General features: G+C 67.3%; 48 protein-coding genes and 1 pseudogene (1 of these 49 running past the window's edge). 26 read left to right on the plus strand and 23 right to left on the minus strand.

What is annotated here, in order from left to right; all coding sequences use genetic code 11:
- Positions 1–270 (minus strand): annotated as a pseudogene (locus CEX87_RS27420) (DUF4190 domain-containing protein); the annotation flags it as partial.
- A 106-nt stretch (positions 271–376) separates the two neighbouring features.
- Here CEX87_RS27420 and CEX87_RS21350 point away from each other — a divergent pair.
- From CEX87_RS21350 to CEX87_RS21375, 6 genes are all read left to right on the plus strand, one after another.
- Positions 377–901, plus strand: coding sequence for a general stress protein (locus tag CEX87_RS21350; RefSeq protein WP_064396250.1), 525 nt, complete (start codon positions 377–379; stop codon positions 899–901).
- A 191-nt stretch (positions 902–1,092) separates the two neighbouring features.
- Entirely contained in the window at positions 1,093–2,496 is a 1,404-nt protein-coding gene (locus tag CEX87_RS21355; RefSeq protein ID WP_064396337.1) for an ABC transporter substrate-binding protein, read from the plus strand.
- Complete coding sequence (locus CEX87_RS21360) at positions 2,493–3,422, plus strand: carbohydrate ABC transporter permease (RefSeq protein ID WP_165593293.1); 930 nt, start codon at positions 2,493–2,495, stop codon at positions 3,420–3,422. Before CEX87_RS21355 ends, CEX87_RS21360 begins: the two co-directional genes overlap by 4 nt.
- Entirely contained in the window at positions 3,422–4,258 is an 837-nt protein-coding gene (locus tag CEX87_RS21365; protein WP_064396253.1) for a carbohydrate ABC transporter permease, read from the plus strand. The genes CEX87_RS21360 and CEX87_RS21365 overlap by 1 nt, the downstream gene beginning before the upstream one ends.
- A gap of 4 nt (positions 4,259–4,262) precedes the next feature.
- Positions 4,263–5,480: an ABC transporter ATP-binding protein gene (locus CEX87_RS21370; RefSeq protein WP_064396255.1), complete on the plus strand. Its 1,218-nt coding sequence runs from the start codon at positions 4,263–4,265 to the stop codon at positions 5,478–5,480.
- Positions 5,477–6,070, plus strand: a complete 594-nt coding sequence (locus CEX87_RS21375) for a suppressor of fused domain protein (protein WP_066844529.1) — start codon at positions 5,477–5,479, stop codon at positions 6,068–6,070. The genes CEX87_RS21370 and CEX87_RS21375 overlap by 4 nt, the downstream gene beginning before the upstream one ends.
- Positions 6,071–6,157: 87 nt before the next feature.
- Here CEX87_RS21375 and corA read toward each other — a convergent pair whose 3' ends face one another.
- On the minus strand, positions 6,158–7,237 hold the full coding sequence (gene corA / locus CEX87_RS21380; RefSeq protein WP_064396259.1) for a magnesium/cobalt transporter CorA: 1,080 nt from the start codon (positions 7,235–7,237) through the stop codon (positions 6,158–6,160).
- Between the two features lie 148 nt (positions 7,238–7,385).
- Here corA and CEX87_RS21385 point away from each other — a divergent pair, with 148 nt between their 5' ends.
- Genes CEX87_RS21385 through CEX87_RS21395 form a run of 3 tightly spaced genes read left to right on the plus strand, consistent with a single transcriptional unit; the run spans position 7,386 to position 10,470 of the window.
- A complete protein-coding gene (locus tag CEX87_RS21385) occupies positions 7,386–8,375 on the plus strand; it encodes a malate dehydrogenase (RefSeq protein ID WP_064396260.1) in 990 nt (329 codons plus the stop codon).
- 49 nt (positions 8,376–8,424) lie between these two features.
- On the plus strand, positions 8,425–9,621 hold the full coding sequence (locus CEX87_RS21390; RefSeq protein WP_197696780.1) for an NAD(P)-dependent malic enzyme: 1,197 nt from the start codon (positions 8,425–8,427) through the stop codon (positions 9,619–9,621).
- A gap of 6 nt (positions 9,622–9,627) precedes the next feature.
- Entirely contained in the window at positions 9,628–10,470 is an 843-nt protein-coding gene (locus CEX87_RS21395; RefSeq protein ID WP_094289042.1) for a glycine betaine ABC transporter substrate-binding protein, read from the plus strand.
- A 21-nt stretch (positions 10,471–10,491) separates the two neighbouring features.
- Here the strand turns inward: CEX87_RS21395 and CEX87_RS21400 are convergent, their stop codons facing one another.
- The 3 genes from CEX87_RS21400 to CEX87_RS21410 form a co-directional block, all read right to left on the minus strand.
- Positions 10,492–11,322 carry an SDR family NAD(P)-dependent oxidoreductase gene (locus tag CEX87_RS21400; protein WP_064396264.1) on the minus strand — a complete coding sequence of 277 codons (831 nt, stop codon included), beginning with the start codon at positions 11,320–11,322 and terminating at the stop codon, positions 10,492–10,494.
- 132 nt (positions 11,323–11,454) lie between these two features.
- On the minus strand, positions 11,455–15,285 hold the full coding sequence (locus CEX87_RS21405; protein ID WP_231984665.1) for a multifunctional oxoglutarate decarboxylase/oxoglutarate dehydrogenase thiamine pyrophosphate-binding subunit/dihydrolipoyllysine-residue succinyltransferase subunit: 3,831 nt from the start codon (positions 15,283–15,285) through the stop codon (positions 11,455–11,457).
- 196 nt (positions 15,286–15,481) lie between these two features.
- Positions 15,482–16,246 (minus strand): hypothetical protein, encoded by a 765-nt coding sequence (locus tag CEX87_RS21410; RefSeq protein WP_064396267.1) that lies wholly within the window; start codon positions 16,244–16,246, stop codon positions 15,482–15,484.
- Positions 16,247–16,387: 141 nt separating this feature from the next.
- Here CEX87_RS21410 and CEX87_RS21415 point away from each other — a divergent pair, with 141 nt between their 5' ends.
- Together CEX87_RS21415 and CEX87_RS21420 are read left to right on the plus strand one after the other, a co-directional pair.
- Complete coding sequence (locus CEX87_RS21415; protein ID WP_064396269.1) at positions 16,388–17,680, plus strand: multidrug effflux MFS transporter; 1,293 nt, start codon at positions 16,388–16,390, stop codon at positions 17,678–17,680.
- Between the two features lie 85 nt (positions 17,681–17,765).
- Positions 17,766–19,634, plus strand: coding sequence for an MFS transporter (locus CEX87_RS21420; protein ID WP_064396271.1), 1,869 nt, complete (start codon positions 17,766–17,768; stop codon positions 19,632–19,634).
- Here the strand turns inward: CEX87_RS21420 and CEX87_RS21425 are convergent.
- Together CEX87_RS21425 and CEX87_RS21430 are read right to left on the minus strand one after the other, a co-directional pair.
- Positions 19,631–20,983, minus strand: coding sequence for an FAD-binding oxidoreductase (locus CEX87_RS21425; protein WP_064396272.1), 1,353 nt, complete (start codon positions 20,981–20,983; stop codon positions 19,631–19,633). The genes CEX87_RS21420 and CEX87_RS21425 overlap by 4 nt on opposite strands.
- Positions 20,983–24,408: a TM0106 family RecB-like putative nuclease gene (locus CEX87_RS21430; RefSeq protein ID WP_094289043.1), complete on the minus strand. Its 3,426-nt coding sequence runs from the start codon at positions 24,406–24,408 to the stop codon at positions 20,983–20,985. Before CEX87_RS21430 ends, CEX87_RS21425 begins: the two co-directional genes overlap by 1 nt.
- 199 nt (positions 24,409–24,607) lie before the next feature.
- On the opposite strand from CEX87_RS21430, the gene CEX87_RS21435 reads away from it, so the two are divergent.
- Positions 24,608–25,513 carry a hypothetical protein gene (locus CEX87_RS21435; protein ID WP_064428538.1) on the plus strand — a complete coding sequence of 302 codons (906 nt, stop codon included), beginning with the start codon at positions 24,608–24,610 and terminating at the stop codon, positions 25,511–25,513.
- A 90-nt stretch (positions 25,514–25,603) separates the two neighbouring features.
- Here CEX87_RS21435 and CEX87_RS21440 read toward each other — a convergent pair whose 3' ends face one another.
- Entirely contained in the window at positions 25,604–26,155 is a 552-nt protein-coding gene (locus tag CEX87_RS21440) for an LppP/LprE family lipoprotein (protein WP_064425467.1), read from the minus strand.
- 120 nt (positions 26,156–26,275) lie between these two features.
- On the opposite strand from CEX87_RS21440, the gene CEX87_RS21445 reads away from it, so the two are divergent.
- The 3 genes from CEX87_RS21445 (at position 26,276) to CEX87_RS21455 (ending at position 29,906) form a co-directional block, all read left to right on the plus strand.
- Complete coding sequence (locus tag CEX87_RS21445; RefSeq protein ID WP_094289045.1) at positions 26,276–27,961, plus strand: DEAD/DEAH box helicase; 1,686 nt, start codon at positions 26,276–26,278, stop codon at positions 27,959–27,961.
- A complete protein-coding gene (locus CEX87_RS21450) occupies positions 27,958–29,097 on the plus strand; it encodes an acyltransferase family protein (protein ID WP_064425442.1) in 1,140 nt (379 codons plus the stop codon). The genes CEX87_RS21445 and CEX87_RS21450 overlap by 4 nt, the downstream gene beginning before the upstream one ends.
- A gap of 92 nt (positions 29,098–29,189) precedes the next feature.
- Complete coding sequence (locus CEX87_RS21455) at positions 29,190–29,906, plus strand: siderophore-interacting protein (protein WP_064418827.1); 717 nt, start codon at positions 29,190–29,192, stop codon at positions 29,904–29,906.
- 10 nt (positions 29,907–29,916) lie between these two features.
- Here the strand turns inward: CEX87_RS21455 and CEX87_RS21460 are convergent, their stop codons facing one another.
- The 3 genes from CEX87_RS21460 to CEX87_RS21470 form a co-directional block, all read right to left on the minus strand.
- A complete protein-coding gene (locus CEX87_RS21460; RefSeq protein WP_064396283.1) occupies positions 29,917–30,501 on the minus strand; it encodes a TetR/AcrR family transcriptional regulator in 585 nt (194 codons plus the stop codon).
- Positions 30,501–31,742 carry a cytochrome P450 gene (locus CEX87_RS21465; RefSeq protein ID WP_064418828.1) on the minus strand — a complete coding sequence of 414 codons (1,242 nt, stop codon included), beginning with the start codon at positions 31,740–31,742 and terminating at the stop codon, positions 30,501–30,503. Before CEX87_RS21465 ends, CEX87_RS21460 begins: the two co-directional genes overlap by 1 nt.
- Positions 31,743–31,854: 112 nt before the next feature.
- The gene (locus CEX87_RS21470) at positions 31,855–33,219 is read right to left on the minus strand and encodes an FAD-binding oxidoreductase (protein WP_064425443.1); all 1,365 of its coding nucleotides are present in this window, start codon (positions 33,217–33,219) and stop codon (positions 31,855–31,857) included.
- 100 nt (positions 33,220–33,319) lie between these two features.
- Here CEX87_RS21470 and CEX87_RS21475 point away from each other — a divergent pair, with 100 nt between their 5' ends.
- Together CEX87_RS21475 and CEX87_RS21480 are read left to right on the plus strand one after the other, a co-directional pair.
- Positions 33,320–35,932 carry a LuxR family transcriptional regulator gene (locus CEX87_RS21475; RefSeq protein WP_094289047.1) on the plus strand — a complete coding sequence of 871 codons (2,613 nt, stop codon included), beginning with the start codon at positions 33,320–33,322 and terminating at the stop codon, positions 35,930–35,932.
- Between the two features lie 28 nt (positions 35,933–35,960).
- The gene (locus tag CEX87_RS21480; protein WP_094289049.1) at positions 35,961–37,514 is read left to right on the plus strand and encodes an acyl-CoA synthetase; all 1,554 of its coding nucleotides are present in this window, start codon (positions 35,961–35,963) and stop codon (positions 37,512–37,514) included.
- Here CEX87_RS21480 and tap read toward each other — a convergent pair.
- On the minus strand, positions 37,511–38,740 hold the full coding sequence (gene tap / locus CEX87_RS21485; protein ID WP_094289051.1) for a multidrug efflux MFS transporter Tap: 1,230 nt from the start codon (positions 38,738–38,740) through the stop codon (positions 37,511–37,513). The two genes, CEX87_RS21480 and tap, sit on opposite strands and share 4 nt — an antisense overlap.
- Before the next feature lie 74 nt (positions 38,741–38,814).
- Between tap and CEX87_RS21490 the strand changes: the two genes are divergently transcribed.
- The gene (locus tag CEX87_RS21490; RefSeq protein WP_269845554.1) at positions 38,815–39,642 is read left to right on the plus strand and encodes a uracil-DNA glycosylase; all 828 of its coding nucleotides are present in this window, start codon (positions 38,815–38,817) and stop codon (positions 39,640–39,642) included.
- On the opposite strand, the gene CEX87_RS21495 is transcribed toward CEX87_RS21490, so the two are convergent.
- Complete coding sequence (locus CEX87_RS21495; RefSeq protein ID WP_142301116.1) at positions 39,617–40,234, minus strand: TetR/AcrR family transcriptional regulator; 618 nt, start codon at positions 40,232–40,234, stop codon at positions 39,617–39,619. The genes CEX87_RS21490 and CEX87_RS21495 overlap by 26 nt on opposite strands.
- A gap of 67 nt (positions 40,235–40,301) precedes the next feature.
- Here CEX87_RS21495 and CEX87_RS21500 point away from each other — a divergent pair, with 67 nt between their 5' ends.
- Positions 40,302–41,540 carry an FAD-dependent oxidoreductase gene (locus CEX87_RS21500; RefSeq protein WP_198957280.1) on the plus strand — a complete coding sequence of 413 codons (1,239 nt, stop codon included), beginning with the start codon at positions 40,302–40,304 and terminating at the stop codon, positions 41,538–41,540.
- A gap of 5 nt (positions 41,541–41,545) precedes the next feature.
- A complete protein-coding gene (locus CEX87_RS21505) occupies positions 41,546–42,583 on the plus strand; it encodes an LLM class flavin-dependent oxidoreductase (protein WP_064427497.1) in 1,038 nt (345 codons plus the stop codon).
- 33 nt (positions 42,584–42,616) lie between these two features.
- Here CEX87_RS21505 and CEX87_RS21510 read toward each other — a convergent pair whose 3' ends face one another.
- Together CEX87_RS21510 and CEX87_RS21515 are read right to left on the minus strand one after the other, a co-directional pair.
- On the minus strand, positions 42,617–43,078 hold the full coding sequence (locus CEX87_RS21510) for a nitroreductase family deazaflavin-dependent oxidoreductase (protein ID WP_082694146.1): 462 nt from the start codon (positions 43,076–43,078) through the stop codon (positions 42,617–42,619).
- Positions 43,079–43,088: 10 nt separating this feature from the next.
- Positions 43,089–43,526 (minus strand): HIT family protein, encoded by a 438-nt coding sequence (locus CEX87_RS21515; protein WP_064396300.1) that lies wholly within the window; start codon positions 43,524–43,526, stop codon positions 43,089–43,091.
- An 85-nt stretch (positions 43,527–43,611) separates the two neighbouring features.
- Between CEX87_RS21515 and CEX87_RS21520 the strand changes: the two genes are divergently transcribed.
- On the plus strand, positions 43,612–44,991 hold the full coding sequence (locus CEX87_RS21520) for an amidase (protein WP_094289057.1): 1,380 nt from the start codon (positions 43,612–43,614) through the stop codon (positions 44,989–44,991).
- Here CEX87_RS21520 and CEX87_RS21525 read toward each other — a convergent pair.
- Complete coding sequence (locus CEX87_RS21525) at positions 44,988–45,491, minus strand: DNA-deoxyinosine glycosylase (RefSeq protein ID WP_094289059.1); 504 nt, start codon at positions 45,489–45,491, stop codon at positions 44,988–44,990. The genes CEX87_RS21520 and CEX87_RS21525 overlap by 4 nt on opposite strands.
- Positions 45,492–45,525: 34 nt before the next feature.
- Between CEX87_RS21525 and CEX87_RS21530 the strand changes: the two genes are divergently transcribed.
- On the plus strand, positions 45,526–46,644 hold the full coding sequence (locus tag CEX87_RS21530) for an adenylate/guanylate cyclase domain-containing protein (RefSeq protein WP_094289061.1): 1,119 nt from the start codon (positions 45,526–45,528) through the stop codon (positions 46,642–46,644).
- Positions 46,645–46,747: 103 nt separating this feature from the next.
- The gene (locus tag CEX87_RS21535; RefSeq protein WP_064418840.1) at positions 46,748–47,158 is read left to right on the plus strand and encodes a hypothetical protein; all 411 of its coding nucleotides are present in this window, start codon (positions 46,748–46,750) and stop codon (positions 47,156–47,158) included.
- Position 47,159: 1 nt separating this feature from the next.
- Here CEX87_RS21535 and CEX87_RS21540 read toward each other — a convergent pair whose 3' ends face one another.
- Genes CEX87_RS21540 through CEX87_RS21550 form a run of 3 tightly spaced genes read right to left on the minus strand, consistent with a single transcriptional unit; the run spans position 47,160 to position 50,507 of the window.
- On the minus strand, positions 47,160–49,391 hold the full coding sequence (locus tag CEX87_RS21540) for a heavy metal translocating P-type ATPase (protein WP_094289063.1): 2,232 nt from the start codon (positions 49,389–49,391) through the stop codon (positions 47,160–47,162).
- On the minus strand, positions 49,381–50,301 hold the full coding sequence (locus CEX87_RS21545; protein WP_094289065.1) for a hypothetical protein: 921 nt from the start codon (positions 50,299–50,301) through the stop codon (positions 49,381–49,383). The genes CEX87_RS21540 and CEX87_RS21545 overlap by 11 nt, the downstream gene beginning before the upstream one ends.
- Entirely contained in the window at positions 50,301–50,507 is a 207-nt protein-coding gene (locus CEX87_RS21550; protein ID WP_064396311.1) for a heavy-metal-associated domain-containing protein, read from the minus strand. Before CEX87_RS21550 ends, CEX87_RS21545 begins: the two co-directional genes overlap by 1 nt.
- Before the next feature lie 88 nt (positions 50,508–50,595).
- Between CEX87_RS21550 and dtd the strand changes: the two genes are divergently transcribed.
- Positions 50,596–51,027 carry a D-aminoacyl-tRNA deacylase gene (gene dtd / locus CEX87_RS21555; RefSeq protein WP_064396348.1) on the plus strand — a complete coding sequence of 144 codons (432 nt, stop codon included), beginning with the start codon at positions 50,596–50,598 and terminating at the stop codon, positions 51,025–51,027.
- Here the strand turns inward: dtd and CEX87_RS21560 are convergent, their stop codons facing one another.
- Positions 51,028–51,921 (minus strand): AIM24 family protein, encoded by an 894-nt coding sequence (locus tag CEX87_RS21560; protein WP_064418845.1) that lies wholly within the window; start codon positions 51,919–51,921, stop codon positions 51,028–51,030.
- Positions 51,922–52,017: 96 nt separating this feature from the next.
- On the opposite strand from CEX87_RS21560, the gene CEX87_RS21565 reads away from it, so the two are divergent.
- Entirely contained in the window at positions 52,018–52,221 is a 204-nt protein-coding gene (locus CEX87_RS21565) for a hypothetical protein (RefSeq protein WP_064418846.1), read from the plus strand.
- A 110-nt stretch (positions 52,222–52,331) separates the two neighbouring features.
- Entirely contained in the window at positions 52,332–52,898 is a 567-nt protein-coding gene (locus tag CEX87_RS21570) for a hypothetical protein (protein WP_064418847.1), read from the plus strand.
- An 18-nt stretch (positions 52,899–52,916) separates the two neighbouring features.
- On the opposite strand, the gene CEX87_RS21575 is transcribed toward CEX87_RS21570, so the two are convergent.
- The 3 genes in view from CEX87_RS21575 to CEX87_RS21585 are tightly spaced (at most 19 nt apart) and all read right to left on the minus strand, a layout consistent with a single transcriptional unit that may run on beyond the window.
- Positions 52,917–55,118, minus strand: a complete 2,202-nt coding sequence (locus CEX87_RS21575) for a molybdopterin-containing oxidoreductase family protein (protein WP_066808063.1) — start codon at positions 55,116–55,118, stop codon at positions 52,917–52,919.
- 19 nt (positions 55,119–55,137) lie between these two features.
- On the minus strand, positions 55,138–57,042 hold the full coding sequence (locus CEX87_RS21580) for an ABC transporter ATP-binding protein (RefSeq protein ID WP_094289075.1): 1,905 nt from the start codon (positions 57,040–57,042) through the stop codon (positions 55,138–55,140).
- Positions 57,043–57,050: 8 nt separating this feature from the next.
- Positions 57,051–57,671, minus strand: the 3' end of a protein-coding gene (locus CEX87_RS21585) for an ABC transporter ATP-binding protein (RefSeq protein ID WP_064427500.1). Its footprint extends 1,119 nt past the window's final position; only the last 621 of its 1,740 coding nucleotides appear in the window; the start codon falls outside the window, past its right edge — the gene reads right to left on this strand; it ends in the stop codon at positions 57,051–57,053.

Here is a 57,671-nt window from a genome sequence, read left to right on the forward strand (position 1 = left end):
GGCGCCGGGCGGTGGCGGATAGGCCCCGGGCGGCGGTGGCGGATAGGCGCCTTGGGGCGGCGGGGGGTAGGCCGGAGGCGGCGGATACCCCGACGACGGGTCGTATGCCGGCGGAGCCTGGTAGGGCGAGCCGTACACGGATGGCTGATCGCCCTCGGACGTCGACTGCTCGATCGGCGGCGCCTCGTAGCCGCCGGACGTCTGCTCGGACGCACCCCCGTCGGATTCGGATGGTCCGTTTCGTGCTGCGTCCTCCCCGGGATTTGTCATGCTTGTCAACCTAGCGTAATTCTCGGGCACGATTGCGGCCATCGCGGCGTTGTCCCTTACGAGACAGCAACTTAACGATTTGCGGCAAAGAGGAGAAAGAGGACCGATGACCAGCCCGTTTCAACCTGGAGCAAATCCCGGCGCAACGCCGGGTAGCCCAAATATGGGCCGCGGCCCGGCGGGTCTGCCCACACCGCCGAAGGGGTGGCCCATCGGTTCGTATCCGACGTACGCCGAGGCGCAGCGCGCCGTGGACTACTTGTCGGACCAGGAGTTCCCCGTCCAGCAGGTGACGATCGTCGGCGTCGACCTGATGCAGGTCGAGAGGGTCACCGGTCGACTTTCGTGGCCCAAGGTGCTCGGCGGTGGTGTCCTGACCGGTGCGTGGCTGGGCTTGTTCATCGGCCTGATTCTCGGGTTCTTCAGCCCCAACCCGTGGGCAGCACTGGCCACCGGCCTGATCGCCGGTGTGTTCTTCGGCCTCATCACATCGGCGATCCCGTATGCGATGGCACGCGGCACAAGAGATTTCAGTTCCACGCTGCAACTCGTCGCGGGCCGCTACGACGTCCTGTGCGATCCGCAGAACGCCGAGCGCGGACGGGATCTGCTGGCGCGCTTGACCATCTGAGGTCCGCGCGCGATCGGTAGCAGAGGCACCATCACCGGTACGGCGTATGCGCAGTTCGCGATTGCGTAACGGTGTGCGACGCGCGCCGTCGAGGTGTTGCAAACCACATGCTTGTGGCAATACGGTTTGCGCGCGGGAGATTCCCGTCGGTGACATCACGCGGACGGAGGCGGGTGGTGCGCTTCCCCAGCATGCGCGGCGGCCCACGACGGATGGGTGCTGCGGCGATTGCTGCGCTGACGACGGCGTCAACGCTGACGGCGTGTGGTTCCGACAGCGGCGGCATCGTCATCAACTACTACACGCCCGCCAACGAAGCGCAGACCTTCACCGCCGTCGCCGAGCGGTGTAACGAACAGCTCGGCGGCCGCTTCCGAATCCAACAGATCAGCCTGCCCAAGAGCGCCGACGATCAACGGCTCCAACTCGCGCGGCGGCTGACCGGAAACGACAGAAGCCTCGACGTCATGGCCCTCGACGTGGTGTGGACCGCCGAATTCGCCGAAGCCGGTTGGGCGTTGCCGCTCTCTGACGATCCAGCCGGCCAAGCCGAAGCCGATGCGAGGGCCAATACGTTGCCGGGCCCGCTGGAAACGGCCATGTGGCAGGACAAGCTGTACGCCGCGCCGATCACCACCAACACCCAATTGCTTTGGTACCGAGCCGATCTGATGGCGCAGCCACCAACAACATGGGACGACATGGTGGCCGAGGCGACGCGGTTGCACGCCGCGGGTGAGCCGAGCTGGATTGCGGTACAAGGAAAGCAGTACGAAGGCCTGGTCGTGTGGTTCAACACCCTGCTCGAAAGCGCGGGCGGTCAAGTGCTTTCCGACGACGGCAAAACCGTCACGTTGACCGACACACCCGAACACCGGGCCGCCACCGTCAAGGCGCTGCAGATCATCCGCAACGTCGCCACCGCACCAGGCGCGGACCCGTCGGTGACTCAGACCGACGAGACCACCGCACGGCTGGCACTCGAACAGGGCAAGGCGGCGCTCGAGGTGAACTGGCCCTACGTGCTGCCGTCGCTGCTCGAGAACGCGATCAAGGGCGGGGTGTCGTTCCTGCCGCTGGACGAAGACCCCTCGCTGGCCGGCAGCATCAACGACGTCGGCACGTTCTCGCCCAGCGACGAACAGTTCGAGACCGCCTTCGAGGCGAGCAGAAAGGTCCTTGGGTTCGCCCTGTATCCGGGCGTGCGACCGGGCGAGGCGGCAAGGGTCACCATCGGCGGCCTCAACCTCGCCGTGGCGAAGACGACGCAGCACAAGGCCGAGGCGTTCGAAGCCATCCGATGCCTGCGCGACGTGGAAAATCAGCGGTACACCTCCGTCGAAGGCGGGCTGCCCGCGGTGCGCACGTCGCTGTACAGCGATCCGGCGTTCCAGGTGAAATATCCGCAGCACGAGATCATCCGCGAACAGCTCACCAACGCCGCGGTGCGTCCCGCCACACCCCAGTACCAAGCGGTTTCCACCCGCATCTCCACCACGCTGGCTCCGATCACCGACATCGACCCGGAGCGCACCGCCGACGAGCTCACCGAGCAGGTGCAGAAGGCCATCGACGGTAAGGGGCTGATCCCGTGACCGCCCCACCGGCGACCGCGACCGCACCGGTGCCGAGCGCGACCGGCAGCGACGACACTCGCTCGGAACGGAAGCTGGCATTCCTGCTCATCGCGCCGGCCGTCGTGTTGATGCTCGCGGTGACCGGCTACCCGATCGCTTACGCGGTGTGGCTGAGCCTGCAGCGCAACAACATGGCCGCACCCGACGACACCGAGTTCATCGGGTTGGAGAACTACGTCACCATTCTCACCGACCAGTACTGGTGGACAGCCTTTTTCGTCACGCTCGGTATCACCGTCGTCTCGGTGGCCATCGAATTCGTCCTCGGCATGGCGCTGGCACTGGTGATGCACCGAACCATCTTCGGCAAGGGCGTCGTGCGAACGGCCATCCTCATCCCGTATGGCATCGTCACGGTCGCCGCGTCCTACAGCTGGTACTACGCGTGGACACCGGGCACGGGATACCTGGCGAACCTGCTGCCCGAGGGCAGTGCCCCACTGACCGAACAGCTTCCGTCGCTGGCGATCGTGGTGCTCGCCGAGGTGTGGAAGACGACGCCGTTCATGGCGCTGCTGCTGTTGGCCGGATTGGCGCTGGTGCCACAGGATCTGCTCAACGCCGCCCAGGTCGACGGTGCAGGCGCCTGGAAGCGGCTGACCAAGGTGATCCTGCCGCTGATCAAGCCGGCGATCCTGGTGGCGCTGCTGTTCCGCACCCTCGACGCCTTCCGGATCTTCGACAACATCTACATCCTCACCGGCGGGGCCAACAACACGGGCTCGGTGTCGATTTTGGGATACGACAACCTGTTCAAGGCGTTCAATGTGGGCCTCGGCTCGGCGATCAGCGTGCTGATCTTTCTGTGCGTGGCGATCATCGCGTTCATTTACATCAAGATCTTCGGTGCCGCGGCGCCGGGGTCCGCCGAGGAGAATCGCTGATGGCTGAGCGGGTCGGTGCGTCGCGGGTGACGGGTTGGACGATCGTCAACGCGCTGGTTATCGTCTACGCGCTCTTCCCGGTGCTGTGGATCCTGTCGCTGTCGCTCAAGCCAACCTCAAGTGTCAAGGACGGCAAGCTGATTCCCGCCGAGATCACCTTCGACAACTACAAGGCGATATTCCAGGGCAACATCTTCACCTCGGCGCTGATCAACTCGATCGGTATCGGCCTGATCACCACGGCCATCGCGGTGGTGATCGGTGGGATGGCTGCGTACGCGGTGGCGCGCCTCGACTTCCCCGGCAAGAAGCTGCTGATCGGCGTCTCCCTGCTGATCGCGATGTTCCCCCATATCTCGCTCGTCACACCGCTTTTCAACATCGAACGCGCGGTCGGCCTCTTCGACACCTGGCCCGGCCTGATCATCCCGTACATCACCTTCGCGCTGCCGCTGGCGATCTACACGCTATCGGCGTTCTTCCGGGAGATCCCATGGGATCTGGAGAAGGCGGCCAAGATGGACGGTGCGACACCCGCGCAGGCGTTCCGCAAGGTCATCGCCCCGCTCGCCGCGCCGGGCATCGTCACCGCCGCGATCTTGGTGTTCATCTTCGCCTGGAACGACCTACTTCTCGCGCTGTCGCTGACCGCCACCGAACGCGCGATCACCGCGCCGGTGGCGATCGCGAACTTCACCGGCAGTTCGCAGTTCGAGGAGCCGACCGGATCGATCGCGGCGGGCGCGATGGTCATCACCATCCCGATCATCATCTTTGTGCTCATCTTCCAACGACGGATCGTCGCCGGACTGACATCCGGCGCGGTGAAGGGGTAGTTCCATGGCCGAAATTGTGTTGGACCGGGTGACGAAGAGTTACCCCAACGGCGCGACGGCCGTCCACGAATTGTCGATGACGATCGCCGACGGCGAGTTCATCATCCTCGTCGGCCCTTCGGGATGCGGAAAGTCGACCACGCTCAACATGATTGCGGGGCTGGAGGACATCACCTCCGGTGAACTGCGCATCGGTGGCGAGCGCGTCAACGAGAAGGCACCCAAGGACCGTGACATCGCGATGGTCTTCCAGTCCTACGCTTTGTACCCCCACATGAGCGTTCGGCAGAACATCGCGTTTCCTCTCACGCTGGCCAAGCTGAAGAAGGACGAGATCGCCCGCAAGGTCGACGAAGCCGCGAAAATCCTTGACCTGAGCGAGCTTCTGGACCGCAAACCGGGGCAGCTGTCCGGCGGTCAGCGGCAACGCGTCGCGATGGGCCGCGCGATCGTGCGTGATCCCAAGGCCTTCCTGATGGACGAGCCGCTGTCGAACCTCGACGCCAAGCTCCGTGTGCAGATGCGCGCGGAGATCGCCCGCCTGCAGGACCGGCTGGGCACGACCACCGTCTACGTCACCCACGACCAGACCGAGGCGATGACACTGGGCGATCGCGTGGTGGTGCTGCTTGCCGGGGTGGCCCAGCAGATCGGAACGCCCGAGGACCTCTACAACCGCCCGACGAACCTGTTCGTCGCCGGTTTCATCGGTTCGCCTGCGATGAACTTCTTCAGCGCGACGATCACCGACGTCGGCGTCCGGCTGCCCTTCGGCGAGGTCACCCTCACCCAGGAGAATTACGACCTGCTGGCCCGGCGCAACGCGCCGAGAAACGTGATCGTCGGCGTCCGGCCCGAGCATTTCGAGGACGCCGCGGTGCTCGACGGATATGCGCGCATCCGCGCACTGACCTTCGACGTGACGGTTGACATGGTCGAGTCGCTGGGCGCCGACAAGTATCTCCACTTCAAAACCGAAGGCGCCGGGGCGCATTCGGCGCAGCTCGCCGAGCTGGCCGCCGAGTCAGGCGTCGGCGAGAACGAGTTCGTGGCACGGGTTTCGGTCGATTCGACCGCCAGACAAGGCGACACGATCCAGTTGGCGTTCGACACGTCGAAGCTGGTGGTCTTCGACCCCGAGACAGGCAACAACCTCAGCCTGCCCGAGGCCGATGCGCCTGCCGATTCACCCGCGGGTTCAGCCGCGCCGCCGGCCGAGTGATCGACGTCCCCGCGAAGGTCCGCACCCACCTGCGTGAGCATTTCGCCGGGCAGGGCATCGATTCCGAGCCCGCCGAGGCCAGCGTCACGTTCCTTGGCACCGAGACCATCGGCGTGCTGCGCTTCGGGCCGGGCCCCGACGGAGTCATCCACTATGTGTCGCTGGGCTGTTCGCGTCATCCGATGTTCGACCCGACCGAGATGGTCACCGACGTCGTGCACGGTCCTCGCGCGGAGGTGATTGTCGCCCTTCGCGGACCCTCGCCGCGGGGACTGCACCGGTCGATCGCGATCGTGGCCGCCGCGCCCGCGGTGGAAGGGCTCGTCCTGGCGCCCGATGCATTGATCGACCTCGAGACACCGCTGTGGGAGAACACACCGTTCACCGCGTTCCTGTTGAGCGACAGCGAAATCGACGACGTTCCGTTGGCCGACCCGCTTGAGCCGGTGAAGGTGTTGGCCGCCACGCCGATCACCGCGACCGAAGCCGCGTGGGTGCGCCTCAAGGGCGCCGACGCGATGCGCGAGGCGTGGCAGCAGGACGGCGTCGACGTGCTCGACCCGGCACGTCGGGCGGCCAAGCCGAGCTGAGTTGAAGCCAGCGCAAGCAGTCGCGAAATTGCGTTCCAGCAGAAGAAGGTCGAGTACGGGCCTGCTGGAACGCCATTTCGCGCAAAATCAGAGCCAGTTGTTACTACGGAACGTGCGATACAGCAGCGTGCATACCGTTGCCATCAACAACAGAACCGCGGGGTAGCCCCACGACCAGTCCAGTTCAGGCATGTGGTCGAAGTTCATGCCGTAAACACCCGCGATGGCCGTCGGTACCGCGGCGATGGCCACCCACGCCGAGATCTTGCGCATGTCGGTGTTCTGTTGCATCGCAACCTTGCCGAGTGCGGCCTGCACCAACGACGTCAGCATCTCGTCGAAGCTGGCGATGCGGTCCGAGGCCTTGGTGTTGTGGTCGAACACGTCGCCCATATAACGACGCACCTCGACTGAGACGAGGTCGTCGTGATCGGACAGCAGTCGTTGCAACGCCAGCGTGAGCGGGCTGACCGACCGGCGTAGCTCGACGACCTCCCGCTTGAGCAAATAGATGTATTCGACGTTGGTCTGGCGATTCGGCGAGAAGATCTCTTCCTGCATCGCGTCGACGTCGGCTTCGACGAGTTCGGTGACCTCGAGATAGCCGTCGACGACATGGTCGGCGATCGCATGCATGACGGCGTAGGGCCCCAATTCGGCCAGACCGGGGGAGGCGTCGAGGCGGTGACGTACGCTCGCCAGTCCGCTGTGGTCTCCGTGGCGCACGGTCACCACGAAATTCGCGCCGGCGAAAATCATGATCTCGCCGGTCTCCACGATGTCGCGCGCGTTGGCTACCGATTCGTGCTCCACGTAGTTGACGGTCTTGAGCACCAGGAACAGGGTGTCGTCGTAGCGCTCCAGTTTGGGCCGCTGATGAGCATGAACGGCGTCCTCAACCGCCAGCTCGTGCAGGCCGAACACCTCGGCCACCGACTGCATCTGGGCCTCGTCGGGTTCGTGCAACCCGATCCAGACGAACGCCTTCTTGCCGTCGCGCTCCACTTCGCGCACCTCGTCCAGTGCCGCCGCGGTGGAATATGTGCCCGCCAGCCGGGTGCCCTGACAATAGATGCCGCAGTCGACGGTGACGTTGGTCACCGGTGCGTGGCCGTCGGCGCCGATAGCTGGCGTGGACGCTTGACGGGTCGGGCGAAATGAGGGCACTGGGTCGCTCCCCCCGGGCGGACGGGGCCCAGGTATTGGGCCGTGGTAGATGCTACGCGGCTGGGCGCGTCGGCTGCCTGCTAGTTTCGTTCCCGACGCAATCCGCCCGCGGTGCGGGCAACGTACATCTGTCCAAGGAGCATCTGACGTGAGCACAACTCCCCTCAAGGTCGCAGTCACCGGTGCCGCCGGCCAGATCGGCTACAGCTTGCTGTTCCGCCTCGCGAGCGGGTCACTGCTTGGCCCCGACCGGCCGATCGAACTGCGGCTCCTCGAGATCGAGCCGGCCCTCAAGGCGCTCGAGGGTGTGGTGATGGAGCTCGACGACTGCGCGTTCCCGCTTCTTGCCGGCGTTCAGATCGGCGCCGACGCGAACAAGATCTTCGACGGTGCGAACCTGGCGCTGCTCGTCGGCGCCCGCCCCCGCGGCCCGGGCATGGAGCGCAGTGACCTGCTCGAGGCCAACGGCGCGATCTTCACCGCCCAGGGCAAGGCGCTCAACGAGGTCGCCGCCGACGACGTGCGCATCGGGGTGACCGGCAACCCCGCCAACACCAACGCGCTCATCGCGATGTCCAACGCCCCCGACATCCCGCGTGAGCGGTTCTCGGCGCTGACCCGCCTCGACCACAACCGGGCGATCAGCCAGCTGGCCCGCAAGACCGGCGCCAAGGTCACCGATATCAAGAAGATGACGATCTGGGGCAACCACTCGGCCACCCAGTACCCCGACGTCTTCCACGCCGAGGTCGGCGGCCGCAACGCCGCCGAGGTGGTCAACGACCAGAACTGGATCGAGAACGACTTCATTCCGACCGTCGCCAAGCGCGGTGCGGCGATCATCGACGCCCGCGGTGCCTCCTCGGCGGCGTCGGCCGCCTCGGCGACCGTCGACGCGGCCCGGGACTGGCTGCTGGGCACGCCCGCCGACGACTGGGTGTCGATGGCGGTGTACTCCGACGGTTCCTACGGAGTGCCGGAGGGCCTGATCTCGTCGTTCCCGGTAACGACGAAGGACGGCGACTGGTCGATCGTGCAGGGCCTGGACATCGACGATTTCTCCCGCAGCCGCATCGACAAGACGACGGCCGAGCTCGCCGACGAGCGCAAAGCGGTCACCGATCTCGGCCTGATTTGAGGCAGCGGGCGATTAGGTTACCTACCAGTTCGTCGTTAACCTGGGCGCCGTGTCGCAAGCGGTGAGAGACCTTCCATTGACCGGATCCAACATCGTCCTCAGCGATGAGGAGATCTTCGCGGCCCACGTAGGCGGCAAGCTCTCGGTAGCGCTGAACGCGGCCCTCGACACCGAACGGGCGTTGTCCGTCGCCTACACGCCGGGCGTGGCCCAGGTCAGCCGTGCCATCGCCGCCGACCACACGCTGGCCGCCCGCTACACGTGGGCGAGCCGAATGGTGGCGGTGGTCAGCGACGGCAGCGCGGTGCTGGGGCTCGGTGACATCGGCCCGGCGGCGTCGCTGCCGGTGATGGAGGGCAAGAGCGCGTTGTTCAAGGCGTTCGCCGACCTGGACTCGATCCCGATCGTGCTCGACACCAAGGACACCGACGAGATCGTCGAGACCCTGGTCCGGCTGCGTCCGACGTTCGGGGCCGTCAACCTCGAAGACATCTCGGCCCCGCGATGTTTCGAGATCGAGCGGCGCCTGGTCGAGGCGCTGGACTGCCCGGTCATGCATGACGATCAGCACGGCACCGCGATCGTCGTGCTGGCCGCCCTGCTGGGTGCGGCCAAGGTCGTCGATCGCGAGATCGCCTCGCTTCGGGTCGTGGTCTCCGGCTGCGGCGCGGCAGGCATCGCGTGCGCGAAGATCCTGATGGCGGCGGGCGTCAGCGACATCACGCTGCTCGATTCGCAGGGCATCGTGCACAAGGGTCGCCAGAACCTCAACTCCTACAAGGCCGACCTGGCCGAGTCGACCAACCCGCGCGGGCTGACCGGCGGGCTCGCCGAAGCGCTCGAGGGCGCTGACGTGTTCCTGGGGCTGTCCGCCGGCGTGGTGCCCGTCGACCTGGTCGCCTCGATGGCGCCGAACTCGATCGTGTTCGCGCTGTCGAATCCGGATCCGGAAATCCACCCCGACGACGCGAGCCGGTACGCGGCCGTCGTCGCCACCGGGCGCAGCGACTTTCCGAACCAGATCAACAACGTGCTCGCCTTCCCGGGCGTGTTCCGCGGTGCGCTCGACGCCGGTGCGCGCCGTATCACCGAGCGGATGAAGGTGGCCGCCGCCGAAGCGATCTTCTCGGTCGTCGGGACCGACCTCGAACCCGATCGCATTGTGCCGAGCGTGCTCGACCCCCGGGTCGCCCCCGCGGTCGCACAGGCGGTCGCCAGTGCGTCCCGCGACGCGTCGGGAGGCTAGACGCAGGTGGGCCGGCGGCTGGCGCTGGCGCTCGTCGCGGTGATCGTGGCGAGCACCGCAGCGTGCGGCGAGGACACCGAGCGGCCGTCGATAGCCGTCGGCGCCACACCCGATCCGGAGTCGACGTTGAGCGCCCACCTCTATGCCGCCGCGCTGCGCTCGTACGGCAACCCCGCTCACGTCAAGATCGAGGACGACCCGCTGACCGGGCTGGACACCGGGGCCGTCCGCGTCGTGCCCGGGCTCACCGGACGGTTGCTGGACCGGTTCAATCCCGAGTCGGCGGCACGGGCGCCGACGCAGGTGTACCGCGAGATGGTCTCCGCGCTGCCCGAAGGCGTCGCGGCGGGGGACTACACCACGTCGGCGGAGGACACGCCCGCCCTAGCGGTCACCGAGGCGACCGCCGGAAAGTGGGACGGGCGCGACGTCACCGCCGCGGTGCGCAACTGCGACGGGCTGACCATCGCCGCGGTCGCCGACGCACCCCGTCCGGAGACGATCGGCACGTGCGAACCCAACGTGACTGAATTCCCCGACAGCGACGCGGCTTTCGATGCTGTTCGCTCCGGCCGGTTCCCCGCCGCGTGGACGACGACCGCGGCTCCCGGCATCCCGCCCGAACTGGTGATGCTGTCGGACCGTACGTCGCTGATCCGCGCGGAGAACCTGGTGCCGCTGTCTCGCCGCAACGGGCTCAACGAGTCACAGGTGCTCGCGCTCAACGAGGTCGCAGGCGTGCTGGACACCGCGGCGTTGGCCGAGATGCGCGCCGAGGTCGCCGACGGCGCGGATCCAGGCCACGTGGCCGACGCGTTCCTGGCCGAACACCCCCTCGGCGACTCGTAGACGTTCGAGAGCGCCGCAGCCTCAGTGGCTGTTGGGCACGAGACGCTTCATCACCGACAGGAACAGGCGCTGATAGCCCGAACCGGTGAGCCGCACGATCGCGTCGAGTATCTTCGCGTCGGCCCCGACCAACACCCGCGCCCGGTCCTTGCGGACACCGTCGAGGATGATTTTCGCGGCCTCCTCGGGCGTGGTCCGTGTCAGCCTGGTGTCGAACGTTTTGGTCAGGCCCTCGCGGTCGACGCCCTCAGCGGCCGTCGAGTTGCGCATGATCGCGGTCTTGATCCCGCCCGGGTGGATGGTGGTGACCTTGACCGGATGGCCCGCGGCCTGCATCTCCTGGCGCAGCGCCTCGGTGAACCCGCGGACCGCGAACTTCGCCGAGTTGTATGCCGCCTGACCCGGAACCGAGAAGATGCCGAACAGGCTCGACACGTTGACGACGTGCCCGTCGCCCGACGCGATCAGATGCGGCAGGAACGCTTTCGTGCCGTTGACGACGCCCCAGAAGTCGACGTCCATCACCCGTTCGATGTCCTTGTACGGCGTCACCTCGACATCGCCGACATACGCGATGCCTGCGTTGTTGTAGATCTGGTTGACCTTGCCGAAGTGCTCGACGACCGCGTCGGCGTACAGCTCGAAGGCCTCACGCTCGGTGACGTCGAGGCGGTCGGTCCTCACCGGTGCGCCGATCGCCTTGAGCCGCTCCTCGGTCGCCGCCAGACCTTCGGCGTCGACGTCGCTGATCGCCACACTCGCACCCGACTTGCCCAGCTCGATCGCCAGCGCCTGTCCGATACCCGACCCGGCACCGGTCACCACGGCGACTTTTCCGGCGAAGCCCTGCATAACCACTCCCTCGTGTTGCTGCCGTCAAGAGGCTAGCCGGTACCGCGGGTCCGCCCACTAACGGGTTGATCGCCCTGACGTGAGGTGCGGGCAATCAACCGGTTAAGGCCCGCCGAATGCGAAGGCGAAGGCTCAGGCGAACGCCTCGTCGATGATCTCCTGCTGCTCGACGGCGTGCACCTTCGACGAGCCCGACGACGGCGCCGACATGGCCCGCCGCGAGACGCGCGTGATGCCGGTCAGCTTCTCCGGAAGCACCTCCGGCAACGTCAGCCCGAACGTCGGCCACGGACCCTGGTTCGCCGGTTCCTCCTGCACCCACAGGTACTGCTCGACGTTGGGGTAGCGGTCCAGCGTCTCGGCCAGCCGGCGCCGCGGCAGGGGGGCGAGCTGCTCGACGCGCACGATCGCCACGTCGTCGCGCTCATCCTTCTTCTTGCGCGCGGCCAGCTCGTAGTAGAGCTTGCCGCTGCACAACAGCATCCGCTTGGCCTTGTTGCGATCCCCGTCGCCGTCGGTGTAGGTCGGCTCCTCGAGGACCGAGCGGAACTTCTGCTCGGTGAAGTCGCGGATGTCGCTGACGGCGGCCTTGTTGCGCAGCATCGACTTCGGCGTGAACACGATGAGCGGCCGGTGGATGCCGTCCAGGGCGTGACGCCGCAGCAGGTGGAAATAGTTGGCCGGCGTGGACGGCATCGCGATCGTCATCGACCCTTCGGCCCACAACAGCAGGAACCGCTCGATGCGGCCCGACGTGTGGTCGGGGCCTTGGCCTTCGTGACCGTGCGGCAGCAGCAGCACGACGTCCGAACGCTGGCCCCACTTGGCCTCGCCGGAGCTGATGAACTCGTCGATGATCGACTGCGCACCGTTGATGAAGTCACCGAACTGCGCCTCCCACAACACCATTGCGTCGGGGTTGCCGACCGAGTAGCCGTACTCGAAGCCGACGGCCGCGAACTCCGACAACGGGGAGTCGTACACCATGAACCTGCCGCCGGTCGGGTTGCCGTCCTTGTCGACGGTCAACAGATCCAGCGGGGTGAACTCCTGACCCGTCTTGCGGTCGATGATCACCGAATGGCGCTGGGTGAACGTGCCTCGGCGGGTGTCCTGCCCCGACAGCCGCACGGTCTTGCCCTCGGCGATCAGCGAGCCGAGCGCGAGCAGCTCGGCGAACGCCCAGTCCACCTTGCCCTCGTAGGCCATCTCGCGGCGCTTCTCCAGCACGGGCTTGACGCGCGGGTGCACGTTGAAGCCCTCGGGCACCGACAGATGGGCGTCGCCGATCCGCGCCAGCAGCGACTTGTCGACCGCGGTGTTCGTACCGGCGGGCACCATCTGGTCGGCTTCCACCGAAGCGCTCGGTTCGATCTCGTGTTTCTCGAGTTCGCGCACCTCGTTGAAGACGCGTTCCAGCTGGCCCTGGTAGTCGCGCAGCGCGTCCTCGGCCTCTTTCATCGAGATGTCGCCGCGGCCGATCAGCGCTTCGGTATAGCTCTTGCGCACACCGCGCTTGACGTCGATCGCGTCGTACATCCGCGGCTGCGTCATCGACGGGTCGTCGCCCTCGTTGTGCCCGCGGCGGCGGTAGCACAGCATGTCGATGACGACGTCCTTGTGGAACTTCTGCCGGAAGTCGACCGCGAGCCGGGCCACCCACGCGGCCGCTTCGGGGTCGTCGCCGTTGACGTGGAAGATCGGCGCACCGACCATCTTGGCCACGTCGGTGCAGTACTCCGAGGACTTGGCATCGGACGGCGATGTGGTGAAACCGATCTGATTGTTGACGATGATGTGGATCGTCCCGCCGACGCGATATCCCCGCAGCAGCGCCAGGTTCAGCGTCTCGGCCACCACACCCTGACCGGCGAACGCGGCGTCGCCGTGCAGCATCAGCGGCACGACGCTGAACGCCCCGGCGCCCTCACCGTCGCCGTCGCCCCCGTCGATCACGTCCTGCTTGGCGCGCACCAGGCCCTCCAGGACCGGGTCGACGGCCTCGAGGTGCGACGGGTTGGCCACCAGCGACACGTCGATGTCGTTGTCGCCGAACATCTGGATGAACCTGCCCGACGCGCCCAGGTGGTACTTCACGTCACCGGAGCCGTGCGCCTGCGACGGGTTCAGATTCCCTTCGAACTCGGAGAAGATCTGCGAGTACGGCTTGCCGACGATGTTGGCCAGCACGTTGAGCCTGCCGCGGTGCGGCATGGCGACGACGACCTCGTCGAGCGCGTACTCGGCGCACTGGTCGATCACCGCATCCATGGTCGGGATGACCGTCTCCGCGCCCTCCAGCGAGAAACGTTTCTGGCCAACGTACTTCGTCTGCAGGAATGTCTCGAACGCCTCGGCCGCGTTGAGCTTGCTCAGGATGTACTTCTGCTCGGCGACGGTCGGCTTCTCGTGCTTCTTCTCGATGCGCTCCTGCAGCCACTGCTGCTGCTCGGGTTCGAGGATGTGCGTGTACTCGACGCCGATGTGGCGACAGTAGGAGTCGCGGAGCAGCCCCAACACGTCGCGCAGCTTCTTCTCGTCGGCGCCGGCGAACCCGTTGACCTTGAACTCGCGGTCGAGGTCCCACAGCGTCAGCCCGTGGGTGAGGATGTCCAGGTCGGGGTGGCTGCGGAAGCGGTTCTTGTCCAGCCGCAGCGGATCGATGTCGGCCATCAGGTGGCCGCGGTTGCGGTAGTCCGAGATCAGCTCGATGACTCGGGCGTTCTTGTCCTCGACCGAGTCCGGGTTGTCGGTCCGCCAGCGCACCGGCTCGTACGGGATGTGCAGCTCGCGGAAGATCTCGTCGAAGAAGTCGTCGTCGAGCAGCAGTTCGTGAATGGTGCGCAGGAAGTCACCGGATTCGGCGCCCTGGATGATGCGATGGTCGTAGGTCGACGTCAGCGTGACCAGCTTCCCGATACCCAGTTGGGCGATGCGTTCCTCGCTGGCGCCCTGGAACTCGGCGGGGTACTCCATCGCGCCGACGCCGAGGATCGTGCCCTGGCCGCGCATCAGCCGCGGCACCGAGTGCACGGTGCCGATGGTGCCCGGGTTGGTCAGCGAGATCGTCACGCCGGAGAAGTCGTCCATGGTCAGCTTGCCGTCGCGGGCCCGCCGCACGATGTCCTCGTAGGCGGCCACGAACTGGCCGAAGCCCATCGTGTCGGCCTTCTTGATCGCGGCCACCACCAGTTGCCGGTCGCCGTCCTTGCGTTGCAGGTCAATGGCCAGGCCCAGGTTGGTATGTGGCGGGGTGACCACGTTGGGCTTGCCGTCGATCTCTTCGAAGTACCGGTTCATGCCCGGGAACTTCTTGACCGCCTGCACGAGCGCATACCCGATGAGGTGGGTGAACGAGATCTTTCCGCCGCGGGTCCGCTTGAGGTGGTTGTTGATGACGATGCGGTTGTCGATCATCAACTTGGCTGGGACCGCGCGAACACTGGTCGCGGTCGGCACCTCCAGCGACGCCGCCATGTTCTTCACGACGGCCGCGGCCGCGCCGCGCAGCACCTGAGTCTCGTCGTCGCCGCCCGAATCTTCGGCCTCGGCGTCCTTGTCCTTGGTCTTGGCCTTGGCCTCAGCGCCCTTGTTCTTGGGCTCCGATTTCTTGGCCGACTCCTTCGCGGGCTCCTTGTCCTTGGCGGGCGCCTTGGCCGGTGCCGACGACTTTGATCCCTTGCTCTTGGAGGCGCCGGCGTCGGATTCCTTCGCCTTGGTCTCGTTGGCTGAGGTCTCCTTGGCGGGGGTCTCCTTGGCGGGCGGGGCGGCGCCGTTGCCGCCGGACTGCTTGGGCGCGGGCGCGGGGGCAGGCTCCGGCGGGCTCACCGGTCCTGCGCTGCGCTGACCGTTGCCGCTGCGAGCCTGACTCTCCGAGGAGGTCGGCTCAGGGGAGTAGTCGACAAGGAATTCGTGCCAACTGGGATCTACCGACGAGGGATCCTCGCGGAACTTGCGATACATCTCCTCGACCAACCACTCGTTCTGTCCGAATGGTGAAGGTGAGCTCACGGTAGCTACTCGCCTCAATTCTTCGCTTCACGCGAGCGCATCTGAAACGCTCGCCAGGTTCTGTACGGATTACCCGCATTCCGCCGACTAAAGGCTAGCGCCGAAGCATCGGCCAGACCACGACAACGACCTTCCCGGCCATGTGCCGCTAGTCCTTGGACGCGGGCAGCATGTGCACCACCGTCGGCCATCGCGGTGGCGGGGTGCCGAACGCGCTGTGCGCATTGTCGATGATTCGTTTGCCCATCAGGCGGTTGCCCACACCGCCGACGACCGCGCCGACGCCGACGGGCAGCGTCTTGCCGAACGCGAGCGCGCCTCGCTTGAGGGTGTAGCGCTTGACGAAATATCTCAGCAGGCGCGAGTTCAGCTGCGACAGCGCAGGCAGCGGGAGGGTGGCCGCCCCGTCGGCGACCCAGGCGCCTCTGGTGCGGCCGCGGCCGACCAGGTCGGCGATTGCACGCTTGCTGTCCTCGCCGACCAAGACCGCCAGCACGAGCGCGCGACGCCGCTCCTGGTGCTCGGCCGGAATTCCGTGCACCTCGGCTACGGCGAGCACGTACAACGCCGTCGCTTCCAGGAAGACGACCGTCTCGCCGGCCACCGACGCCATCGCGGTCAACGTCCCGATGCCGGGGAACGCGGCAGCCGACCCGACGGCGGCGCCGCTGGCCATCACCGCGCTCAGATAGCGCTTCTCGAGTTTCTTGATGACCTCGGCCGGCGCCGCGTGCGGGTCCTGTTCGCGCAACCGGTCGACGTACGCCTTGACCGCGGGAGCTTGCACGCGCGAGCCGCGCTCGATGATGCGGGACAGCGCCTTGGCGGCGACGCTCGGATCTTCGCCGGAGCCCGCCTTGTCTCCCGGGCTGCCCGCCGGTAACTGGCTCTTGGCCTTCGACCGGGCACTCATGGGGCCTCCTGTCCGAACGACTCGTTTCAGGCTATCGCTTCGGCTAACGAACGACGGCGTCGGTGAGTGCCCCGGCCGTGATCGCGCTCACCTTATGCCGGGCAGGGAAGAAAATAATGAGAAGCGGCGCTCTTCATTCCCATGGCACCATCATCGGCTGTGGATCTGACGACTGCCCCGACTCCGATTCAGGAGGGCACGTCTGTCAGCCGCATCCGGATGATCGTCGTATTGGGCGTCATGGTGGCGCTGGGCCCGCTGACCATCGACATGTACCTGCCCGCGCTGCCGAGGATCGCCGAGGAACTCGGGGTGTCTTCCTCGATCGCGCAGCTGACGCTCACCGGGACGCTCGCCGGGCTGGCGCTCGGCCAGCTGGTCGTCGGTCCGCTCTCCGATTCGCTGGGCCGCCGCCGCCCGTTGATGGCCGGGATCGTGCTGCACATGATGGCCTCGCTGATGTGCATGTTTGCGCCCAACATCGAGGTGCTCGGGTTGGCTCGGGCGCTGCAGGGAATGGGCGCCGCAGCGGCCTCGGTGGTCGCGGTCGCCGTCGTCGGCGATCTGTTCACGGGCTCGGTCGCGGCCACGGTGATGTCACGACTGATGCTGGTGCTCGGCGTGGCGCCCGTCCTGGCTCCGTCGTTGGGCGCGGCGGTCCTGCTGAAGGCCTCCTGGCACTGGGTGTTCGCCGCTCTGGTGCTGTTGGCGGGATTGTTACTGGTCGTGGCGGCGACGGCCCTGCCAGAGACGCTGCCGGTCGCGCATCGTCGCCCGCTGAAGGTGCGCGGTATCGCAATGACGTACCTGGAGTTGCTGCGCGATACCAGGTTCGTAGTGTTGGTGCTAGTCGCGGCGCTGGGCATGTCGGGGCTGTTCGCCTACATCGCGGCGGCGCCGTTCGTCCTGCAGGGTCGCTACGGCCTGGATCAGCAGGGGTTCGCGCTGGTCTTTGCCGCCGGCGCGATCGCGCTGATCGGCGCCACGCAGTTCAACGTCGTCTTACTGCGCCGGTTCCGGCCGCAGACCATCGTGCTGTGGGCCCTGACCGTGGCCTCGCTGGCCGGTGCGGTCTTCGTCGGGATCACGGTTGCCGACGTGGGCGGGGTGGCCGGATTCGTCGTCCCGGTGTGGGTGCTCCTGGCCGCCGTGGGCTTCGTCATCCCGAACGCGCCGGCGCTGGCGTTGACCCGGCATCCAGACGCCGCGGGCACCGCGGCCGCTCTGCTCGGCGCGGGACAGTTCGGTCTGGGTGCTGCGATCGCCCCGCTCGTCGGTGCCCTCGGCAACGACGAGTTCGCTCTGGCCGCGGTGATGACGGTGGGTATGGTGATCGCGTTGCTCGCGCTCATGGCCGTCGGTGTGTCGGCGGCCGGACGCGCGGGCGACTCCGAACGCGATGTCACCGCCGACGTCGTGCCCGAGCCGGCCTGACGCTTCGCAGCGCGTGGTCCCGCCTTGTCGGGATCGACCACGCTCCGTAGCGTCGGCGGCATCGCCGAGTGCTAGTCGACCCAGAATGTTGTCAACGCTTTTCACCAGGCAGAACACGTCAACGAACCCGTGGCATGCGCTGTGGGCGATGATGGTCGGCTTCTTCATGATCCTGGTGGACGCGACGATCGTCGCGGTCGCCAACCCGTCGATCATGGCCACGTTCGGCGCCAGCTACGACGCCGTCCTGTGGGTCACGAGCGCCTATCTGCTCGCATACGCGGTGCCGTTGCTGGTGGCGGGCCGCCTCGGTGACCGGTTCGGCCCCAAGAACCTGTACCTTCTCGGCCTCACGGTGTTCACCGTCGCCTCGCTGTGGTGCGGACTGTCCGACACGATCGGGATGTTGATCGCCGCGCGGGTCGTGCAGGGCTTCGGCGCGGCGCTCCTGACGCCGCAGACCCTGTCGACGGTCACCCGCATCTTCCCCGCCGAACGGCGGGGCATGGCGATGAGCGTGTGGGGGGCGACGGCCGGGGTCGCGACGCTGGTCGGTCCGTTGGCCGGCGGGATCCTGGTGGACGCCCTCGGGTGGCAGTGGATCTTCTTCGTCAACGTGCCGATCGGGGTGGTGGGCGTGGCGTTGGCGCTGCGGCTGGTGCCCGAGCTGCCGAGACAGAGGCAGCGACTCGACGTTGCGGGGGTGATCCTCTCGGCGGTCGGGTTGTTCCTCATCGTGTTCGCCCTGCAGGAGGGGCAGGCGAACAGGTGGACCCACTGGGTCTGGGGCCTGATGGCGTTGGGCACCGGGGTGGTCGCCGCGTTCCTGTTCTGGCAGGCAGCCAACCGCAACGATCCGCTGCTGCCGCTCGAGATCTTCCGCGACCGCGACTTCTGGCTGTCGACATTCGGCGTCGCGACGATCGGGTTCGTCGTGACCGGGATGATCGTGCCGGTCATGTTCTACGCGCAGGCGGTGTGCGGGTTGTCGCCGACGCAGTCGGCGCTTCTGACCGCGCCGATGGCGATCGCCACAGGTGTGCTCGCGCCCGTCGTCGGACGGATCGTCGATCGGTGGCACCCACGCCCGGTGGTCGGATTCGGGTTCTCGGTGCTGGCGATCGCGTTGACCTGGCTCTCCCTGGAAATGGCGCCCGCCACTGCGATCTGGCGGCTGGTGTTGCCGCTCACCGCGACGGGGATCGGGATGGCGTTCATCTGGTCTCCGCTGGCCGCGACGGCTACCCGCAATCTGCCGACCCGGTTGGCCGGTGCGGGTTCGGGTGTCTACAACACCACCCGCCAGGTCGGGGCCGTGCTGGGCAGCGCCAGCATGGCGGCGTTCATGACGTGGCAGGTCAACTCCGAGATGCCGCCGTGGGCCGATCCGGCTCAGGGTGATGCGGGTGCGACGCAGTTGCCGTCGTTCCTGCACACGCCGTTCGCGGCCGCCATGTCGCAGTCGCTGTTGTTGCCCGCGTTCGTCGCGCTGTTCGGTGTGCTCGCCGCGGTGTTCCTAGTCGGCTATGCGCGCCGCCCACCAGAGGGACCCGCCGCCGTCGAACCAGTCGACGAGCCCGACGACGACGAGGCGTTCGTCGACGACGATGACGACTACGTCGAGTACACCATCGACTGGGACGACGGCTCTGCGTCATGGGTTCCCGCCGAGCGGGAACCGGCGACCGAGCCAATGCCCGCGCGCGATGAGCGCCCGCCCGAGCAGTCCGACGACTCGTGGCGCGCGATTCTCGACCAACTGCTCGCCGACATTCCGCCAGCGCCGCCCGCCAAACCCGCAGCCGATCCGATCGGGCTCTCGCACAACGGCTTACACGTCGAGAACGAGCGGCGGCTCACATCGCTGGAATCGGCCCGGCCGGACGGCGAGGCCTATCGCCACCGCGGGGAGTCCCGTTCCAGCGGCAGGCATGCGCGCGACGACCGCGACTAGTCGAACAGCACCGCGGGGTTGAGGTAGCCGGACGGGTCGAAGGCCGCCTTCACCGTCCGCATGGCCGCGATATCGGCGTCGGCGCGCGACATTGCGAGGTACGGGCGCTTGCGGGTGCCGACGCCGTGCTCGCTGCTGACGTTGCCGCCGAGGTGGGCGATGAGATCCATCATCGCCGAGTACAGGGCTTGTTCGGCTTGGCTGTCGAGCGTGCACCGCACGAGGTTCAGGTGCAGGCTGCCCTCGCCGACATGACCGAACAGCACCGGAATCGCTTCGGGCGCATGGCGGCCGACGAGTCGAACCGCATCGGCGGCGAACTGCGCGATGGCCGAAAGCGGAAGCGAGACGTCGAACTTCAGCGGCGGGCCGTACACGCCGAGCACTTCGGCGATGGCCTCGCGCACCTGCCAGAGTCGTTGCTGTGCGGCTGTGTCGACGCCGACGGCGGGTTCCCCGCACAGGTCTGCGCCCTCGATCGCGTCGGCGAGTCGATCGGTCTGGTCGGTGTCGCCCGCCAGTTCGATCAGAAGCTGCCAGGCGCCGTCGACGGGCGCGGGCACCCCGGCGTGCTCGGCGGTCAACGCGCTGGCGCGCGCGTCGATCAATTCCAGTGCGGCGATGCCGTCCAGGTCGCGGAAGATCCGTCCGGCGGTGACGAGCGCGTCGAGGTCGGCGAACCCGCAGATCGCGGTCACCCGGTGTGGCGGTGTGGGGTGCAGTCGCAGATCGAGCGCGGTGATGACGCCCAAAGTGCCTTCCGCGCCGACGAACAGCGACGCCAGGTCGTAGCCGGTGTTGTCCATCCGCACCCGGCTGTGCCGGTGCACGACCGAACCGTTGGGCAGAGCCACATCCAAGCCGATCACCTGCTCGCCCATGTTGCCGTAGCGGACGGTGCGCAACCCGCCGGCGTTCGTCGACGCCATCCCCCCGACGGTGGCGGTGTCGCGCGCGGCCAGGTCGACGCCGAACACCAGCCCTGCCTCGCCGGCCGTCCGCTGCACCTCGGCCAGAGTCACTCCGGCGCCCACCGAGATTCGGCGTTCGGTGATGTCGACGTCACCGATGTCACGCAGTCGCTCGGTCGACAGCAGCACGTCGTCGTGTTCGGGAACGGTGCCCGCCACCAGCGATGTCCGTCCGCCCTGCACGGTGACGTAGGCACCAGCGTCGCGGCAGGCCCGCAGTACGGCGGCGACCTCGTCGGCCGACCCCGGCCGCACCAGGGCGCTGGCCCGGCCGCGGTACCGCCCGGTGTGGTCGACGACGCGTGCGGCGAGCACATCGGGATCGCTGCTGACGTAGGCCTTCCCGACGATCTCGGCCAGCCGCTCGGTCAGGCTCATCACGTCGGTGTGTCGCTCGCGCCCAGCGACAGGAACGCTCCCAACTCGATCAAGCGGTCCGGTGTGCTCGGCAGATACTCGGTGAGCACCTCCGAACGGACGATCACGCTGAGGTACTTCGCGCGGCTGACCGCGACGTTGAGTCGATTCCTGTTGAGCAGAAACGATATTCCGCGCGGCACATCGTCGATGGAGGACGCCGTCATCGATACGAACACCACCGGCGCCTGCCTGCCCTGGAACTTGTCCACGGTGCCGACCGCGACGTCGGGCAGCCCGGCGTTCTCGAAATAGTCACGCAGCAGCAGCACCTGGGCGTTGTAGGGGGCGACGACCAGGACGTCCTTCTGGGTCAGCGCGCGGGCGCCGTGCTCGTCGGTCCAGTCGCTGCCGAGCAGCGTCAGTGTCGCCGCGACGATGGCTTCGGCCTCTTCGGGGCTGCTCGTGGAGTTGCCGTCGTGGGGGATGGACACCACACGTACACCGGGAGCTTGTCCGTGAAGGCGGCGCGCTGCCGGGTGGCCGTTCGCGGACTGCAGCCTGCCCTCGTAGGCGAGCCGGGATACCGGGGCGCACACCGCGGGATGCATCCGGTGGGAGCGGTCGAGGAAGTAGCCGAATTGTTCGGGCAGAGTGCGGTTTTCCTGCACCAGCCAGCCCAGCACCGATGCGTCGACCGGCTCGGGATGGTGGCCCTGGCTGACCTGAGGCAGCTGTTGCGGGTCGCCCAGCAGCATCAGGTTGTCGGCCGCCCTGGCCACCGCGATGGTGTTGGCCAGGCAGTACTGACCCGCCTCCTCGATCACCAGCAGGTTCAGGCTGCGGGCCTGGACGCGAGTGTCGTTCGCGAAATCCCATGCGGTGCCGCCGATGACGCAGCCGGCGTGGTCGGCGATGAACGCCGCATACTCGTCCTTGTCGATCGCCCGACAGCCGACGTCGTCGGGGCAGTCCTTCTTGGCGATGCGCTCGGGGTCCACGCCTGCCTTGATCAGGTCGCGAAAGAGGTTCTCCACCACCGCATGTGACTGCGCCACGACACCGACGCGCCACTGGTGGTCGTTGACCAGGCGGGCGATGATCCGGGCGGCCGTGTACGTCTTGCCGGTCCCGGGTGGGCCGTGCACCGCCAAATATGACGAGTCCAGGTCGAGCACCGCGGCGGCGATGTCGGCGGTGACATCGCCGGTGCGGGGCAGAAGGGCGCCGCTGCAGGTGCGCGGCGGCCGGCGCAGCAGGATATCGACCACCGCCGTGCGCGGCAGATCCGGTAGCGCAGCGGCGACCTCGGCGGCCGCGCTGTCGATGGCCTCACGTAACTTTTTGTTGGGAACGATGTTTCGCGGCGTCAGCGCGAACGGGGTCTGCGTGAACGTCCCGGCAGGGGTCTCACGTTCGCAGATCACCACCCGGGTGGGCGGGTCGTCGACTTCGATGACGTCGGCGTTGCCGGCCGCGCGCCGGTCCGCGTTGTCCGCCATGCCCGCGGGCGACGGCGGCTCATACAGTGCGAACACCTCTCTGCTGACGTCACCGCCCTCCAGCGCCCCGGTCAGTTCCAGCCAGCGCTGCTGTTTACGGGCCCGCGTCGACGGCAGATGCCAGTCCTTGACCACTGCCACGCCGTCGGCGTCGACCAGGAACACGTCGTTGGTGTCGCCCCACTCGTCGACAGGACTGTTCAAGCGGTCGAAATGCGCCCACCAGAACGGCTTGTCCTCGCGGCGGTGATATCCGCGCGCGGCGGCCAACAATGCCACGGCCGTCTGCTCTGGACTGCGTTGGGCCACACCGTCCCCGGCAAAGTCCATCAGCGTGCGCGCCAGGTGATCGGTGTCCTCGACGGCGACGCTCTGGGTGACCGGCTGCGGCCCGAGCGGCGGGACGCTCGACTCGATTGCGATCTTGATCAGCCAGTCGCGCAGCCGATGTGTCGATCGGCAGTCGTAGCGGTTGTAATCCTCGATCTTCTTGAGCATGTTGTCGGCTTCGTCGTGACGACCTTCGGCGCGCAGCTCACAGAACCGCGCGTACATCGTGATCGACTCCGTGGCCGTGGTGACGTCGCCGGTGCGCAGTTCGGAGCCCATGTACAGCGGCTCCAGGGACTTCAGGCTGTAGTTCTCCGTGCCGACGCGAATGCTCTTGCGCACCAACGGATACAGGTCGACCAGAACACCGCTGCGCAGCAGGTCGTCGACCTCGTCCTCGCCGACCCCATAGCGGCCGGCCAACCGGAGAAGCGCCGTCTTCTCGTACGCCGCGTAGTGGTAGATGTGCATCTTCGGATGCCGCTTGCGGCGCTGGCGCACCAGCTTGAGGAAGTCGACAAGGGCCTTGCGCTCACTCGGACGGTCGTGCGCCCACAGCGGCCGGAAACCGCCGCCGACCTCGAGCACGCCCCACATGTACTCCAGGCCCCACTCGCGACCGTCGGCGCTCCACAGCGGGTCGCCTTCGAAGTCGAAGAACAGGTCGCCCTTGTCGGGGTCGGGTAGCAGGGTCAACGGTTGGGCTTCGACGATCTGATACGGGGGCTTGCCGTCCACCCGCGGCGCCAGCTGCAGCCTGGCCTGCTCACGCAGCGCGGTGAGGGTCCGGGCCGGAAGCTCGGCGACCGGTCCTTCGTGTCGCGCGAGTTCGGCGACGGTGCTGATGCCGGCGTCGAGCAGGCGCGCCCGTTGGCTGACCCGCATGTTCGCCACCAGCAACAGGTCGTCGCCGGCGCGGACCTGGGCCTCGCATTCCGGGCAGCGGAAGCACGCGCGCACGGTGTCGTCGGCCCAGTCGACCGGCTCGCCCGACGCGAAGTGGTCGTCGAGCAGCCGCTGCAGGGCTTCGCGCCGCGGGCGGTAGACCGGGAGCAACTCATCGATGCGGTAGCTCGCGGTGGCGCCGTCGCCCAAGATCAGCTCGACCTCCTCGGCCACCGGCACACCCGCGGCCGTGAGCGTTTCGGCGTAGGCGGCCAACTGCAGCAGCGCCTCGACCTTCACCGAGCGCGCGAGCTTGGTGTCGCGCAATCGATACCGCTCACCGTCGGCGTCCCGCTCCAGGATCAGGAAGTCGGCGAAGCCGACGAATCGGCCGTCGAACATCGCGGCCTGGTAGATCACCTCGGCGCGGCGCTCCACAGCGCGGCGCGTCTGCTCGGCGGCTGCGGTCAGCCCGTCGACCGTGTACGGCGGCCTGCCGATGATGGCGACGTCGGCCCCGTCGCGCAGCAGGTCGAGGTGCCGCTGTTCATGCTCGTCGCCGAGCTGAGCCGTCCTGGCCAACAGCTCGTCCTCGCTCGCGACGGCAGGACCTCGTCCGAGCTTGGCGTCGAACGCGCGCAGCAGCGCGTACTCGCAGCGGGCTGCCGCTGCGAGATCGGATGCGCTGTATACGACGCGGGTTTCGGCGCCCTCGGAGGCCACGAACACGCTGCCACTGTATGTGACCCGGACGACACATTCCGGCTCCCTCGGTCCCCGCGAACGTGGGTTACCCGCACACCTATTGCGGCTCGGGCGTGACACGAGGCCACACTCGCCGATTCACAACGACGCGCGTATCCACAGCCCGAGCGTTCAGTGGTCCGCACCGACCGATTCTGTGGGACTCGGCACTGACCGTGACCGCATGGATACGAAGTCATCGCCGTTCATCGGCACCGAAGGGTTGGCGGCAGGCGGGGTGACCAGGCGAACACTGGTCAGCCGCCACAACATGATCTACCGCAATGTCTACCTGCCGAAAGGGGTGAAGCTGACGCCGGAGAGACGGGCGGTCGCGGCGTGGCTGTGGTCCCGGCGAAACGCCACGATCGCCGGAATATCCGCCGCGGCGTTGCACGGATCCCGATGGATCGACGAGAACCTGCCCGCCGAATTGATCCGTGGCGAAGCCTGTGATGTCGACGGAATCACCATCCATCGGGCGAAACTGCGCGATGAGGAGATGGGCATGGTCCATGGAATGCCGGTGACCACGCCGGTGCGAACGGCATTCGACCTCGGCCGCGGGGGCAGCCTCGAGACGGCGATCATCAGGGTCGATGCGCTGGCGAACGCTACCGGTCTCAAGCCGGTCGACGTCGGGCGTCTCGCCGAAACGCGTCGTGGCGCCCGCGGCATCGTGCAGCTGCGACGGGTGCTCGAATTGATGGACGGCGGCGCTGAGTCGCCGCAGGAAACCAGGACACGCCTGCTGATGCTCGCCGCCGGATTCCCGAGGCCGCAAACGCAGATCCTCGTCGCTGACGAGTACGGCTGCTTCATCGGCCGCGTCGACATGGGCTGGGAGGAGCTCAAGGTCGGCGTCGAATATGACGGTCCGCAGCATTGGGACGATCCCGCACAGCACGCGCGCGACATCGACCGGCTGGCGGAACTGGGGGCTCAGCGCTGGCTGATCATCCGGGCGAGTCGCGATATTTTGCGCTCTCGCCCCCATGTCTTTCTCGCGCGCGTACGGGACGCGATGCAGGCGAGGGGCTGGCCGCATTCGGATGAGGTTCGACTCGACGCGCGAATTGCTTGGCTCTAATACGCCGAGTGTGGGATCGACACACGTCCTCGCCACGAAAGGTGTGCGGGTAACCCACGTTCGGCGGAGGAGGCGGACGGCGGGCGGCACTCAGCCGCCGGTGTTCCCGATCAGCTCGACGCCGTTTCCGTTCCAGCGGAACCTGACCACGCTGTCGAGGCCGGGGACGCCGTTGGAGTAGCGCAGCGCGACCGTGTCGCCGGTGCTCTCCGAGGTGTCGACGCCGTTGAACCCGTAGGTGTCGGGCGCGCCGCTCGGGATGAACTTGCCGAGGTGGAACATCACCGCCCGAGTGTTCGGGTTGGTGGTGTTGGTGTTGGCCTTGACGATGACGACCGACAGCTGCGCGCACTCGTTGTAGTTACCTGCGATCGGCTCCGGGTTCCAGCCCTGGTCGCTGCGTGGATCGCGGGGCAACTCGGCCACCGCCCTGGTGATCTCCGGCGCGGCGAGGTTGACCGCGCACGGGTCGGCCGCCGCGGGTGCGCTGGGCGCCGCCGCTTTCGGGGCCGACGGCGGCGGCCCGGCAGGGGGAGGTGCGGCGGGGGGCATCGCGTCGGGCGTCTTCGAGACCGTCGAGTCGCTGGCTCCGCAGCCGACGGCGACCACCACCACCGCCGCAAGCGCCGCCGCCGATCGCATGAGGCCGTTGAGCCGAACCGTGCACATCACTTGAGCCACCCTTGCAAATCGCGTCGACCAGGTCGCGCCGACACACCGCGTGGCGAATCGGGCTGCTCGCGGGCACTAGACTCGACGCCGATGACCTCCGCCGAGTCGGATGCGAGCCCCGACGGCTCGACCGGCGACCTGACCTTCGACGACCTGCAGATTCACCCTTCGGTGCTGCGGGCCGTCGTCGACGTCGGCTACGAGACGCCGTCAGCGATCCAGGCGGCCACCATTCCGGCCATGATGGCCGGTTCCGACGTGGTGGGTCTGGCCCAGACCGGCACCGGCAAGACCGCCGCGTTCGCGATTCCGATCCTGTCGAAGATCGACACCGACAGCCGGGCGACCCAGGCGCTGGTCCTGGCGCCGACGCGCGAGCTGGCGCTGCAGGTGGCCGAGGCGTTCGGCCGCTACGGCGCGCACCTGCCGGAGGTCAACGTGCTGCCGATCTACGGCGGGTCGTCGTACGGTCCGCAGCTGGCGGGGCTCAAACGCGGCGCGCAGGTCGTCGTCGGCACGCCGGGCCGGGTGATCGACCACCTCGAGAAGGGCCGCCTGGACCTGTCGCGGCTCGACTATCTCGTGCTCGACGAGGCCGACGAGATGCTGCAGATGGGCTTCGCCGAGGACGTCGAGCGCATCCTGTCCGACACCCCCGAGTTCAAGCAGGTCGCATTGTTCTCGGCGACCATGCCGCCGGCGATCCGCAAGATCACCAAGAAATACCTGCACGACCCGGTCGAGGTCACGGTCAAGGCGAAAACCGCCACCGCAGAGAACATTTCGCAGCGCTACATCCAGGTCTCGGGCCACCGCAAGATGGATGCGCTGACGCGCGTGCTCGAGGTGGAGGAGGGCGACGCGATGATCGTGTTCGTCCGCACCAAACAAGCCACCGAAGAGGTCGCCGAACGGCTCAAGGCCAGAGGCTTCGCCGCGGCGGCGATCAACGGAGACATCCCGCAGGCGCAGCGTGAGCGCACCATCGCCGCATTGAAGGACGGCCGGATCGACATCCTGATCGCGACGGATGTCGCCGCACGCGGACTGGACGTCGAACGCATCTCGCACGTGTTGAACTACGACATCCCCAACGACACCGAGTCCTATGTGCACCGCATCGGTCGCACGGGGCGGGCGGGCCGGTCCGGGTCGGCGTTGCTGTTCGTCACGCCGCGCGAGCGCCATCTGCTCAAGGCCATCGAGAAGGCCACCCGGTCCAAGCTGGTCGAGGCGGAACTGCCCACGGTCGAGGACGTCAACGCCCAGCGGGTGGCGAAGTTCCGCGACTCGATCACCGAAGCGCTCAGCGCTCCGGGCGTCGACGTCTTCCGCAGCATCATCGAGGACTACGAACGCGAGCACGACGTGCCGATCGCCGACATCGCGGCGGCGTTGGCCACGCAGGCGCACGGCGGTGACGAGTTCTTCATGGTCGAACCGCCGCCGGAGAAACGACGCGAACGCGAAGAGCGTCCCCGCCGCGACAAGCCCGACCGCAAACCGCGGGAAGGCCTGGCCACCTACCGCATCTCGGTGGGCAAACGGCACAAGGTCGGACCCGGCCACATCGTCGGTGCCATCGCCAACGAAGGCGGTCTGCACCGCAGCGACTTCGGCCACATCACCATCCGCCCGGATTTCTCGTTGGTGGAGCTGCCCGCCGATCTGCCGAGGAAGACTCTCAAAGCCCTTGAGAACACCCGTATCTCGGGGGTGAAGATCAACCTGCAGCCCGACCGACGGCCGGACAAGGGCCGGCACAAGCAGAGATGACGCTGTCGCGCGGCTTGGACGCGCAGGGCGGACTCGAATCCGTCAGCAGGGTCGAACGTGTCTCCTCGCTCACCGGTATCCGCGCCGTCGCCGCATTGTTGGTGATGCTCACCCACGCCGCGTACACGACCGGCAAGTACCCGCAGGGCTATGTCGGTTTGGTGTACTCGCGCGCCGAGATCGGGGTGCCGATCTTCTTCGTGCTCAGCGGGTTTCTGTTGTTCTCGCCATGGGTGAAGGCTTCCGCGGAGGGTAGGCCCGGACCTTCGGTGCGCCGCTACGCCTGGCGCCGGGTGCTTCGCATCATGCCCGCGTACGTCGTCACGGTCCTTGCGGCATACCTCGTCTACCACTTCCGCACGGCGGGCCCGAACCCCGGACACACATGGGAGGGGTTGCTGCGCAACCTCACGCTGACCCAGATCTACACCGATAGCTACCTGTATTCGTTTCTGCATCAAGGGCTTACGCAGATGTGGAGCCTGGCGGTAGAGGTTGCATTCTATGCAGTGCTGCCCCTGCTGGCGTGGTTGTTGCTGGTGGTCCTGTGCCGACGACGGTGGCGTCCGGGCGTGCTGATCGGCGGACTGGTCGCCCTGGCACTGATCACGCCGGCATGGCTGATCCTGGTGCACACCACCGATTTTCTGCCCGACGGCGCGCGGCTGTGGCTGCCGTCGTACCTCGTCTGGTTCATCGGCGGGATGTTGCTTTCGGCGTTGCAACCGCTGGGGGTGCGGGCTTACGGCCTGGCTTGCATACCGCTGGCGGTGGCGTGTTATTTCATTGCGTCCACGCCCATCGCCGGGGAGCCGACCACGTCGCCCACCGAGCTGCGCGAGGCCTTGGTGAAGGTGTTCTTCTACACGGTGATCGCCACGCTGGCGGTGGCGCCGCTGGCGCTCGGTGATCGCGGCGTCTACGCCCGGCTACTGTCCAGTCGGCCGATGGTGTTCCTCGGGGAGATCTCCTACGAGATCTTCCTGATCCACCTGATCTTGATGGAGCTGGCGATGGTGGAGGTGCTGCACTATCCGATCTACACCGGTTCGATCGTCATACTGTTCCTCGTCACCTTCGTGATGACAGTCCCGCTGGCGTGGCTCCTGCACCGGTTCACCCGCGTGCGGTCCTGACGGCCCGCTAAGGCTCGAAGCGGGCTATCTGCCGCTTCCGCACATCGGAGATTAGGGTAGCCTAACCGGGACAGCGACACGGAAGGCTAGTGATGTCGGACAAGAAGCCAACGCGAGGTTTCCAGGGCGCGGTGCTCAAGCTGCTGCGCGCGGGCGACTATCGGCTGACCGTGACCGGTAAGCGGGAGATCAGCCCGCACTACCTGCGGCTGAGCTTCGACGCAGGCGGCATGCTCGAAGGCTCGCCGCTGCACCCGACGATGTGGATCCGCATGTGGTTCGCCGATGGCGAGAAACTGCACCAGCGCGGCTACACGCTGGTCGACCCGAACCCAGCAGCCAACACCGTCGACATCGAGTTCGCGCTGCATGACGGCGTCGCCTCGCACTGGGCGGAAAACGCGCAACCCGGCGACACGATCGAGGTCACGGTGCTCGGCAGCAATTTCACGCTGCCCGAACCGCCGCCTGCCGGTTACGTGATCGTCGGCGACACCGCGTCGCTGCCCGCCATCAACTCGTTGCTGACCGCGATCGGCGACACCCCGGCGCGGGTGTTCTTGGAGGCCGCACACGACGACGACCGGCAGCTACCGGTCGCCCGCACCACCGACGTGATGTGGGTGGACCGCAAGAACGCCGGCGAAGCGCTGGTGGAAGCGGTGGCCGCAGCCGCGTTCGACGCCCCCGACCACTTCGGATGGGTGGCATGCGACAACCGCACGACCCGCGCGGTGGCCAAGGTCTTCCGCGAGCAGTACAAGATCTCGAAGAAGGCGATCAAGGCCCAGGCTTACTGGGTGGCCTGACAATCCGGCGCTAGAGTGTCGGCTCCCGTTGGCTGGGCAGCACGATCGGAACGACGAACTCCTCGAGCATCGACCGCTCGTCGTCCTCGTCGTGGCCGGGGAACAGCATCAGCGAGGTCATCACCCGCACCAGCCACCGCGCGCGGTGTGCGACCAACTCCGGCGCGTCGGGACCGAGCGAGATGACGAACGCCTCGGTCAGCGCCTTGATCACCTCGGACTCCTCGGCCATCTCCGCACCGATCGGTCGCTGGGTCGTGGCGAACCACGATGCCAGGGCTGGGCTTTCGCGCACGTTGCGCAGCGAGGCCAGCATCCCTTCGATCAACCGCTCACGCGGATCGGTCAGCGCGTTGATCTGTTCGGTCATCTCCCGGTACAGCCGGTAGCTCTCGCGGTGCACGTAGGCGGTGTAGAGTGCTTCGCGGTTCTCGAAGTAGCGGTACAGCGTGGCGCGAGAACATCCTGCCGCCGAAGCGATCTCATTCATGCCGACGGTGGCGGCCTCTTTCTGGGTGAACAGCTCACCCGCCGCGTCGAGAATGCGGTCCGCGGCCACCTCGGTGCGCCGCGCGGCCAACCAGTCACCGGCCATCAAGCAACCACCTCGAACGGAACGGACAGCGGTCGTCGCACATAACTGCCACCGGCCCAGACGATTGCGCTCTCGTCGACTTCGAAGTCGGGGATACGGGTCAGCAGTTCGGTCAGAGCGACGCGCGACTGCATGCGCGCGGCCGCCGCGCCGAGGCAGTGGTGCGCGCCGTGGCTGAAGGTCAAAATGTTGCGGGGTCTGCGCGTCACGTCGAGTTCGGATGCGTCATCGCCGAATTGGCGTTCGTCGCGGTTGGCCGATGCGTAGAGGAACAGCACCCGTCTGCCCTCCGGGATGGTGGTGTCGGCCACCGTCACATCGCGTGTGACGGTGCGGGCCAGCCCCTGCACCGGCGAGGTCATGCGCAGAAACTCGTCGACCGAATCCGGTATCAGGTCCGGGTTTTCGACGAGAAGGTGACGCTGTTCGGGGCGCTGATGGAGCAACTGGACCGAGCCGCCGAGCATGCCGGTGGTGGTGTCGTTCCCGCCGGTGACCATGGTGAAGGTGAACGCGAGGATCGACAGCACACCCGCGATGTCGCCGTCGGCGCCCACACCTGCGGCCACCAGATGCGACACGGTGTCGTCCTCCGGCTGGACCCGTCGACGTTCGATGAGATCGGTGAAGTAGGCCATCATCTCGCCCAGCTTGTCGCCGAGCGTCTCGAGCGCACCGCCGATTCCGCCGTCGGCGGTGTTGGCGGCGACGATCGCCTCGGTCCAGCCGTCGAACTTGTCGCGATCGGCCTCCGGTACGCCGAGGTAGTGGGCGACCACCATGGAAGGCAGCGGTTTGAACAGTTCGGCGACGATGTCGCCGCCGCCGTTGCTCCGGATGCGTTCGATGCGCTCGACGACGTAATCGCGGACCTTCGGCTCGACCGCCTCGACCTGCCGAGGCGTGAACCCCCGCGACACCAGCTTGCGGAACTCGGTGTGCACGGGCGGGTCCTGCATGACCATCGGCGGGTTGTCGGCCAAGCCGATCAGCTCGAGCTCCCCGTAGTTGACCGTGAGCCCCTGCGCCGAGGAGAACGTCTCGTGATCACGCGCGGCGGCCCAGATGTCGGCATGGCGCGACATGACGTAGTAGTCGTGATCGGGCCGGTCGCGCGGCACGACGTGGTGTACGGGGTCATGGTCGCGCAGCGCCTGATACATCGGCCACGGATCGGCCCACGTGTCGGCGTTGGCGAGCTGGAATCGGACCGGCGTGTCATGAGACAGAGTAGCCGTCATGTCTCATTGGTACGACAGAACCGGGGGCCATGTCAATAGTCTCAACCTCGAAACCGACGAATTGGTCGAAGCCCGCGAGTGATTTCAACCAATACGTCGGCCTCGGCGCAAATCAAATCGCGGCACCCGGGTTGAGGATGTTGTCCGGATCGAGCGCGGCTTTGATCCGCCGGTTGAGCTCCATCGCCTCCGGGCCGATCTGACCGGCCAGCCACGGCCGCTTCAGCCTGCCGACGCCGTGTTCGCCGGTGATCGTGCCGCCCAGGCTCACGGCCAGGTCCATGATCTCGCCGAACGCCTGGTGGGCGCGTTCGGTCATCGCGGGATCGGCGGGGTCGTAGACGATCAGCGGATGCGTGTTGCCGTCGCCGGCATGGGCGATCACCGAGATCAGCAATTCATGGTTGGCCGCGATCTTGGCCACGCCGCCGACCAGATCGGCCAACGCGGGCAACGGAACTCCGACGTCCTCGAGCAGCAGCGAGCCCTTCAACTCCACGGCCGGAATGCAGAACCGCCGCGCGGCGACGAAGGCCTCGCCCTCCTCGGGGTCCGACGTCGAGAACACTTCCTTGGCGCCGTGTTCGGTGAAGACGTCGGCCATGAACCGGGCGTCCTCGGCGCCGGACGGACCCCGGTCGTCGGAGGCGGCCACCAGCATCGCCGCGGCGCTGCGGTCGAGGCCCATCTTCAGCTTGTCCTCGACGGCGTTGATGGCCGCCGAGTCCATGAACTCCAGCATCGAGGGCCGGATCCTGGCCGTGATCGCGACGACGGCCGCCGCCGCGGATTCCACCGAACCGAAGGCCGCGACCACGGTGCACGCCGCCGACTGTGCGGGCAGCAGCTTCAGCGTCACCTCGGTCACCACGCCGAGCGTGCCCTCGCTGCCGACGAACAACTTGGTCAGCGGCAGCCCGGCGACGTCTTTGAGCCGCGGGCCGCCGAGCCGCACCGCGGTGCCGTCGGCGAGCACCACCTGCAGTCCGAGCACGTAATCCGTTGTGACACCGTACTTCACGCAGCACAGGCCACCGGCATTGGTGGCCACGTTGCCGCCGATGCTGCAGATTTCGAACGACGACGGGTCCGGCGGGTACCACAGCCCGAACTCCGCGACCGCCTTCTTGACCTCCGCATTGAGCAGACCGGGTTGGACGACTGCGGTGCGCGTCACCGGGTCGACGGTGATGTCGCGCATCTTCTCGGTCGTCAGCACGATGGCGCCGTCGAGGGCCGATGCGCCGCCGGACAGCCCGGTGCCCATACCGCGTGGTACCACAGCGATTTTGTTCGCGGTCGCCCAGCGGAGCACGGCTTGTACCTCTTCGGTGCTGCGCGGCCGCACTACCGCCAGCGGTGTGCCCGCGTTCGGGTCGAGCGCCCGGTCCTGCCGGTATGACCCCAGGATGTCCGGATCGGTGACGACGGCTCCCTCGGGCAGCGCGTCGACCAGATCGGCCAGGGGTGACTCCACAGCGCCATGGTACGAGCCGGCGGGTTCGACTGGTCCGGAGCCGCGTGACGGCGGCTCGAAAACACGCGCGGGTGGGAGAACTGCGGGATATAGTTCCGCCGTGATCAGCGGGGATCCGCTGGCGGGACGTGACGGCGAACTGGCAATCATTCGCCGCGCACTCGGGGGCAGCGACAAATCCGGCGTGGTGATCGTCGGGGCCGCTGGGGTGGGCAAGACCCGGCTCGCACGGGAGGTGCTTGCGCTCGCTGAGCGCGCGGGCGATCGCACGAACTGGATCGTCGGCACCGAGTCCGCCAAAGCGCTGCCGCTGGGCGCGTTCACCGCCGTCATCGACGAGGCCGTCGCCGAGCCGGTGCCCAACGTACGCCGACTGGTCAATTCCCTTGTTGGCCAGCATCGTCACGGCCGCACCCTGATCGGGGTCGACGACGCGCATCTGCTCGACGGGCTGTCCGCGCATCTGGTGCATCAGCTTGCGCAGACGCGGGCGACCCGTCTCGTCGTCACCCTTCGCGCGGGCGCCGACGAACCCGATGCGATCACCGCGCTGTGGAAGGACGGACTGCTCGTCCGCCTCGACCTCGAACCGCTGTCCGTCGACGCAGCGCGCGCCGTGATCGAGCAGATCCTCGGTGGTGCGGTGGACGCCCGTAGTGCTCACCGGTTCTGGAAGCTGACCGGTGGCAACGCTCTCTTCCTGCGCCAGTTGGTCATGGACCAGATCGACGCAGGCCGGCTGCGGCAGACGGCTGGGGTATGGATCTGGGACGGCGGCGTGGCGGTGTCGCAGAGCATCAGTGACATGGTCGGGCGCCAACTGCGGGAACTGACCCCGGCTGTCGCCCTCGTCGTCGACACGCTGTCGCAGTGCGAACCGCTGGCGGTCGACGCCCTGTGCGACGTGGTGGACCGGGACGCGCTGGAGACTGCCGAGCGGATGCGGCTGGTGACCGTCGAGCGAAGCGGGGCGAATTTGGCGGCGCGCCTGGCCCATCCGCTGTTCGGCGAATTGCGTCGGGCCACCGCCGGCGAGCTCTACCTGTCGAGGATCCGCGGCAGGTTGGCCACCCGGCTCGCCCACGACGGTGAGTCCGACGGTCAGGCGACGGTGCGACGGGCACTGCTCGCGCTCGAATCGGACCTGCCACCGGACCCCGACCTCTTTCTGACGGCGGCTCGGGGCGCGATGACGCTGCTCGACCTCGAACTCGCCGACCGGTTCGCGACCGCGGCGGCCGACGCCGGTGCCGCCGAGGCGCCGGGGCTGCGCGCGTTGAACCTCTTCCTGCTCGGCCGCGGTGCGCAGGCCGAGCAGGTGCTGAGCCGGATGGTCGGCGACGGCACCACAGGCGCACACCGCTGGTCGATTGTGAGGGCGGCCAACCTGATCTGGATGCTCGGCCACATCGACGACGCGTGCGCGGTGCTGACCCGGCTGGCATCGGGACACGAGTCGACGGCCGAGCAGTTCGCGCGCAAGGCCGCCGAAGCGTGCGTCGACGCCGCTTCGGCGCGATGTGACGACGCAGCCCAAAAGGCCACGGCGGCCCTGGAGTCGGGGCTGCTGACCGACTTCGACGCGATGTTGGCGGCGGTGGCGCTGACGATGGCGCTGGGTGCGCTCGGCCGGGCCGACGAACTTACGGCGATCGCGGAGTCGGCGCTGGAGCGGGCGATGACGTCGTTTCAGGCATCGCACATGCGGTTCTGGTTCGCCAGCGTGTATGCCCGGGCCTGCCGGTTGACCGGACATATCGAAGAATGTGAGGCCATGGCGCGGCGAATGGCCGACTCCGCCAGAGAGATGCCGAGCCTGGCGTATGCCAATTTGGCGTCGCTGCTGGGCAACGCCGCACTCATGCGGGGCGACGTCCGCGCGGCGGTGACGCTGTTGCACGAGGCGTTGGCCGGTGTGCAAAGGCACGGTGTGACAAGCGGTTTGCGGCCGGCCACCTGTTTCGCCCTGGCCGAGGCGCACGCGAAACTGGGTGAGGGGAAGGCGGCCGAGGACGCAATCGCCGAGGCGTGTGAGAGCGTGCCGCCCGACTACGTGTTCATGCAGACGGCGTTGAGCATCGCCACCGGATGGTCGTTGGTGGCCAACGGATGCGTCACCGACGCCATCGCCACCGTACGAGCGGCGGCGTCCCAAGCCCGCGCGCGTCGCCAGCCCACTCACGAGCTGGCGTGCCATCAGGCGGCGGCGCAGTGGGGTGACACATCGTGCGCCAAGCCCGCACGTGAACTCGCCGACGCACTCGGGTTGCCGTTGGCCGATGCCGTTGCGCGCCATACAGAAGCGCTGGCCGCCGACGACGGCGAAGGATTGCTCGCGGCCGCCGAGGCCTATCGCACCATCGGTGACCGGGCGGCCGCGGCCGACGCCGCCGCGCAAGCGGCGGTCGCGTTCACCCGCGGCCAACACCGCAAGCGCGGCCTGTATGCCGCTGCCGTGGCCAAAGAACTCAGCGACGCATGCGGGGGACTGTGCACACCGGCCCTGAGGGTTCCGGCCAGTCAGCCGCTGACCGGCCGTCAGCGCGAGATCGTCGAGTTCGTGGTGGCCGGTTTGTCGAACCGTGAAATCGCCGAGCGGCTGGTGATGTCGGTGCGCAGCGTCGAGGGCCACATCTATCGGGCGTGCCAACGGGTGGGGGCGAGTTCTCGTGAGGAACTGGCCGCGATCGCCAGGCAAGGCCCTGCCCGCTAACGGAGGCTCTTTTGGGAAAGGTCGCTCCATGGACGAGATCCACTACCGCAATGCCGGATTCGGCGACTGGGCGACCCGCCGTGCCTTCCTCTGCGGTGACCGGGTCGCCCTGATCGACGGGGACCGCCGGATCACCTACACCGAATTCGACCGGCGCACCAATCGGCTGGCGCAGGCGTTGCACGCGTGTGGCGTGCGGCAGGGTGACCGCGTGGCAGGGCTGATGACCAACTGCTCCGCCTTTCTCGAGACGCTGTTCGCCACCGGCAAGCTCGGCGCGGTGTTCGTACCCATCAATTTCCGGCTTGCCGCACCCGAAGTCGCCTACCTGCTCTGTGATTCCGGTGCGGTCGCCTTCGTGTGGTCAAACGGGCTATCGGCGGTCGCACGGGCGGCGTGCGCCAGCGAGGCCGTTCAAGTGCGGACGCGGGTGGTGGTCGGCGGTGAAGTCGAGGATGGCGAAACGGACTTCGAGCAACTCCTTGCCAGCGGTGAGGATCGCCCTGCGGACGCCGACATCGCCGGTAGCGACTTGTGTTGCCTACCATACACTTCGGGCACGACGGGCCGGCCGAAGGGAGCGATGCTCACCCACGAGAACCTGTTCTGGAACACGATCAACGGCGTTTGCGCCGGAAGAGGGCTACGTGAAGGGGACCGGACCGTCACGGCGGCGCCGTTGTTTCACATCGGTGGGCTCAGCGTGCACACTCTGCCGCTGATCTACGTCGGCGGCACCAACGTGTTGCTGCCCGCTTTCAGCCCTGCCGAAGTGCTCGCCGCGATGGTACGTGAACGCGCCACGGTCCAGTTTCTCGTACCGGCGATGTGGGCGGCGCTCATGGCCGTGCCCAATTTTGAGTCCTACGATTTGTCGGCGCTCGAATTGGCCGTCAGCGCGGGCGCACCGTGTCCGATGCCGGTGCTCGAGTACTTCCGGGCCGGTGGTGTTCCGTTCCAGGAGAGCTTCGGTCTCACCGAAACCGGAGGCGTCACGCTCCTCGACGCCGACCACGTCACGGAGAAGTTCGGTTCTGTCGGCCGATCGCTCTTCCACGTGCAGACCCGTGTCGTGGACGACCAGGACCGCGACGTCGCCACCGACATGGTGGGTGAAGTCGTGGTCCGCGGACCCGCCGTTTTCGCGGGCTACTGGAAGAAGCCCGAAGCGACAGCCGAAGCGATCCGTGGCGGGTGGTTCCACACCGGCGACCTGGGACGCATGGATGCGGACGGTTTCATCACCTTGGTCGACCGGAAGAACGACATGATCATCACCGGCGGTGAGAACGTCTACCCGGTCGAGGTCGAGCAGGTGCTCTATCGCCACTCGGCAGTCCATGAGGTTGCGGTGGTCGGCGTCGCGGACCCCAAATGGGGCGAAACACCGATCGCGGTGGTCGCCCTCGAGGACGGCGCGCGGGCCACTGCGGATGAACTGATCGCATACGCGCGTGAGCGGTTGGCCCATTTCAAGTGCCCCACCCGGGTGGAGTACGTCCCGGAACTGCCCCGAAACGCTTCGGGCAAGGTGCTAAAGACGGCGCTGCGCGACGAATTCAGCCGCCGACCGTCACCCTAAACCGTTGGCGGGTGGTCGAGTTCGCGGAGTGCGGGCAGGAACACGGCGATGATGCCCAGCAGCAGCATCGGCAGCGCCAGTGCGAGGAACGTCGTGTGCAAGCCCGCCGAGTCGGCAAGCGGCCCGGCGATGATCAGTCCCAGCGGACCCGCCGCATACGCCAGCGATCCCATCACGCCCACCACCCGGCCGCGCAGATGCTGCGGTGCCCGCGTCTGCATGACGTAGTTGTAGATCGGTTGGATCGGCCCGTAGACCAGCCCGACGATCGCCGAGAGCACCAGAATCAGCGGTAGCGGTGGCAGGAACGCGATGACCGTCATCGCGACTCCCAGCGTCAGCACCGCGGTCAACATCGTCACCCGACGGCTGATGTACTTCGACGACACCGCATAGCCGAGCGCGCCCACCAGGCCGCCGATGCTCAACGCCATCAGCACCAGACCGAGTTGCACGGGTTCGTCGCGGTCGGTGAAGTACTTGGGGAACAGGACCGACTCCATCGGCATGTAGAGCCCGGTCACCACCAGGTCGACGATCGCCAGCGTGCGAAGGACCCTGTTGTGCCAGACGAACCTCAGCCCTTCCACGACGCCCGCCCACACCCCCTCGGGCAACGACGTGCGGTCGGGCGTACCGGCTCCCTCCAACCGCAGGACGGCGATCGCGGCGATCGAGAGGACGAACGTCGACGCGGTGACCCACATCGTGTTGATGCCGCCGAGTGTGGCGATCAGCAAGCCGCCGATGCCCGGTCCGACGATGTAGGCGAGGTTGAACACCGCTTCATAGACGCTGTTGGCACGGTCCAGCGTCCACCCGGCGCGAATCGCCGCTTCGGGCAGCATCGTCTCGCGAGCGGTCATCCCCGCCGGGTCGAAGAAGGCGCCCAGTGCAGCCAACGTGGCGAGCACCGCGACGTTGACGGCCTCGACGCCGAACGCCAGCGCCAGCACGGGCACGGCGGCCACCGACAGCGCGGAAAGGGCGTCGGAGATAATCGAGACCAGCCGCCGGCCCAGATAGTCGACGGCGGCCCCTGCGATCAGCGTCGCGACGAGCAACGGCAGCGAGCCCGCCATCGCCACGATCGAGGCGTCGAGCGCAGAGCCGTTGCGTTGCAACACCAGCCATGGGAACGCGACGAGCGAGATACCGTTGCCGGCACCGGCCGTGAGCGCGGCGAAGAAAATCAGTATCAGGGGACCGCGCCGGCTATCCGTCATGAGTTATCGCGGCAGAATCTAACAGCGCACCGGCCCGTTCGGCATCAGATTTCCTGACCAGGCACAGTGGTGCTGTGCAGCGCTTGCCTCACCCGCGGACCGGCGGGCGGTTCACGTCGCCGGTTCCTCCAGGCTCGGGCTGGCCGGGTGACCCCGCCACGCCTCGGACCGCCGTCGCCCAGACCGCTGCGCACGTCGTGTCGATGGCCGTGGCGACACAGTCGCTCGAGGAGCTCGACGCCGAGGTATCGGTGTGCCGCGCCTGTCCCCGTCTGGTCGAGTGGCGGGAGGAGGCCGCCGTCGTCAAGCGCAGGTCCTACGCCGACGAGCCGTACTGGGGCCGCCCGGCTCCGGGCTGGGGGTCGTCGCGGCCCCGGGTGTTCGTCGTCGGTCTCGCGCCCGCGGCCCACGGGGCCAACCGCACCGGCAGAATCTTCACCGGCGACCGGTCGGGCGATTTTCTCTTCGCGGCGCTGCACCGGGTGGGCCTGGCGAACCAGGCGCTGTGTGTCGACGCGGCAGACGGCTTGGCGCTCAACGAGACCCGCGTGGCCGCCGCCGTGCGCTGTGCACCGCCGGCCAATGCGCCGACGCCCGCCGAACGCGCGACCTGCGCTCCGTGGCTGGACGCCGAATGGCGGCTGACGGCTGCGTACGTACGCGTGGTCGTCGCGCTCGGCGGGTTCGCATGGCGCGCGGCGCTGCAGATGCTGCGCACGGGCGGTGTGCCGGTGCCGGTGCCCGCGCCGAAGTTCGGCCACGCCGCCACCGCCGAGATGGGCGGCGTCACGTTGGTGGGCTGCTACCACCCCAGTCAGCAGAACACGTTCACCGGCAAGCTGACGCCGCAGATGTTCGACGATGTGTTCCGCACGGCTAAGGCGCTAGCGTCCGACGGATAGTCGCGAACTGGGCGACGGCCAACTGCTGCAGGGTCGAATCCGCGAAGTCGTCGTAGTGCGCGATGGTCCATTCGTCGAAAACCTGCAGAATTCGGAACACGAGCTCGGCCTGCAACGGCTCGGGCAGGTCGGTTCGGACGGCACCGGATCGACGACCGACGTGCAGCACCTGGCGCACCCACTCCCGGACGGCTCCGAGCGCGCCGCCGACGGCGGTTTTCGCCGGATCAGGGGCCTGCAGGTAGAACATCCGTCCGAGGAGCAGGAATGTGGGCTCGCGCTGCGAGACCCAGACGAGCTTCGTGAAGTATCGTTCGATTTTCGGCCAGAATTCCGTTCCGGCGAATTGTTCGGGTTCGACGACGTCGATTTCGGCTGCCACTTCAGCGATCAATTCCTCCACGACGAATTCGTAGAGTTCGGCCTTCGAAGACAAGATGTAGTAGAACGAACTCTTGCTCATCGCGCACTTGTCGATGATCCGGTTGAGCGACGCGTGTTCATAACCCGCGGAACCGAATTCGAGCGCCGCTGTCTCCACCAAACGTCGCCGCTTCTCTGCGGGCATGCGGGCGATTCGTGCCGAGGTCACGATTCAGGTTAACAGTTGTGGACCGGATGGTCCATTAAATGGTAACCTGGAAAACATGTTGAGTCCGATGAGCCTAGAAGAGCAATACGAGCAGGCGACCGCGGACGAATTGCGAGTTTTGGTTGTCGGCGCCGGGATCGCCGGTGTGACCGCGGCGCAACTGCTCCGCGGGGACGGCAGGCACCCGGTCCTGATCGAGCGCGCCGAAAGCGCGCCCGCGCAGGGCTACATGCTCGCATTGATGCCGATGGTCGACGCCGCACTCGACGACCTCGCCGTGCGCGACGCGTACCGCGCAGCGAGCGTTCCGCTCAAGCGGTACGCCGTGCACGGCCACACCGGCCGCATGTTGCGGACGGACTCGACCGTGGACCTGATGTCGCGGTACGGCGACTACCGCGGCATTGCCCGCGGTCGGCTGATCGACGTGCTCGCCGGTGCGGGCTGCCCGGTGACATACGACTCGGTGGTCACCGACCTGGCGGAGACGTCGTCAGGTGTCGACGTCCGCGTGAGGAGCCAAGTCGCCGATCACCGCATGCATTTCGATCTCGTCGTGATCGCCGACGGAATGCACTCGAGCTCACGGGATTTCGTGCTCGACGGACAATCGATGCAGTGGGTGGACACCGGCTGGGGCGGCTGGGTGGTGTGGGCGCCCGACGAAGGCGACTCCGATCTCGGTGAGGAGTTGTGGGGAGCAGGCGGGATGGTCGCGATGTATCCGGTGGCCGATGCGCTCGGGGTGTTCCTCGGCGGGCCGCGCGAGGACACCGCGGCGGGTCCCGCGCCCTTCGTCACGTCGATGCGCCGTGGCCTCAAGACCGTCAACCCCAGGCTCAACCGCGCGATGGCCGCCGTCGCCACCGACCCCGATCCCTACTACTGGTCGTTGACCGACTGCCGAGCCCCGCGCTGGACCACCGGGCACACCGTCCTGCTCGGTGATGCGGCGGCCGGGTTCCTGCCGACCGCCGGCGTGGGTGCGGGCATGGCGATGGAGTCGGCGTGGGTGCTCAGCCGCGTGCTGCGGCATGCGCCCCGCATCGCACTCGGTGATCTGCTGCGCGCCTACGAACGCGGACAACGTCCCCGCGTCGAGGCGGCCCAGGACAACTCGCGCCAACTCGCCAAGGTGATGTTCCGTCGCAGCCGGACGCTCGCCGTCGCCCGTGAGCTCGCGATGCGCGTGATGAGCGTCGAACGCGCGCTGCGGCCGATCCAGCGCCTCCTGCAACAGCAGCCCGACCCGGAAGCGCTGGTAGAGGCGGTACGGGGAACGTCCGTGGGCTCAAATGCGTTGTGATTGCTATGCGTCTCTCAGTTCTTGATCTCGTACCGGTGCGTACCGACCAGTCGACCTCCGATGCACTGGCAGCGTCGACGCGGCTCGCACAGACCGCCGACCGCCTCGGCTACACCCGCTTGTGGGTCGCCGAGCACCACAACATGCCCTCGGTGGCGGCCACCAGCCCACCGGTGCTCATTGCGCACCTGGCGGCGCACACCGAACACATCCGGGTCGGATCCGGCGGTGTGATGCTGCCGAACCACGCGCCGCTGGCCGTCGCCGAGCAGTTCGCACTGCTGGAGGCCGCCCACCCGGGACGCATCGACCTCGGCATCGGCCGCGCGCCGGGCTCGGACCCGGTGACGTCGATGGCGCTGCGCGGTGCCGCCGGTCGCGACGATCGTGACATCGAGGCCTTCCCCGACTATCTCGACGACGTGGTCGCTTTGATGAGCGCGCGCGGCGTGCGCGTGCCGATTCCGAATCAGCGTTACGTCCTCAAGGCGACGCCCGCTGCGGTGAGCGAACCGAAGCTGTGGCTTCTGGGGTCGTCGATGTACTCGGCGCACCTGGCCGCCGCGAAGGGACTGCCGTACGTGTTCGCCCACCACTTCTCGGGCCAGGGCACCGCGGAGGCGCTGGAGGTGTACCGCTCGGAGTTCCGGTCCAGTGAGCTGGCGCCCGAACCCGTCACCTTCCTCACCGTCAACGCGGTTGTCGCCGAAACACGCGAGGAGGCAGAGGCTTTGGCGTTGCCCAACCTTCAGATGATGGCGCGGCTGCGCACCGGTCAACCGTTGGGTCCATTGGATCTCGTCGAGGACGCCCAACAGCAGGAGCTCGCACCGCAGGCGCAGCGCATCGCCGAAGCCTCCTTCGGGCGCGCTGTCGTCGGGGATCCGAGCGAGGCGGCCGAGCAGGTGCGTGCGCTGGCCGACCGGTTCGGTGTCGACGAGGTCATGGTCAACCCGGTGGCTTCGGCCCGCCGCGGCACCGACCCGGCGACCGCGCCGGCCCGCGACAGGACGCTGGAACTGCTGGCCAAAGAGTTGTTCTAGGCCGGCGTCAACCGGCGGGCCGGTTATCAGGCGTCAACCGGCGGGCCGGTTATCAGGCTTCAGCCTGACCACCGGGATCGGACGTGACGTCCGCTTCTGATAGCCGATGTAGCGGTCCTTGTTGCCGCGCATGTTGTTGACGATCTTCCACAGTCGCGGGAAGTCAGGATCATCGTGAGTGACGGGGGTCGCGGTGACCTTGATCCGCTTTGGCCCGACGTTGATCTCGACGTTTGGATCGGCCTTGAGGTTGTGATACCAACCGGGCGCTTTCGGCTCGCCCCCCTTGGACGCGACCACCAGATAGTCGTCTCCGTCGCGCGCGTAGGAGAGCGAATTGGACCGCTGCAAACCGGTTTTCGCGCCGACCGTGTGCAGGATCAGCATCGACGGTGCGCCCGGGATGGTGTGGCCGATGCGGCCGTTGGTGCCCTTGTAGATCTTGTCGTGCAGCAACAGCATCGGGTAACCGATGTACTTCTCGTACCAGGGCATGCTCATGGGCTCAGTCTTGCGCAGCCGAGTCGAGTTCCGCCAGCGCCTCGCGCAACAGCCGTCCCGATTCCTCCCGGTCCGGGTCGCGGCGAAGGAGCATGTTCTTGGCGAACGAGAGCTTGTCGCCCCGCTGCCGCGGCAGCACGTGCAGGTGGATGTGGAACACCGTCTGAAACGCGGCCTTGCCGTCGTTGATCACCACATTGTTGCCGTCGGCGTGAAGTCCGGACCGGCGTGCGGCACGCGCGACCCGTTGACCCACCCGCGCCAAGGTGGCGACCGTCTCCGGCGGTGTGTCGGTCAGGTCCACCGTGTGCCGCTTCGGGATCACCAGCGTGTGGCCGCGGCTGAACGGGCGGATGTCGAGGATGGCGAGGACGTCGTCGTCTTCGTAGACGCGGATGGCCGGGGCCTCGCCGGCGACGATGGCGCAGAACACACAAGACATATTCGCCACGGTAGCGGTTCTCGTCGCCCGCCCGGATCCCGCTGTTCGTCGATCTGATCGCGCGCCTCGCGGCTACGCTGCGGCCGTGGACACCAGCGAGCTTGTCTTCGCAGGCGCCGCTGAGCAGGCGCGGTTGCTCGTGTCCGGGGTCATCACCGCTCCGGAATTGCTCGGCCACTATCTCGATCGGATCGCTCGACTCGACACCACGCTTCGCTCGTACCGCGTGGTACTCGAAGCCGGCGCACGACGCGAAGCCCAAGCTGCGCAACGGCGGCTTGACGCGGGGGAGCGGGCACCGCTGTTGGGCGTGCCGATAGCGATCAAGGAAGACGTCGACATCGCGGGTGAGACGACGACGTACGGCAGCGCCGCACACGGGCCCGCCAGGACCCGCGACGCGGACGTGGTGCAGCGGCTACGCGACGCGGGCGCGGTGATCATCGGCAAGACCACGGTGCCGGAGATGATGCTGTGGCCGTTCACCGAGACGGTGACGTTCGGCGCGACCCGCAACCCGTGGAATGTCGACTTCGCGCCCGGCGGAAGTAGCGGCGGAAGTGGCGCGGCGGTGGCCGCGGGTCTGGCGCCGATCGCGCTCGGTTCCGACGGAATGGGCTCCATCCGCATTCCGGCGACGTGGTGCGGACTGTTCGGCCTCAAACCGCAACGAGACCGGGTGCCGATCGCGCCGCACGATGACGCGTGGAACGGCCTCAGCGTCAACGGCCCGATCACCAGAACGGTGGAGGACGCGGCGCTGTTCTTGGAGGCGACGACGGGGGAGTCCGGATTCGTCGCGGCCGCCTCCGCGGAACCTCGACGCCTCCGAGTTGCGTTGAGCGACAAGCTTCCTCCGCTGCTGACGAGCCGGGTGGGACGCCCGCAGCGCGCGGCGCTGAAGGAGTCGGGTGAGCTGCTGCGGAAACTCGGTCACGAGGTGGTCGAGCGCGACCCGGATTACCCGGCATCGGTGATGTTCGACCAGGCGCTGCCGCGGTATTTCAGGGGCTGCTACGACGACGTCCAGACGCTGCCCCATCCGGAGCGGCTGGACGCCAGGACACGCAGCTTCGCGCCGGTCGGCGGAATGATCTCCGATCGGCGGATGGCGGCCATCCGCGACGCGGAAGCCCGGACCGCCGACCGGATTCAGTCCATTTTCGACGACGTGGACGTAGTGGTCACCCCGGGGACGGCCAGGGGACCCTCGCGCATCGGGGCGTATCAGCGCCGGGGGATGCTGTCGACGCTGTTGTCGGTGGCCTCGCGAGTGCCGTTCCAGGCATTGTTCAACGTGACGGGTCAGCCGGCGGTAGTGGTGCCGTGGGGTTTCGACGGAGCCGGCGTACCGACGTCCGTGCAGTTGGTGGGAAGGCCTTTCGATGAGGCGACGCTGCTGTCGCTCGCCGGGCAGATCGAGCGCGTACGCCCGTGGGCGCACCGGCGTCCGCCCGTGTCCTAAGTCGCCGCCTCGGAAAGGGCTTGGCGCCAGATCGTGAGCTTGTCGGCGAACGGCATGGTCTGCGCTGGGCTTGTCGAGGGCAGTCGGCGGTACCGCAGATCGCTTGCGACACGCACGAGTCGCGTGAAGTTCTTCTCGGCCGCCGCACCGTTGAACAACACCGCTTCGATGCCGCGGTGTTCATCGAAGAACCGCTGAAAATCGTTCGGAACCATGCTTTCCGGCCTCACCGCGGAGTCGAGGCTGCCCTCGCGCTGACAGGAGCGCAAGACGTCCCAAGCGGCGATCCCGTGAGCCGTCAGGGCGGCGCAACGCTGCTCGTACGGAGCGTCGGGGGCGAACCCGAAGACGTCGCCCATGATGCGCCAGAAGGCATTGCGTGGGTTGTCGTAATACCGCTGGGCGGCGAGCGAGATGACGCTGGGCATATTGCCCAGGATCAAGGTGTGTGCATCATCGCCGACAATCGGCGGCAGGCCGTACAGCACCGCTGAACCCATTCTTCGACTATCGCACGCGGTATACGTTGGGCCGATGGCCGATGACTTCGACGTCGAAGGGTCCGGTCTGCTCGACGGGCTCGAAGGTGACGAGCGCGCCGAGCGCGCCGAGCTGGTCGAGTGGTTGGTGAGCAAAGGCATCGCCGTCGAGGTGATCCGAGAGGCGTTCCTGCCGATGCTGCTCGGCGCGCGTCAGGCGCTCGGCGACGACGGGGTCTACGTCTCCGCGCGTGAAACCAGCGAGAAGACCGGCATCGATCTCGAGCTGCTGCAGCGCATTCAACGCGCGATGGGACTGCCCACCGTCGATGACCCCGACGCCAAGGTCCATCTGCGTGCCGACGCCGAAGCCGCGGCGTACGGTCAACGTTTCATCGAGATCGGAATCCTGCCCGACCAGATCATCCAGATCACCCGCGTGCTCGCAGAGGGTCTGTCGAAGGCCGCGGAGGTGATGCGGTACGCCGGGCTGGCTTCGGTGCTCGACCCTGGCGCATCCGAAGTCGTCATCGCCAAGAACGCCGAGGCCCTGGTGCGTACGGCCGATCCGCTGCTCGGTCCGATGATCCAGGACATGTTGCGGTTGCAGCTGCGCCACCTGATGGAAACCGAGGCGATCACCGCATCAGAGCGCGCGAAGGGTCAACGGCTGCCGGGCGCACGGCTGGTGACGATCGCGTTCGCCGATCTCGTCGGTTTCACCAGACTCGGCGAGGCGGTGCCTCCAGAAGATCTGGAACAGCTCGCCCACCGGCTGTTCGACCTCGCGCATGAGGCGTCCGTCCCGCCCGTGCGGTTCGTCAAGACGATCGGCGACGAGGTGATGCTCGTGAGCCAGGAACCCTTACCCCTGCTCGACGCGGCGTTGACCCTCGTCGAGCAGACCAACGACGACGAGGACTTCCCGCGGCTGCGCGTCGGCCTGGCGACGGGGATGGCCGTGAGCCGCACCGGTGACTGGTTCGGTGGGGCGGTGAACCTCGCGAGCCGCATCACCAGCGCCGCGCGGCCCGGCACCGTTCTGGTCTCGGAGTCGACGCGCGACGCCGTCGGTGACGATGAGGGGTTCTCGTTCTCGTTCGCGGGGGCGCGACATCTCAAGGGCATCAAGTCGGATGTGAAGCTGTTCCGCGTGCGGCGCGCAGGCGACTGAAACTTGGCAGTGGTTCGAACCATTGTTCGAGACAGCCAAGGGCGGTGAGGCGACCGCTCGCATTTCGAAACGGCTGCTGGCGTAGGTGATCTACGATCCAAGAATGAGCCGCGTCGCAAAAGCCGTGCTGGTCACGCTGTTCATCGCAGCATCCGGTCTGCTCGGTGTGGGTCCGGCGAACGCGCAGCCGCCGCAGCCGGCATGCGGCTACACGCTGTCGCCGCCGCAGGTTGTGAGCACCGGCGGCGTGAGCAAGGTGACGGCGACGGTCTCGTTCCTCGCTTGCGGTGCGCCGTTCCAGCCGGCGTACAGCGTCGCGTGCGTCCACCAGGCCGGCCATGACTCTCAGGGGCAGTGCACGCAGGCGCGAGGGCCGGCCGCCGCGCAAGTCTTCTTCGAGCCGTATCAGCCGGGCGGGACCTACATCGCGAGCGGGCGCGGCTGCGGCAAGGTCTTTCAGGACGCGCTCGAGCCGAACTGCGACATGCTCGGCCCGATCAACGTGACGCTGTAGCTCAACGTGGCGGTGTAGCTCGACGTGACGGTGTCGCGTTGAACCGGCGCAGCCGAAGACTGTTGCTCACGACGAACACCGAGCTGAAGGCCATCGCTGCACCAGCGATCATCGGGTTCAACAACCCGGCCGCCGCCAACGGCAACGCCGCGACGTTATAGGCGAACGCCCAGAACAGGTTTCCCTTGATCGTCGCGAGCGTCCGACGAGACAGGCGGATCGCGTCGGGTACCGCGTTCAGGTCGTCGCGCACCAAGGTCAGATCGCTCGCCTCGATCGCGACGTCGGTGCCGCTTCCCATCGCGAGTCCGAGATCAGCCTGGGCGAGGGCCGCCGCGTCGTTGACGCCATCGCCGACCATCGCGACCACCTTGCCGTCGGCCTGCAGGCGCTGGACGGCATCCACCTTGTCCTGCGGCAGTACCTCGGCGAGGACATCCTCGATGCCCACCTCCGCGGCGATCGTGCGGGCCGCGGCCTCGTTGTCGCCGGTCACCATGATCGGCTTCAGCCCCAGCGCACGAAGCCGCGAGATCGCTTCGGGTGAGGTCGGTTTGATCGCATCCGCGACCACCAACACCCCTCGGGCCTCACCGTCCCATCCGACGACGACGGCGGTGCGACCCTGTGATTCCTCCTGCCGCACCGTGGCTTTCAGCGACGCGGAAAGCTCGTGCGACGATAGCAGCCGCTGCCGTCCGACGGTCACATCGCGCCCGTCGACCCGTCCGCGCACGCCGAGGCCGCGCAGGTTGGTGAAACCTTCGACCGTCGGCAGCTCACCCAGCTTCTCCCGCGCGCCTGTCACGATGGCCCTGGCGATCGGATGCTCGGAACCGTCCTCGACCGCACCGGCCATCCGCAACACGTCGTCGGGCCGTTCGGCATCGGCGGCGACGACATCGATCAACGTCATCCTGCCGGTGGTGATGGTCCCCGTCTTGTCCAACACGATGGTGTCGATCCGCCTGGTCGACTCCAGAACCTCGGGCCCCTTGATCAAGATGCCCAGCTGCGCGCCGCGACCCGTACCGACCATGAGCGCGGTCGGTGTGGCCAACCCCAGCGCGCACGGGCACGCGATGATCAGCACTGCCACCGCTGCGGTGAAGGCCATCGCGGCCGACGCCCCGGTACCTAACCAGAAGCCCAGAGTCGCAACCGATAACGCGATCACGATCGGCACGAACACGCCCGAGATCCGGTCGGCCAGGCGCTGTGCGTCGGCCTTCCCGCTCTGGGCGTCCTCGACCAGCCGCGCCATCTGGGCAAGCTGGGTGTCGGCGCCGATCCGCCTGGCCCGCACCACGAGTCGGCCATCGACGTTGACCGTCGCACCCACGACCTCGTCACCGGGTCCGACGTCCACCGGAACGGCTTCGCCGGTCAGCATCGACGCGTCCACCGCCGAGGCGCCCTCGACCACGATGCCATCAGCGGCGATCTTCTCACCGGGCCGCACAACGAATTCGTCACCGACACCGAGCTGGTCGATCGGAATGCGTTGTTCGCGGCCATCTCTGCGGATCACGACGTCCTTGGCGCCCAGCTCCAGCAATGCACGCAGCGCCGCGCCCGCGCTCCGCTTGGAACGCGCTTCGAAATATCGCCCGGCCAGAATGAACGTGGTGACGCCGGCGGCGACCTCGAAGTACACGCTGCCCAAACCGTCGGTGCGTGACAGCGTCAGCTCGAAGCCATGCGTCATTCCCGGGGTGCCTGCGGTGCCCCAGAACAACGCATAGACCGACCATCCCAGCGCGGCGAGCGTGCCCATCGAGATCAGCGTGTCCATGGTGGCGCTGCCGTGGCGCAGGTTCGCCCATGCCGCACGGTGGAACGGCCATGCCCCCCACACCACCACCGGGGCTGTCAGCGTCAGCGAGAGCCACTGCCAATTCGTGAACTGCAGAGTGGGGATCATCGCCATCGCGATCACCGGAACCGTCAAGGCAAGCGACACCAGCAGCCGGTGCCGCAGGATGGCGGTCGGATCCTCTTCGACGACGGTCGCCTGTTCGGTGGGCAGATGCGCTTGATACCCGGCGTCTTCGACGGTGGCCACCAACGCCTCCGGGGTCACGTCTGCGCTGTACTGGACACGCGCCTTCTCGGTGGCGAAGTTGACGGTGGCCGTCACGCCGTCGATCTTGTTGAGCTTGCGCTCGATTCGGTTCGCGCATGACGCACAGGTCATACCGTCGATGGACAGTTCGATCGTGTCAGTGGCCATGGCCGGCCTCGCCGTGGTCGTGGGTGGGGACGTCGTGCTGCGCGGAGGAGGGATCGACCGACACGGTGAATTCGGCTGTGCGCACGACGTCGCGGTGTTGGAAGTCGAGGAAAAGGCGGTACTGCCCGGCGCTGGGGAACGTGGTGTGGAACTCGATGGCCGGTCCCGGGCGTGTACCCGCGTCGCCGGGTCCGCCCATCGGATGCACGTGCAGGTATGCGAGGTCGGCGGCCCGCAGCGCGACGAGGTGGCCGTAGGCCCCTAAGTACGGCTGCAGGTTGTCGACCGGAATCCCGTGGCGGTGGACCGTCAGCGTAAGAGTCGATGCCTCAACGGCTTTCAGGGTTCCGCTGAGCGTGACGGTGTAGTCGTCGACGGGCGCTGACGTGTCGGCCGCGGGCAGTGGAACGGGGGAGTATGGGCCTGCGACATGCACGTTGGCGCCGAGGGTGAGCGCGGGACCGCCGGTAGGCACGAAGTCGGCGAAGACGCGGTAGTCGCCCGCGCGGCTGAAATCCACGGGAGTCCGCCACGTGCCGCGGTCGTCGAGCACAGGGTGAAGGTGCTGGAAAGCGGACAGGTCGTTACGGACCACGATCAGGTGCAACAGCTTCTCGTGTGATTCGTCGAACTGCGTCACGGGAGCACCCTGCTGGTCGAGGATCCTGAACTCCAGACGAGAGTCTCGGCTCGCCGGCGGGAGCGGTCGAGGCACGTCCAGCGTGTAGCCGCTCTCGGTCACCTGTAAGCCGCCGGGAGCCTCGGCGGGCTGTGCATCTGCGTGTGCGGTGGAGTGCTGCGCGGTAGCGGCATCACCCTCGGGGCCGAACGAACGGCCGACCCACACCGAGGCTGCGAACACCACCGCGAGCGCGGCGATGAACGCGGCGATCCGAGGGGTGGTCTTCATCAGCTCGCCAACTGGTAGCCGGCCTCTTCCACGGCGGCCTTGATGGCGTCGGCCTCGACGGGTGCGTCGCTGTCGATGGTCACCGCTCCGCTGGTGACATCCACGTCGACCGCCTTGACGCCCGGGATCTCCCCCAGTTCCTCGCGCACCGATGCGGCGCAGTGTTGGCAGGTCATTCCGGTGACTGTGACAGTGGTGGTAGCCATGGAACCAGCGTACCTGATACCCCCTAGGGGTATTCATTCAGGTGCGCTTCCCGGCCCCGGCGCGGCCACCGTGGCAGCATCGGCATCCATGCGTGTTCTCACCCAACGGGTCACTTCAGCAGCCGTCACGGTGGACGGCGAGGTCGTTGGGGCGATCGAGCCCAAGGGGCAGGGTCTGCTCGCCTTGGTCGGCGTGACGCACGACGACGACGCTGCCAAGGCTCGGCGGATGGCCGAAAAGGTCTGGCAGCTCCGGATTCTCGACGACGAGAAGTCCGCCTCGGATGTCGGCGCCCCGATCTTGGTGGTCAGCCAGTTCACCCTGTACGCGAACACCGTCAAGGGCCGGCGCCCGGCATGGAACGCCGCCGCGCCGCGCGCGACCGCAGAGCCGTTGGTCACCGCGTTCGCCGATGCGCTGCGTGACCTTGGTGCGTCGGTGTCGACCGGCATATTCGGCGCTCACATGCAGGTTCAGCTGGTCAACGACGGCCCGGTGACCGTGCTGCTCGAGCTGTGACTATGTGGTGGCGACCGGCGGTGCGCCTTCCGAGGGCTGCACGATCACGAACCCCTGCCCGTGGAACGCGACCTGGATCGCCTCACCGGAGCCGCGGCCGATGAGCGCGCCGGCCTTGAAGCTGGTCTTGAGCTGAGTCTGGAGATTCGCCGACCACGCCACCACCGCATTGGTGTCGGCGAACGTCGGCGCCTCGGCGGCATTGAGCACCACCGGGGGCCCGTCGGTCGTCAGCGCCACCCAACCGGTTCCGCGCAGCGTGGTGTTGAACAGGCCGCCGGTCGCGATGCTGCCGCCCCGCACGCGTTCGATGTTCCAGTTCAGGTTCGAGGAGAACGCCAGCACGTTCTTGCCGCTGATCGACAAGCCGGAGTTGGTCAGCTGCAGCAGATGCACGTCGTAGCCCCGCTCGGCGAGGAAGACGTCGCCCTGTCCCTGGCAGCGCATCAGCGGCAGCCCTTCACCGGTCAGTGCCTTCTTGATGAACTTCGAGGCACCGCCGCCCTCGAACGCGAAGTCGACGTTGCCCTGGTACGCCACCATCGAGCCCTGCCGCGCCATGAACGGCTCCCCAAGGCGCACCCGCAACATTTTGGTGTTTTGATTGGCGATGGCCTTGGCTTCTTTTTCGCTGAACCGGCCGTCCACCAGATCGCCGCTGATCCCTCCGAAGCCGTCGCCTGCAGGCTGCCCGACCGCCATCGCCTGCGCAGGGGCGGCCTGCTGTGGTGGAGCCTGGCGTGCTGGGGGAGGTCCCCCGAGCGAGGTCAGCGGTGCCCTGCCGACCTGCCCTTGGTGCGACACCTGGTCGGTCCAGTTGTGCCCGTCCCACCAGCGGTACTCATAGCGACCTTCGGGATCGGGTCGCCAGCTTCCGTTGCTCGGTGCTGTCATGGTCTACAAACTAACCGGACGGCCCTCCTGCGGTGAGGTACTTTGCGCGCTGATCCATCGCGCCCGAAACCACTCGACGACTGGCATTCTTGTGCCATGGCAAAGGAAATCGACCGGGTCCGGGCGCAGAGCGCCTTCGCGGTCCTCAAGCAGCATCCGGGCATGGCGCTCTTCGTCGCCTCACCTGCGCTCATCGCGGTCGGGCTGGTGTGGTGGTTGGTCAGCCCGACCCTGGCCGTGCTGCTGTTGATCGGTGCGATCGTGGGCGGCGGCGCGCTGCTGCTGCGCAAGCGCGGCTAGTTACCGACGTCATCGGGTCTTGTCGGTGTCGATGACCCCCCTCTGACCTGGAGCGTTCGCTCTCAGCGAACCACGGGATGGTATGGCTGTAACGGTGTAAGCATGTAATCATGCGACACAACATCCACGGCCGGCGCCGCCAGGGCGGCTGGCAACAGGCTCAGCAGCCCGGTGCGGGCGACGCCGCCGACTGGTTCGCCGGTCGGCTTCCCGAGAGTTGGTTCGCCGGAGATCCGACGGTGGTCGTCGATCGCGAGGAGATCACCGTCATCGGAAGGCTCGCGGAAACCGAAGTCGACGAGAGCGAGGCCCGCGCATCCGGACGGGCCGCGCGGTTCCGTGAGGAGACCCGCTCCGAACGCATGCGCATCGCCGATGAGGCCGAGGCGCGCTACGGGCGCAAGGTCGCATGGGGCATCGAGATCGGGGCGCCTGACACCGACAACTATGAGCGAATCATGTTCACCAACATGGCCGTTCCGGTGATGACGCGACTGCGCCAACCCGAACGTCAGGTGCTCGACACGCTGGTCGACGCGGGTGTGGCGCGGTCCCGCTCGGATGCGCTGGTGTGGTCGGTGCGGCTGGTCGGTGAGCACGCCGAGGAGTGGCTGGGCAAGTTGCGCGAGGCGATGCGCAACGTCGACGATCTGCGTGCCGAGGGTCCGAACCTCTAGTTCGTCGCGTCGGCCTCCTCAACGCGGCTCGTGCCTCGCCGCTTGATCGTCGCCCGACGAAATCAGCTCCACGCCAACGTATTGCGAACTCAACGCCGCCGTCTGGGACAGCGGGTCCACCGGAGCGCCTTCGACCAACAGGTTGCGGTTCGCACCGTAGGAGACCGGCGCGTCTTGCCCGCGCGGGTCGAAAACCCGTGAGCCCCAACCGTGGTCGATGATGATCACCCCTTGACGCGGACGGTCGTTCACCACCGCCGTCAACTCGACCTCGCCGACCGGTGAGAAGACCCTGACCAGGTCGCCGTCGCCCACCCCGAGATCGGCCGCGTCCTTCGGATGAATGATCACGTCGTTGCCCTTACCAGCGGGATGAAGTCCGGGTAAGTCGTTGAGCCACGAGTTCATCGAGTGCCGGTGCCTGCGGTTGGCCAACTGGAACGGATAGCCGACGGGTGCCGCCGGAAGCGGATCGGCGAGCAGTTCGCGGGCCCGCGCGACGAACTCGGGTGGTGCCGCGTGCACCTTCTTGTCGTCGGTTCTCAACGCGTCGCGGAAATGCCCGAACTCGCGGGGACCCAACACCCAGCCGTGCGGGTGCGATATGACGTCTCGCCATTTGATCCTGCGACCGTTGATCTTTCGTGAGGTCGCCACGACCAGGCGGTCGATCCAATGTGGTCCGAACTCCAGGGCCGGCCTGCGCGTCACACGCGCCGCGGCGCGCGTTGCCTTGATGAATCCGTTGAGGCCCTTGGCGCCGAACAGCGGTCTGCCCATCGCGATCGCGAGGTCGGTGAAGATGCGCCACTCCTGCCGGACTCCCGGCGGTGGCTCGACGACCTTGGCGCCGTACTGCAGATAGGGCTCGTCGTGCATGTTGCTGGTGAACGCGAGCAGGTCGTTGCGCTCGAGCCAGTGGGCCGCGGGCAGCAGCCAGTGTGCATGGCGGTGGCTCTCCCGCTGGACGAAGTCGATCGCGACCAACAGGTCCAGATCGGCCAGGGCACGGTCCAGCTTGTCGCCGTCAGGGCCGGAGATCACGGGGTTGCCGCAGTTGATCAGCAGCGCGCGAATCTGACCGTGGCCCGGCGTGGTGATCTCGTCGGGCAACTCGCTGAGTGCGTGTGCGCCCGCGACCATTTCGCGGCCCAGCAGCCGACTGTAGTGCGGCTTGGCCTTCACCATCGCCGACATCCGGATCGCGTCGACGTAGCCGGGTTCGAAGCGGCGTCCGCCGGGGCGGTCCATCCGGCCGGTGATCACGTTGAGCACATGCCCGAGCCACTCGGCGACGGTGCCCGCCATGTGCAACGACACCCCGGTGCGGGTCACCACCATGGCCCCGCGCGCTGCGGCGAAGTCGCGGGCAACCCGCTCGATCTGGTCGCGGGGGACGTCGCAGCGCGCGGCCAGTTCGTCGAGGTCGACGTCGGCGGCCAGCGCACGCAGATCGCCGACTCCGGTGGCCAGTTCCGCGCAGTCCTGCCGATGTTCGAGACGCTCATCGAGGATGACCTTCACCATCGCCAGCAGCAGCGCCCAGTCCTGCCCCGGACGCACCGCGAGGTGCACGTCGGCCTTCTCGGCGGATTCGGTGCGCAGCGGGTCGACCACCACGATCGTCGCGCCCTGTTGTTGACGTGCTAGCGCACGTCGCCACCCACCGGGCACCGTCTCGAGCCAATTCCACGCGCTCACAGCGGGGTTCGTGCCGACCAGCAGGAAGTAGTCGCAGTTGTCGACGTCGGACACGGGCACCATCAGCATCGAGCCGTACATCGCCTCCGCGACGACGTGCATCGCGTTCTGGTCGACCGAGCCCACGGCGTAGCGGTTCTGGGTCCCGAGCGCGTCCAGCCAGCCGTTCATGAAGATGACGTTGGACGAGGAGAAACCCGCAGGATTGCCGTAGTAGACGCCGACCGCGTCGGGTCCACCCGCCTCGATCGCGGCGTTCATCCTGGCGGCGATGTCGGCGATGGCCTCGTCCCAGGTGGTCTCGACGTAGGAATCGCCGACGCGGCGCATGGGGTTGAGGATCCGGCGCGGATGCTCGACGAGCCTGTGTGCGGTGCGGCCCTTGGCGCAGAAGTCCCGCCAGCTGTGCGGATTCTGTTTGTCGGCGGCGATCTTGGTGACGCGGTTGTCCTCGACTGTCACCTCGAGCCCGCAGGAGGCCAGACAGATCCGGCAGAACGTGTAGACCGTTTCGCTCATCGCCTTGAGCGTACGACGCTTAGGCCTGCGTCATGGACCAATAAGCGCCATGCTTAGCGACCAACTCGGTATGGGTGCCGCGTTCGACGATCTCGCCCGCATCCATCACCACGATGCGGTCGGCGTCCCGGATGGTCGACAGCCGGTGGGCGATGATGAAACTCGTTCGGTCGCGGCGCAACTCGGCCATCGCCTGCTGGATCAGCAGCTCGGTGCGGGTGTCCACCGAGCTGGTCGCCTCGTCGAGGATCAGCAGGCTGGGCTGGGCCAGCACCGCGCGCGCGATCGTGATGAGCTGTTTTTCGCCGGCGCTGATCGAGGCGCCGTCGTCGCTGACGTGGGTCTGATAGCCGTTGGGAAGCATGTGGACGAACCGGTCGACGTATGCCGCCTTGGCCGCCGCGATCACCTCGTCCTCGGAGGCATCGGGTCTGCCGTAGGCGATGTTCTCGAAGATGGTGCCCGCGAACAGCCAGGTGTCCTGGAGCACCATCCCGATGCAGGACCGCAGCGAGTCCCTGCTGACCGTCGAGATGTCCACGCCGTCAACCAGGATCCGGCCGGAGTCGACGTCGTAGAACCGCATCAGCAGGTTCACCAGCGTCGTCTTACCCGCGCCCGTCGGCCCGACGATCGCCACCGTGCTGCCGGGTTCGGCGATCAGCGACAGGTTTCGGATCACCGGGGTGTCGGGGTGGTAGCCGAACGTGACGTCCTCGAACTCCACCCGACCGGCCTGCCCGCCCGTTCCCGGCTTTACGACCGGCAGCCGGTTCGCGGGATCGGGCGCTTCCTCTTCCGCGTCGAGCAGGTCGAAAACCCGCTCCGCACTGGCCACACCGGACTGCATCGTGTTGTACATGCCCGCGACCTGCGTCAGCGGCTGGTTGAACTGGCGGACGTACTGAATGAACGCCTGGATACTGCCCAGCGTGATCTGGCCCGTGGCCACCTGCAACCCGCCGACCACGGCGACCGCGACATAGCTCAGGTTGCCGATGAACGTGGTGGCCGGCCCGACGAGACCGGAGAAGAACTGGGCGCCGAAGGCGGCGTGATACACGTCGTCGTTGCACTCGCGGAACCGCTCCTGCGCCGCGGCCCGGTGACCGAAGGTCTTGACGATCGTGAAGCCGCTGTAGGTCTCCTCGATGTGGGCGTTGAGCCTGCCGGTGTTCGCCCACTGCGCGACGAACAGTCGCTGCGACCGGCGCGCGATGGCCCGGGTCGCCCACAGCGACAGCGGCACCGTCACCACCGTCAGCAGCGTCAGAAGCGGTGAGATGGTCAACATCATCACCAGCACCGAGAACACCGTCAGCACGGACGTCAACAGCTGGCTGATGGTCATCGACAATGAGCCCTGGATGTTGTCGACGTCGTTGGTCACCCTGCTGAGTACCTCGCCGCGTTGACGAGAGTCGAAATACGACAGCGGCATTCGATGCAGCTTGTCCTCGACGTCGGAGCGCAGCGTGGCCATGGTGCGCTGCACCGCGACGTTGAGGAGCAGGGCCTGCAACCACACCATCAGCGCGGCGACGAGATATAACCCCAACGCGAGCAGCAGGGTCCGCCCGACGGCCTCGAAGTCGACACCTTGTCCTGGGACGACGTTCATCCCCGACAGCAGATCGGCGAACGTGCTGTCACCACGGGCGCGGGCGGCGTCGATGGCCTGCTCCTTGGTCATCCCCGCGGGCAGCCCACGGCCGACGACGCCGTTGAACAGAAGATCGGTGGCGTGCCCCAGTATTCGCGGGCCGATGACGCTGATCGCGATGCCCGCGACGCCCAGGAGTATGACGCACGCGGTCAGGCCGCGTTGCGGTGTCAGCCGCTTGACCAGGCGGATCGCCGAACCCTTGAAATCGCGCGAGCGTTGGGTCGGGGCCTGCATCACGCCGCGGATCGGCCGGCCCATCGGCCCGGTCACTGGGTGTCCCCGACGATGGCAAGTGACTGGGAGTCGGCGAACTCGGCGTACTGCGGGCAGTCCCTTAGCAGGGTTTCGTGAGTGCCGATGCCGACGATCCGGCCGTCGTCGATCACCACGATCTGGTCTGCCTCGATGACGGTGGAGATGCGCTGGGCGACAACGATGACCGTCGCTTCTGCCGACGCCTCGCGCAGCGCCGAACGCACGCGGGCGTCGGTATGCACGTCGAGTGCGGAGAACGCGTCGTCGAACAGATACACGACGGGTCGGCGGATCACCGCCCGGGCGATGGCCAGCCGCTGACGCTGCCCGCCCGAGAAATTAGCCCCGCCCTGCGCGACCTTCATGCCCAGGCCGTCGGGGTGGGCGCGCACGAAGTCATCGGCCGCGGCCACCCGTAGGGCGGCCCACATCTCCTCGTCGGTGGCATCCGATTTGCCGTACCGCAGATTGTCGGCGACGGTGCCCGAGAACAGGTATCCGCGCTGCGGCACCAGGCCGAGCACCGACCACAGCTGCTCGGGGTCGTAGTCGCGTACGTCGACGCCGTCGAGATACACCGAACCGCTCGTCGCGTCGTACATCCGGCAGATCAGCGACACCAGCGTCGACTT

The organism is Mycobacterium lehmannii (genome assembly GCF_002245535.1).
Lineage (GTDB): Bacteria > Actinomycetota > Actinomycetes > Mycobacteriales > Mycobacteriaceae > Mycobacterium > Mycobacterium lehmannii.

What these genes read in the sequence shown, in the direction of transcription:
- CEX87_RS21350 (WP_064396250.1), top strand. Translation starts at nt 377, where the DNA reads ATGACCAGCCCGTTTCAACCTGGAGCAAATCCCGGCGCAACGCCGGGT.
- CEX87_RS21355 (WP_064396337.1), top strand. Translation starts at nt 1,093, where the DNA reads ATGCGCGGCGGCCCACGACGGATGGGTGCTGCGGCGATTGCTGCGCTG.
- CEX87_RS21365 (WP_064396253.1), top strand. Translation starts at nt 3,422, where the DNA reads ATGGCTGAGCGGGTCGGTGCGTCGCGGGTGACGGGTTGGACGATCGTC.
- CEX87_RS21370 (WP_064396255.1), top strand. Translation starts at nt 4,263, where the DNA reads ATGGCCGAAATTGTGTTGGACCGGGTGACGAAGAGTTACCCCAACGGC.
- CEX87_RS21400 (WP_064396264.1), bottom strand. Translation starts at nt 11,322, where the DNA reads ATGCAGGGCTTCGCCGGAAAAGTCGCCGTGGTGACCGGTGCCGGGTCG.
- CEX87_RS21405 (WP_231984665.1), bottom strand. Translation starts at nt 15,285, where the DNA reads ATGTATCGCAAGTTCCGCGAGGATCCCTCGTCGGTAGATCCCAGTTGG.
- CEX87_RS21410 (WP_064396267.1), bottom strand. Translation starts at nt 16,246, where the DNA reads ATGAGTGCCCGGTCGAAGGCCAAGAGCCAGTTACCGGCGGGCAGCCCG.
- CEX87_RS21415 (WP_064396269.1), top strand. Translation starts at nt 16,388, where the DNA reads ATGGCACCATCATCGGCTGTGGATCTGACGACTGCCCCGACTCCGATT.
- CEX87_RS21420 (WP_064396271.1), top strand. Translation starts at nt 17,766, where the DNA reads ATGTTGTCAACGCTTTTCACCAGGCAGAACACGTCAACGAACCCGTGG.
- CEX87_RS21425 (WP_064396272.1), bottom strand. Translation starts at nt 20,983, where the DNA reads ATGAGCCTGACCGAGCGGCTGGCCGAGATCGTCGGGAAGGCCTACGTC.
- CEX87_RS21435 (WP_064428538.1), top strand. Translation starts at nt 24,608, where the DNA reads ATGGATACGAAGTCATCGCCGTTCATCGGCACCGAAGGGTTGGCGGCA.
- CEX87_RS21440 (WP_064425467.1), bottom strand. Translation starts at nt 26,155, where the DNA reads ATGCGATCGGCGGCGGCGCTTGCGGCGGTGGTGGTGGTCGCCGTCGGC.
- CEX87_RS21445 (WP_094289045.1), top strand. Translation starts at nt 26,276, where the DNA reads ATGACCTCCGCCGAGTCGGATGCGAGCCCCGACGGCTCGACCGGCGAC.
- CEX87_RS21450 (WP_064425442.1), top strand. Translation starts at nt 27,958, where the DNA reads ATGACGCTGTCGCGCGGCTTGGACGCGCAGGGCGGACTCGAATCCGTC.
- CEX87_RS21455 (WP_064418827.1), top strand. Translation starts at nt 29,190, where the DNA reads ATGTCGGACAAGAAGCCAACGCGAGGTTTCCAGGGCGCGGTGCTCAAG.
- CEX87_RS21460 (WP_064396283.1), bottom strand. Translation starts at nt 30,501, where the DNA reads ATGGCCGGTGACTGGTTGGCCGCGCGGCGCACCGAGGTGGCCGCGGAC.
- CEX87_RS21465 (WP_064418828.1), bottom strand. Translation starts at nt 31,742, where the DNA reads ATGACGGCTACTCTGTCTCATGACACGCCGGTCCGATTCCAGCTCGCC.
- CEX87_RS21480 (WP_094289049.1), top strand. Translation starts at nt 35,961, where the DNA reads ATGGACGAGATCCACTACCGCAATGCCGGATTCGGCGACTGGGCGACC.
- tap (WP_094289051.1), bottom strand. Translation starts at nt 38,740, where the DNA reads ATGACGGATAGCCGGCGCGGTCCCCTGATACTGATTTTCTTCGCCGCG.
- CEX87_RS21500 (WP_198957280.1), top strand. Translation starts at nt 40,302, where the DNA reads ATGAGCCTAGAAGAGCAATACGAGCAGGCGACCGCGGACGAATTGCGA.
- CEX87_RS21505 (WP_064427497.1), top strand. Translation starts at nt 41,546, where the DNA reads ATGCGTCTCTCAGTTCTTGATCTCGTACCGGTGCGTACCGACCAGTCG.
- CEX87_RS21510 (WP_082694146.1), bottom strand. Translation starts at nt 43,078, where the DNA reads ATGCCCTGGTACGAGAAGTACATCGGTTACCCGATGCTGTTGCTGCAC.
- CEX87_RS21515 (WP_064396300.1), bottom strand. Translation starts at nt 43,526, where the DNA reads ATGTCTTGTGTGTTCTGCGCCATCGTCGCCGGCGAGGCCCCGGCCATC.
- CEX87_RS21525 (WP_094289059.1), bottom strand. Translation starts at nt 45,491, where the DNA reads ATGGGTTCAGCGGTGCTGTACGGCCTGCCGCCGATTGTCGGCGATGAT.
- CEX87_RS21530 (WP_094289061.1), top strand. Translation starts at nt 45,526, where the DNA reads ATGGCCGATGACTTCGACGTCGAAGGGTCCGGTCTGCTCGACGGGCTC.
- CEX87_RS21535 (WP_064418840.1), top strand. Translation starts at nt 46,748, where the DNA reads ATGAGCCGCGTCGCAAAAGCCGTGCTGGTCACGCTGTTCATCGCAGCA.
- CEX87_RS21540 (WP_094289063.1), bottom strand. Translation starts at nt 49,391, where the DNA reads ATGGCCACTGACACGATCGAACTGTCCATCGACGGTATGACCTGTGCG.
- CEX87_RS21545 (WP_094289065.1), bottom strand. Translation starts at nt 50,301, where the DNA reads ATGAAGACCACCCCTCGGATCGCCGCGTTCATCGCCGCGCTCGCGGTG.
- CEX87_RS21550 (WP_064396311.1), bottom strand. Translation starts at nt 50,507, where the DNA reads ATGGCTACCACCACTGTCACAGTCACCGGAATGACCTGCCAACACTGC.
- dtd (WP_064396348.1), top strand. Translation starts at nt 50,596, where the DNA reads ATGCGTGTTCTCACCCAACGGGTCACTTCAGCAGCCGTCACGGTGGAC.
- CEX87_RS21560 (WP_064418845.1), bottom strand. Translation starts at nt 51,921, where the DNA reads ATGACAGCACCGAGCAACGGAAGCTGGCGACCCGATCCCGAAGGTCGC.
- CEX87_RS21565 (WP_064418846.1), top strand. Translation starts at nt 52,018, where the DNA reads ATGGCAAAGGAAATCGACCGGGTCCGGGCGCAGAGCGCCTTCGCGGTC.
- CEX87_RS21570 (WP_064418847.1), top strand. Translation starts at nt 52,332, where the DNA reads ATGCGACACAACATCCACGGCCGGCGCCGCCAGGGCGGCTGGCAACAG.
- CEX87_RS21575 (WP_066808063.1), bottom strand. Translation starts at nt 55,118, where the DNA reads ATGAGCGAAACGGTCTACACGTTCTGCCGGATCTGTCTGGCCTCCTGC.
- CEX87_RS21580 (WP_094289075.1), bottom strand. Translation starts at nt 57,042, where the DNA reads ATGGGCCGGCCGATCCGCGGCGTGATGCAGGCCCCGACCCAACGCTCG.